Here is a 50,023-nt window from a genome sequence, read left to right as displayed (position 1 = left end):
AACTTCAAACCACTTCTCTAAATAGCGATAGCGGTCTCACTTAGTACAGCCTTATGCGACACCAGATGCCCAACCTATTGATAACCTGACAACAAACAGGGATGTCACATAGGGTTGCCGTCTTTCTATGTGAACCACTATGACATAGACGGGGAGAGAAGTTCATGACCATTAAAGCGATTCGACCATTACTTAACAAGCACCGTTGCCTAGCTTCATTCAGCTGTGAATATTGCGGAGGTAGCCACAGTTCAACTTGTGACATTTGCGATATGCCTCCATGCCGATGTTCTTGCTAATACCACACGTTTAATACCCACCATTAGCGGTTTACGAAAGTAAGCCGCTTTTGTTTTCTATGCATTTATCCCTGCAAACCAATCTATTAATAAAAAGGAATTTCCTATGAAAAAGACGTTAGTTTCTGCGCTTATTGCTAGTGCAACCCTTGCTGGTTGCGGCGGTGGTGGCTCATCTGAGCCTTCACAACCATCCAACTCTACGTTGTTATCCGGTCGTGCTATTGACGGCTATATCGTTGGTGCCACGGTTCATTATGATTTTAATTCAAATGGTGTTGTCGATCCTGATGAGCCATCGGCTATCACTGAGGCTGGTGGTGTGTTCACTATTGAAGGTGACATCACAGAAGAGCAACAAGCCTGTCTTGAATACGTCCCAGTGATCGTAGATGTGCCTGTCGGAGCTATTGATGAGGACTTAGGGGAAGTAACTCAAGCATATGTACTTAACCTGCCACCAGCGTTCACGTTGCCTGAAGAGGTAGCGAATGGCTCCGTTAACATTACGCCACTCACCACAATGTTGTGGGAGTCAGCGAAACAGACGGTTGAAAGAGAGCAAGGCGCAGCGTATAGCTGTGGATTAGTGAAAGACAATGAACCAGTCCGCAATGCCATAAAAGACGCCATGCGTAACGTAGCGGGGGATTTAGTTTGGCATTTCAATATCTCAGAGGAAGAGCTGTGGAGTGATTACATAGCGGATGGTAACAGTGCGGTCTACGATATTGCTGAGCAGCTTATGGCATCCATTCAACTTTCATTTGAAGAGACTTATGAATTATCGCTTCAGTACCCTTATGCACATATCAACGTGGCTCACTACCTTAACGATCCAACGGACTGGCAACGCCAAGATGATGAACAGTTATGGTACAAATCGATTTCCATACGTCAAGGTAGCTTCTGGTCTGAATCCGTCTATGCGGTAGGTAATAACTGGCTACCCGAACGTTTGATTAGAAACTACCTGCAAGAAGACAGTATCACTGACTTTGGTACGGTGGGCTATGTGAATGAATACCGCAACATGAGTTCCGATCCAAGCTTTGATGATTACATTTGCAGTAAGTCAGAAACCTTACTTTCAAAGGTAACTGGCACTGACAACCAATACGGTATGGATAACAAATCATCGTTCTATGATCTTAGTGAATTGGAGTGTAATGAGGTTAGTTTGAGTGATGCTGCTGATGGCCAAAACATGACGCTTTCGACTGCGAGAGTGAGTGGTGTGTACGATGAAGACGGAAGCCGTTACAAGTGGAATACAGTACCAAGTGAGTACGCGCATTGGTTAGGCTTCAGTACAGATGTAGAGAGTATCGACGTTGATGCATTAAATGCTGATATCGCGGCGCTACCGCAAACCTATGGTACTCAAGATTCTGTTGGGGCTGATTGGTGGGAGCACACAAAACCCTATAAGTTTCAAAAATCGAACATTAGCGATCGTTGAATAGTGGCGGGTTTGGGAAAGTCGCTTGCCATCGCGCCCAGTATTGATGGAACAGATCAATGTACGACATCAAGATAAACAGAACATAGGGTATGAACAACAACTGCAATTATTGAAGAACTGATAGCGCGGACGCCCCCTTCTAAGGAATTATAAAGCCAAACCGCCTTCTTATTAGAAGGCGGATATTTCTATTGAGATACCGTGATCATTAAACCACTACAGACAGGATTCATCTCGCCATAGGCAGATCGACCAACGATGACTCCTTTAAGGAGCCTGGCCGGGAGGCAAGGGCAGCAAGCACCTCTTGAATTTCACTACCTGTATCTTGATCTATACAGTAAACCTTTCCAATATTCATTGGTGATGCCCTCTCAGCCAACGCCATTAACTCCGGAATGTACTCTTCACCTGGGTGACCTTCTTTGCGAAGGTACAACCGGGAACGATATCTATCAGCAACTAGCTCAGGTGAAATACTATTCCAGACCTCGATGATCTCAACTACATCAGATTGCTTGACATAGCTCTCTAGTAATTCTCGGGATTGAAACCCAAACCACGCATCAATTACATATATGCAGTCATCTGGAGCACTCGCGACTGTGTCCCAGATAGCTTTGTAAGCTGCTTTACTAAGCTCCCTGTTAAATTCTCGATCAATGGCTACATGCAAATCCATAAACGGTTCTTTGATGGTATCAATTGAGAGGTAAGGCCAGCCGAAGTGCGTTGCTATCTTCGCTGCTACAGTACTTTTACCTGAAGCGGGGATTCCATTAACAATGATGACTTTCTTCATAATAGAGCTAAAACCTCTTCTTTTTCTTTGGCCGAAGCTATCTGCTCTCGTACTGACGGTTCCATTAATGCCTCGAAGATGGGCTTCAGGCCTTCCTCAATATGACTATGACTATCAACTGCAGAGAGCATGATGATGATATTGACATCAGGGCTACCGTTTATTGAGATCGGGTTCTTCAACGTTACTAGGCTAAAACCGAGCTTATTTGCGCCCTCTTCTGGTCTTGCATGAGGCAGAGCAAACTTTTCGTCTTCGAAGACGTAGTATGCGCCTAAATCTTTTGTACCAGTGATGATGGCATCTAAGTACTTCGATGAGATGGTGCCATTCGTGACAAGAGGAACCGCGGCTACCTGCAAAGCTTTTTCCCAATCCGGCTCATCGACTTGAAGTTGCACCGCATCTGCCTCTAACAATAGTTTTTTTAACATCCAGCCCTCCGATTAAAAATTCGTTCTAGCTATATTTCGTAGTTCATTCATTCGAGTAAACACATCATCCACTCTATCTCGATACGTTGGCGCTTGAGCAAATACCGAAGCTGCCTTGCTGTATTTTGCAACAAGGGCTTGTTGAACTTGTACGTTGGAAGTATCTTGCTCAAGCATGGTTTCTAACTGCTTGATCTCTATATCAAGCTCTGTAGCTTGCGTTTCATCAACGGGCTCTACTGGGTTTTTACGCCCAAATAGTTTGGATAATATACTCATACCGACTCCTAAATACCCTGCTGGTTTCCCAGCAGGGATGTTCAAACCACTACTGGAAAAGACGAATCTTTTCAGCAATAACTTGACGTACAGCGTTTCGTGCTGGAATGAAGAACTTTCGCACTGAATCATGCACTTTGCCACTCGCATGAGTGTCTTGGCAGTGTTTAACCCACTGAACATTCATTTCAGTGCCAACATTTACTTTATCCATACCATTGCGTACGACAAATCGCATATCTTCATCCGAGACACCTGTTCCACCATGAAGAACTAAAGGCACTTTCGTCTTCTCAGACAGTTCGATCAATAGGTCTCGTTGAATATTGGTCTTTGCCGTGTATGAACCATGAACAGTACCAATACTGACGGCTAACATATCGACTTTAGACTTATCTACAAACTCAAGGGCATCAGATAGCTTTGTAAATGCAATGTCTTCATCTGCGACTTGTTTACCATCTTCTGCTCCCCCGATTGCACCGAGTTCAGCTTCTACGCTCACATTTTTAGGATGAGCGTACTCAATAATGATATTTGTATTAGCTATGTTTTCAGCCAACGAGAGGTGAGAACCGTCGTACATGACACTAGTAAAACCCTTATCGATAGCCAGTTTAATATCATCAAGATTTGAGCAGTGGTCCAAATGGAGGCACGTAGGCACATTATGCTCTTTAGCTAAGGCGACAATTGACGCCACCAACAAGTCATACCCAAGGTACTGAGCCGTACCCGTTGAAATTTGGATCATTAAAGGTGAGTTTGTATCCATTGCTGCCTCAAAATAAGCTGGTAACATCTCAATACAATGGAGATTGAATGAACCAACAGCATTAAATCCGCGCTCTCTTGCAATGACTTCTATTTCTTTAAAATTATGCATTGTTTAACTCCGCCTGTTCAGTTTTTTCAGTTTTAAGGTTTTTGTTTACATACCAAGTGATTGCCGCTACAAAGCCTACGAAGCTTGCTACGAACATCCAGTTGCCGTTAAATGCATGACCCAGTAGAAGACCTGATGCGATTACATCAGAATCACTAAATGTCACACCCACGAAGCCGTAAGTTTCTAGTAAAGGGATTAGAATTGCTGGTAGGAAAGTAATGAATAGGCCGTGAACTACACCGCCTATGATTGCGCCGCGACGACCACCCATTGCGTTGCCAAAAATACCCGCTGTACCACCTGCGAAGAAATTAGTCAGAAGCCCTGGTAGTATCATTGCCAACCCAAACATAGGGAACAACAACATACCGATCACCGAACCTACAGTTGTTGATAGGAAACCCAGAATTACAGCGTTAGGTGCATAAGGGAACAAAACCGGGCAATCCAATGCAGGTATTGCATTTGGCACTAGGCGCATAGCAATACCTTGGAAGGCTGGAACTAATTCTTGCAACAATAGGCGCACACCTGAGTACAGAACGAATACGCCAGCAGTAAACATGATTGCTTGCATAAACGAGTACATCAAATAGTTCATACCACCGCTGTACTGAGCAATATATTCAGGACCTGCTGCAATTGCAGGGATCAGGAACATTGGCACCATAATGACAGCCATCGACAGGTAGGTATCACTTAAAAATGCAAAAGCTTTTGGAAGCTCAATTTCTTCCGTAGATTTAGAGCCCTTGCCAACGACCTTCGCGACAGCTGCTTGAACCATATAACCGATCGTACAGAAGTGCCCAAGTGCAACGTTGTCAGAACCAGTAATCTTGCGAACCACAGGCTGAGCAATAGCAGGCATTGCTACAGCTAAAATACCGCCGAAGATACCCCCCGTTAATACTAGTGTTGCGCCTGATAGACCTGCCTTGTAACAAATGACAGCACCAATAGTGGACATCCACAGTAGCGCCTGCCCTGTTAGAAAGATGTACTTCCAAGGCGTGAAGCGAGCAATAATGATATTCGTTGCGAAAATTACCATTAAGGTTAGTGCGACTTCCGTTCCCAGCGTTTGGTTTGCAATACCTGCAATAGCCGCAACATCAGTAATGTAACCAGTCATACCGAACCCGGTAGTAAAGATGCTATTCAGGTAAGTTAATGTCTCAACGACAATGTTTATACCCGCCATCATGACCAAGAAACCAAGCATTGTCTTAAACGTTCCTTCGATTACCTTACCGGAGGGCTTTTTTTGTAAAATAAGACCGAGCATAGCAATACTTGCGATCAATATTGAGGCCTGCCCAAGCACATCTTTTACTATAAAGTCAAAAAATGTATTCATAATTAATTTGATTCCATGCCAATGTTAATTAAAATATTTTCTCAAGGCGTAGAAGTACCTTGATAGGTATTTCTACCTATCTACATCTATTATTCAGCAGTAAGAAAAAGGTGTTTTTCTAGGTGTTACTTATCTAAAAACTCTGAGATTGCCTGTTCCATTTCTACAGAGTCAGTAAATTTTTGGATTGTGACTACCTTTGCAGCATCTTCAGCGCTAGCGCCACCTTTAATCGCATCAGAGAACGTACCAGAAGTAATAATCATGTCTGGCTTTAGCGATAGCACTTCAGATACCGTGGTGTGGCCTAAAGAAAAGTCAATCCCCATTTTCTCTAGGATAGGTTTGGCTGTCATTTCCAAAGCAAAGCTAGAACCTAAACCACAACCGCATACGCACATTATATTCATCGTCATTTATTCATTCCTTCTGTTCACGAATTTGTTTTATTGTTTTATTGTTTTATTGTTTTATTGTTTTATTGTTTTATTGTTAATTACCAAACCATGCCCAATTGCTTAGCCAGTTTGAAATAATGCCCCTCTTTATCAACGGTACGACTCTCGACCCCAGCTAAATCCAGTGGTATCGGATTATTCGATGAATTGATGGTAATCACCTTATTCGCCATACCACTTTGAATGCATCGCACCACTTCTGAAGCTGCGATCGTACCTTGATAAATCTCTTCAGTTGTTGGCTCACCGCTTCGCAAACCGAAACCCAATGTGGTTTTACGCATGCGAATACCTACCTTTGGTTCTAGGTCTTGACTCAAGGTATCAATCGCACCTTGGAATCCAGGTGAATACTCTTTTGTGTAACTCTCAGCACAAAGAATCACAACACTATTCTGCACTGCTAGTTTTTCTTGAATTTTTGCTGCAAGCTCATCGACTGGAATTTGATGCTCCGGTATCAGAGCGATATCCACATTAGATTTAATTGCAGACTGTAAAGTTAGTTCGCCAGAGTAAGCACCCAAAACTTCAACGAGAAACACTCGATTTGCTAAGGCTCTACCGGTATTTCGCAGCTTAGACACTTCTCTCATCACCTGCTCACATGCAGTAGAAAAGCCAATGGTATGATCGGAGCCAGCGATATCATTATCGACAGTCATTCCCACGCCAAAACAGTTAACACCATACTCACTCAATACATTCATAAACCGCATTGAACCGTCGCCTCCTGCGCAGATTAAAGCGTCTACTTTGCTCTTATGCAGGTTAGTTGCAATGGTGGCGTATTCTTCTGGGTTGAGGTGACGCGAGGTTCTACCCGATGAAATTACGGGCATTGGCGATAGACTGTAATCAGCGAGATCTCGATAACTAATTTCTTTCTTATTATCCGACAGTAGGCCTTTAACGCCTCCGTTATAGATAACAATCTCAGAGTTCGACATTTTCGCAACTTGATAGATGAAATTGTTCACACCAACTGCATCACCACCACTGACCACTATTCCTAGCTTCATTTCTAACTCACACTCCGCTCATTTGATGGATTAAGTATCATTGTTTAAATAAAACCAAACCGTTACACAGATCACTTAACTGGACGTTTAAATCACAGCCCTCATGACAGTTGCGGCGATAAATGCGTTAATTTTGTGACCTGAATCACCAATGTGACATTTAATGTTAAATTAATTAACATATTAAGAGGGCATTATTAGACCGCGATCTTTTTTTTTAGGCAATAAGTTAAATATTTGTATCAGCGCAATTGAGCTCATTTTTTGGGCTGTAATGTGAAAGGCGTCAACTTTTAGTTTTTGGTCAATCAACGTCCGTACCTAAAAATAAAAGAATTAGTGTGATCAAGCGCCAATATTGATGTCTCAAAGTCTTATTTGTTCGATAATCTAAGTTCCGAGGTGTGGTAGCACTTCTCCCTCCTTAGCAATCTCGACTTAGGAGAGTGAGATAAAACCGAGGGTTATAATATGAGGACAGTAGGTACGTAAAACATCAAAAGCTAGAAGGTAGCTCCTTCAATAAAAATTCGAATACACGACCTCATCTTAATTTTCATTGTCAAAATCACTTTGTAAATACGTGGATTCCATATACATAAGCGGAAAAACTAGCTTATTAGGAATAACATGGCATAGAAGGAAGCTGTAATAGCTTCCATCCATTATCTGTCAATCAGCGTTATCGCGCTCACCAATACGTTCCAATACCCAATCTGTCACCTCTTCTTCTACCCATGCCACTGAACGACAACCTAATGACACTGCTTTTGGAAATTGGCCTTCGCTCATGTACTTGTAGATGGTAGATCGTGCAAGGCTGGTTAAGGACATGACTTCTTTTAGTTTGATTAATCTCATGATGAATTCCGGTTAGTTCAACTCATGAGATAACGAGAATGTGCAGTTAATTACTTCACTGCGTAAATCACCACACTCCAACTTTTTTCAACCACACATTACCTTTCTGAAGCCAGCTAGTCGCGGGCTTCCATTTATGCTCGTTTCTTAAATCAAACTAAGCAGGAGGCTCTTATGCCGTTTGTGTTCATTGCTGGCTTTATCGTTGGCGCAGGCTTGTATCACATCAACAAGGAGGCTAATGGTGAATCCCCACCAACCTACTAAGACACTAATAGAGTTGTTCATCTATGGCGTTGTGAGTGGTTACAACTGGGCTAAACAACAAGATAAACAGCAACCATGACCTAAAGCAGCCCAGCGTGATCGGGCTGCTTCTATGGGGAAGGATTCCATTATTTTTTAGCTACATATTACTTGGATGCACATACCTTTAACGCACAAGAAGGAAAGTAGATGCATTCAAATCATTACACGCCAAACGAGCCCACAGAGCTTCGTCAAATTCTAGAGACCGCAGCAACTATGCTCGCAGCCAAGTATGCCCGTTCGGGTTCATTCACCAGTCCAGAAAACACTAAGCAATATCTACAGATGAAACTGGCGCATTACGACAGAGAAGTGTTTGCCGTGATGTTTCTGGATAATCAAAACCAACTGATTGAATACAAAGAGATGTTCTTTGGCACCATCGATGCTGCTAGCGTTTATCCAAGAGAGGTCGTCAAAGAAGGATTAATACTGAACTCGGCAGCAGTGATCTTTGGTCATAATCACCCATCTGGCTTACCTGAACCATCACAAGCCGATCGTAGGATCACTCAACGTCTGTCTGATGCATTGGCACTGATTGATATCCGAGTATTGGATCACGTTGTGGTCGGTGAGCAATGCGTGTCCTTTGCTGAGCGAGGTTTGCTATGAGCCAAACCACACCGCATCGACTGCTGGTGGAATACCTTAATGCTCTTGTTGAGCAATTAGATGTCCCTACCTTTGCATCACGGATCGCCCTTAACTTTCGAGTGTCGAGCTACTACCAAGATCGTAGTGGTTTTCATCCTGTCGAGATCCAACTCAATAGATCGACAAACCAATCAGATAACACTCATTGGAGCATCGTCTTTGTCACTAGCTTTGCTTACCCAGATGAGCAAACCGAAAAGCTGGAGGTCGAGCTCTACTTCAATTTTTTACGTGGGTGGTTCTATCAACCGGACATTGAATGTTGCGAACTCCACCAGCCACAAGTAACCAGTCTATATCAAAGCTATGAACGGTCTTTCCTCAAGCAAATTCAACAATGCTCCTTTGACGGTATCCAAGCAACACTCGTCAATGTCGACACTCCTACTAAATCATCTATCACATAACCATCAACCAAGGAGGCACACCATGCCAGCCGTAACCAAAATTCAAACGATGCAGTTTCACTCTTGTGTACTGCCTATCTCTACTCGCTTTCACAACGCAATCACTAAGCAGATTCAGGAAGCGAGTCTTGATTACTATTCAGATACCTTAACCATTAACTTTCGTGACACGAGCTATAACGCTGAAGCTGGTGGGTATCATCCAGTAGAAATCATGATCCGCAATGAAGGTGATAAGTGGCGACTCTGTTACATCACCGACTTTGCCTATTCTGGAGGTGTCTATCCAGAGTTAGCCATCGAGCTTGATTTCAATATTGAGATCAACATATTCAGGCAGATGTTTTTAGCACCTTGCGCTCTAGCACATCGAGAAGTGAAATCTTTCTATCGAACGTGGGAAAGTAACTTTTTGGAGTATTTATCTGATGGTGTGTTTGACCAAATCAAAGTCACCAAGAGCTGAAAAGCATCCAAGTTCCCATTTTAGCAATTTGGGAACTTGCCATCCCTTATGGAACAAGGCTTTTCGTTTCTGGCTTGCTTTGAAGTTCCTCTAATCATCATTTTCATCGAAAAAAGGAAGCTGCGTTATGGCAGAAGTTCAAGCGGTGAAAAACCGTGACACTATCCAGCTCATCGGCCACTTATTAGAAATACGGCATAGTAAGCAAATGTCAGATATCTGGAATGTGGGTATCAATCTCGCTTTACGGATTTCTGATTTACTGGCGATTAAGTTCAGTGACATCGAAGAAGACCGTTTAACCATCCGTGAGTCAAAGACGGGCAAAGTGGCCCAGATTGCATTAAACCCAAGAAGCTTAGAAATCATCCTCCGCATTAAAAAAGAGAATCCACACCACATCTACTTATTCCAATCTTACCGAAATCAGCAAGCAATAAACAAAGCTGCCAACCCATTGAGTCGTCGAGCGGTTAGCCAAGCGTTTTCATCGATTGGTGAAGAGATTAGTTTTCCGCTTGGGACTCACTCGATGCGAAAGACCAGAGGCTACCACCTCTACAAAAGCACCAAAGATATTGCGCGGGTGATGCGTATGCTTCGCCACAGTTCAGAAGGTGTCACACTGCGCTACATTGGTGTGACACAAGATGATATTGATAATGACTTTAGGGAGTTAATTCTGTGAATACAAAAAAGACAACACCCAATCCATCTTCAAACTGCCGCTTAACTCGAATGTGTGAAGTTGATTAAAAGAGGCAATTACCTACCTATTTTTATGTTCAAACACGCTTTTAAGCACAAACTAATTATAACTGCTCTGAGAATGCTCTAGATTTTTAGTGTGGACGTCCACACTAAAAATCTACAATATAACCTTTCCCAGTTGAATTTAGTTCGAGATAAAAAGTTTTAATCGCAGCGAGGGGGAATTAGCCTAGTCATTCTAAGTAAACCCTCTCACCAAAGAGTAAAACGCTTTTATTCGTCCCCTTCGGGCAACGTTTGCTGGTCAACACGCCCTACGCCTCAAACCCATACTTTGCTTAAACAAAAGCTACCTCGTATTTTTTCACTGACTCTTCGTAGAATTTACCTTTTTCTTGCAGTGAGCTCTTAGCTTCGGCTGACACTTTCACCAAGTCACAATCAGCAGCCATCATTGCAGAATTAATAATATTTTTTTGACGTTCGGTACTGAACTCTCTTTTAAAGTAAGTCAGTTTATTATCACTAAAACACCCTTTCACGAATTCAGTGAGTTCTTCATCATTTTGCAACCATGTAGACCGTCGGAGTAACTCTTTTTCTGGTGAAGTAAACATAGACTTCAGCCGAGTCATAGCGCTTGTGGTATTGCCTTCAAACTCATAAACAACCACTTTTTTATCTGCACTCGAATAAGCATTAGAAGCTCCCACATCTGAAACTAGATGGCCAGATTGTGGGCCAATGCTTGCTTTCCCTCTTAACTCTTTATCCGTGGAAATACTTTCAGAGCGTTTGCTACCAGAATATATGGTTACTTTCTTAGCACCTGCTAAACGAGCTGCATTGACTAATTCAGTATCTTGGCTGGTCAAAAATGAATCATCAAAAAAATTTGATACTGAAATCAATTCTCTTTGCTCGCATCGAGCTTGTGCTGGGTGCTCTATCAAAAACTCACCGACCACTGAACTGTTTATCACATAATTCTCTGGCAATGAGTCAACGTTTATATAGTCTAGGGATAATGTGCTTCGAGGTTCCTCATCGGTTAACATGAACAACTGTTGATCCGGTAAACCTTCAAACATTAACTTCATTCTGAATAAAAATGCTTTTTCACAATGAGTATGCTGGTCATTAGCGCTGATGACTTCCTCAATGAAAGCCTCCCAGCTCCCTTCCTTCTTTTTAATTGCTCCCCAATACCGATGAAGTTCAGCGATACTCAATGGCTCTTTAATCTTTAACTCTTGCAAACTTTTAGAGGAGGGATATTCCATTTTTTCATTATCTATATAATTTTGAATAATGGACTTCTCCTTTTCACACATATCACCATCGGCATAAGCAGCAGAGGTAGCTAGTTGCACAAGAAAACACAATTCCCTTTCTTGTTCTTTAGTTAATGACTTTTCAGTTACATCCCGTGCGGAACTAGTCTTTTTTTTATCATTTCCCGAAAAATATTTGTATGTTAGTGCACCTGCGGCAGCGGCGGCAATAAATGGCAATGGCATCAATTCACTCCTTGTCAAATTGTTATGCATACAATTGTATTCTAATTGTAATTTTATAACAGCCCAGTTATAAGGATTTGTGACAACTAACCTGCTATAAGGGGACGTCTAACCTTACTCACTATCAAGAAGAAAAGCAGAGGAAAGCGTGCTAACGCATTTGATCAAACATCTTCCTGACAAGATAAACTCGAAGATTAGTTCTGCCTTAAATCAGTCCCTTTCTTGGATTACTGCATCCAAAGTTACGGCGACCATCACCAAGTATCTTAGTCTCAGCCTTTGCCAAGTAAGCTAACCTAACCGCTACCTCACCTAAGTCTTTCTGAAATCGTGCTGGTGGGTGATTACGGTTCAACGTATACATTGGACGCTCAGGGATATGAACTAGTCCTTCAATCTCATCTGTCGTAAGCCCTAATGCACTAGCCCATGCTCTGTTTACCATACAAGCAAGAGTACCTTCGTAATGAAGCCTACCAAATGGATAGTAACCATCCTGATTGACCGCTAATGCCACATGGTAATGTTCATTGTGACTGGCGTTACGTTCCCTTACCCAAACGTAATTTAACGGACACGGGTAGATACGCTTTCCTTGTCTGGCTTTATTCCTCTGGTCGAAATTCATCTGAACTTTCAATGAAGCAATAAACCGTTTCATCAAGTCAACATCGGTATTCACATAGCAGGTCGGTGTATCACGCTCTAAAGGGTTGTCAGAGTTCAAACCATTGTTAGGTATGCGTAGATCAATTCGAGCGATGAGTGCTCTAGGATGGAGCGCTAGAGCTCCCATAACAGTGTCGTTGATACGGGCAAGGTGACGTTGGTTTAAAGAACCATACTGAGCTGGGATTTGAGCAAATTGAAACATGTTCATGAAAATCTCTCCTGTGTTGTTTGATTTCACATAGAAAGAGAATGATGCGTAATAACTTACATAAAACTGTTCTGCCGTAGCAGTGAGTGAATATCTATTGCCTATGGCTAGAGATCTTAGCTGATACAACAACATGTACTGCATTCATCAGTAGTGTGGCTACTGAGTGTAGTACTGCTAGTCATGCTTTTATAAAGAGTGTTTGTTAAGTAGCTATATTACTAATCCACAAAGCGCACTGTTTCTTTCAAGACTGTAGTACCGGAGTCATGCCTATGGATAGTCAAAGATTGGACCTAACTAGGGTGATTGGAACTGAAGTCACTCTGAAGTTATGCATTTCAACAAGAGTGCATTCGGCTAATAGCTAGTGCGTCTAATGGCTGATAATTATATCAATCCCATTTCCCCTTGCTGAGTATGGCATGACTTTGTAAATGCCTTGTTCTGGTAAATTATCAGAGAGCTTTCTGTTCATAGTAATCACATTTTTGGCTTCGATAGCTTTAGCCCATGCCATATGTACAACTAGGTCAACCAGCTCCTTTGCTCCGGGTAAAACGTCGATATCATGAGCTTCAGTATCCAAAGCCTCATTAGCCAAGGAGTCTTCATTGTAATTGCGTTGGAAGTCTGTATTTTTTTTATGATGATGCATCACAGACTCTGGTAGAAGCCTTTCTGCTATTGAATCAGCAAGGCCATCATCGGATAACAATTCATCTGGTGCCTTTCCTGAAATAAGAGAGGTACCATCAATCATGTTCCAGTGCTGGTTTAGCAAACAAGAGGCTATATCATTCACTTTAAGCTCTATATGATTAGCCAGCAGCTTTCTATTTTCTCCTGTGAAGAAGTGTCTTAATTGGCAGGCATCAATACTTACTTTCACGGATGCAATTAACGATGATTCATAAAATGCGTTGAGAGAATGCTCCGTTTGATTGTGCATCGGCTTTTGCCTTATCACCGAAGAAATGACCATCTCTGACAAACTCGCTGTCATAATCAGGTTTTGCTGAGTGAAGCGATATCCGTGAACTTGTTGTTGAAATGCTGAGTGCCAGATATTTAGATAGTACTGCGTTGATACCTTCCCCATTAGTTGTGGGATAGTTCCACCGGGTACCTTGTTAATAAATCCCAGTGAACATAATCGTTCAACATGCGATTTCACTCTTTCTTTATTCATACCGGTAATGTCGGCGATTTTTGCACGTCCAAGTTCAGATACATGACCAAAATCATCACTAAAATGCAGCAGAACAAGAAAGAGCAATTTATTAGCTAGTGATGGTTTTTTTGCATTGTTTAACAAACCTTCATAATGAATAAATGTCGAACTCAACTTTAAAAAGGGAGCGCTCACGTGCATACCTTTAGCATTACGATTACGTGGAAGAGTGACATGGTATCGGTAGCTGTTCCCACCCTTACCTGTCTCAAATGAATCCCTACAAAGCAGTCTTACTTTCTCTAGTTGCTTTACCGACTTAGTAAAAGTATTGCTACTTATTCGCAGACATGCGCACAACTCACGACTATTGAGTGTCGTTTGCCAATTATCAAAACGAGTAAGAATAAGCAGTTTCATCCAGAGCATTTTAGCTTCTGGTGATGCTTCAAATTTCTGGCTATTCTCATCGATATACAGCAAAGCTCTTGAGAGTATCTCGACCTCACTCATGGGGTAATTCATCAATATTCTACACTTTACCAGTAGGTTTTTAGAGTTCAAATACTGTATCACATTACATAGTGCGAAAATGTGTAATGGATATTTCTGATGATTAAGTCACGAACAGTATTCCATTACTGTGGCAAAGTATGAGTTGTGTTTATAAATGGTGTTATGAGAATGGGACGTAAAGGTAATGCTAAAAGCTGGCTAACTAGCTCTGAGGAACAAGAAACGTGGGTAAAAGAATATTTGCTCAAGAAGAAGATTTCTTGGAGTAGCGGTTTAGCCGATGCCGCATCCAGAAGCTCCGCTTCAGCAATAAAATACTTAAAAGATTTAGATGAATCGATGAGTGGCAACAAGTTACTACTACAGCAAGCAAGTAATGCCTGGCGCGCTCAAAAGAGTAGGAAAAAAAATAAACAAATCAACATATCCATTTCTAAAAATGTCTACAAAACTGTCGACTCACTAGCTAAAAGGAACGGGTATTCGATCAAAGCAATGGTTGAACTCCTTATTACTGAAAGCCAAAACAAGATCGAAGAGCTGGAGAGACTAAAAAAAACAGATACTAAGTACACACAAGCCTGTGAAACAATAACAGAGCAAAATACTCAAATAGAAAAGTTGGAGACTGAGCTTTCAAAGCTAAGGAAAGCTAGCGACGACCTAAAGCCCTCAGTATCTACTGTTCACGAAAAAGAAAAGTTATCGAATCTTCAAGAGAAAATCATTTCTGCACAAGATGAACCTACGCTGCATGAGAGTCCTAAAACCACAAATCAAAAAGTAGATACCAACCATTCTAAAAGAAAAGCCTCAAATGCATGGAAACACGCATCATCTAAGCCTTCCAAATCGCAATGGCAAAGATAATTATCTGTACTACCTAAGCCGATTCTACAGTTGATATGGGGACAACGTTACTAGCACTCAATGCGTATAGCTTATCTCCCCAAGCTTGGAACACTGACAGTTGTTCATTTAAATAATCATGGTGATTGTAGACTCGCAACATACCCGGCAGCTGGTGGCCTACAGCTTTCTCTACAGCCACAATATCGAGCCCCATCTCACTACATCGACTAATAAAGGTCCGACGAAGGTCATGCGGTGAGAAATGTTCGATATCTGATGGAATATTACGCTTAATAAGTGCTCGTATCGCTGATGGCTCTTGAACTTTATCTGAAGCGATTTGAGGCCAAACCAGCTCCCATTTGTTTGATACAAGCTTACGCTGCTCTTGGAGCTGCTCAACCAGATAGTCACTCAACGGTACTTTACGACTCTCTGGGCTCTTCGTATGTCGCTCTTCAGAGCTAGCAGGCAGCAACCAGACCCTTTCATCAAAATCCAATTCACTCCAACGCATTTCAAGTACAGCACTAATACGCTGACCACATCCAAGCAAAAAACGCATCAAGCGAATATTAGCTGGATCTGTGCGCCAGTCACCTAAGCTCGACAACAATACTTTCAACTCAGAAAAACTTAGGTTTCTCTTTGTCACATTAGAGCCACCACCAACATCTTTTGCTTTTAATTGCGGTGCTGGATGTCTATCAATCATATTCAAGGCTAAGGCATGATTGATCACCTGATTAATGATTTTGTGACAAACCCCAATCGCTCCAGCCATACGTTTTCCATCTTTATCCACCTTTGCATCAAACACTTTATTAAGGTCGATAATATTCAAGTCGACTAGGTTGATATTACCTATGTAGGGTTTGATATCACGAAGGTAAATGGATCTAGACTGGGAACTACGAAGTTGCTTTGATAAACGCTTTTCATCAAAGCTAACAAATGCATCATCAAATGTACGTGCTTCTTCTTGCTCTCGACGCTCTCTGAGTAGCTCTATCTTAGGGTTTTTATTGTTCTCTAACCAACTGCGGTAGCGTCCGGCTTCCTTCCTTGCCTGCTCCAGCGTCATACCTGTATTTGGCTTTAGTTGGACGTAGCGTCCCATAGATATTTTGTCGTGCTTTTTACCAACTTGAAAACGAAATGTCCAAGTCATCGTACCCGTAGGGCGAACTCGAATATTCAATCCCTCAATTTTCTTATCAGGAATTGAGTACTCTTTCTCTTTTGGTTTCAATGCTTGCAGTGTTGCATTACTACTAATTCGCTTTGTCATTATCAGTAACTCCTACCATTCGGGGTACGGCCCAGGGTACGGGGACCTGTGAGTTTTCATTGTACCCCTGAGGATCTCCATAGACAACCAGCAAGAACTACACCATAAAAAACAATACTTTAAGAGAAATAAATATAACCACATGTACACTGATGGACACTGTTATCCATTTACGCACCACATGGAAGCTGGCGTATTCCTAGAGCGTAAAGCGTAAGTATCGCTTTCAGGTCTAAGCCAAACAGCAGATACAAAAAAACGAGCCCATTGGCTCGTTTTTTTAATTTCTAAATCAGCTTAAGCAGTTTTGCCGATAAAGCCGAGTTTCTTACCTACCCATGCAAGAAGCAACATCGCGACAATAATCGCAAAGAAGTTTGAGCCAGCATCAGGGTGTTGTGCCTTCACAAAAGCCGAGTGGCCAAATGCACCTACAAAGAAACAAGCCAAACCTACTAGTGGAATATCTTCAGATACTGGGTTAGTTAGGTACTCTTGGTAAAGTGCTTGTACAGCCAAGACTAAAGCAATCAGTGGGAAAATAGAGAAGCCCACTTCGCTCATTGTTACCCAAGATAACAGAGCATCACCACACACACCGGCAATAACAGCAAGTACGAGTGTCTTTCTTTCTGAACCACGGTTTACAGTATTATTTTCATTCGACATTATTCAATCCCGCCTTTTAATCGGTTACGTTCACGTTCTTTACGATACCAAAAAGCCCCTTTGGCCATCATTCGCAATTGCATGATCAAGCGTTCAGCCAGTTCATCTCGCTGACGTCGATCTAAATCTAATGCTTCTGCCCCTGAGTTGAAGACCAAGATAACGGAGGCTTCAGCTTGAGTAAAAGCTTCGTCTCGTGTCATGCCAGTCGTTATCAAATATTCGGTTAACTCAGCAGAGAAGTGCTGTATCTCACGAGCTACCGCTGCACGAAACTCAAATGAAGTTCCTGAGCGCTCTCGCAATAACAGTCTGAATACGTTAGGGCTGCTTTCAATGAATTCCATAAAGGTTTCAACCGATGTACGAATCACACTGCCTTCTTTTACTATGCGTTGCCTAGCTTGACGCATTAACTGGCGCAGCAGTAAGCCACCTTCATCAACCATGGTTAAGCCAAGCTCATCCATGTCTTTGAAGTGACGATAAAAGGAAGTCGGTGCTATTCCAGCCTCACGAGCGACTTCTCTCAAGCTTAGATTGGAAAAACTACGATCGGCGCTGAGTTGGCTAAATGCTGCATCGATTAAGCTGCGACGAGTTTTTTCTTTTTGCTGTGCGCGAATGCCCATTGGTTTCATACTTTATCAATTTCTTCTTTTACAGCCTAAACAGGCATGTCTAATACTCTATTCAATATAACGCGAATCACTTATTTATATAAGGCACTCTGGTTATATAAGACACTAAACATACCTCTTTGTTCACGTACCGAAGTAAATACGTTCGAAGAAAAAATTTCAATATCCACGCTGTCATTTGGAGACATACGACATACCAAATATTATTTTTTCGATAACACTGCGTGATCCCACCGACTCTCTGATGCCCTTTTCATGTACCCGAGAACAGAATCGGTTAAAATCTCGCTAAAGCAATGTTAATCAAATATAACAAGGAAGATATCTATGCCGCACTCCAACCACTTTGATGTAATCGTAATTGGTAGTGGCCCCGGAGGAGAAGGGGCAGCGATGGGATTAACCAAAGCCGGGTTGAACGTTGCAATCATTGAGAAAGAGAGCAGCGTTGGTGGTGGTTGTACTCACTGGGGAACAATTCCTTCAAAAGCACTGCGTCATGCCGTAAGTCGTATTATCGAATTCAACAGTAATCCGCTGTTTTGTCAGAACAATAAAAGTATTCACTCAACCTTCTCCAACATTCTGGGTCATGCTAAATCAGTCATCGACAAACAGACTCGATTACGCCAAGGCTTCTACGACCGCAACCAGTGCACGTTGGTCTTTGGTACTGCACGTTTTATCGATACCAACACTGTCTCGGTAATGCAAAGCGATGGCACTGAAGAACATTACAGTGCAGACAAATTTGTTATCGCGACAGGCTCTCGCCCTTACCAACCAGATAACGTCGACTTCCTGCATGAACGTATCTACGACAGTGACTCGATTCTTTCTCTTAAACACGACCCGCAACACATCATCATCTATGGTGCTGGCGTTATTGGTTGTGAATACGCGTCGATTTTCCGCGGTTTGGGTGTAAAAACCGATCTTATCAATACTCGTGACCGTCTGTTGTCATTCCTAGACAATGAAACCTCAGATGCACTTTCTTATCACTTCTGGAACAGCGGTGTCGTGATTCGCAACGATGAAACCTTTGAGAAAATTGAAGGCACTGATGATGGCGTGATCATTCACCTAGAGTCAGGTAAAAAGATGCGCGCTGATTGCCTACTGTATGCCAATGGCCGAACGGGTAATACCGATAAACTGAACCTTGGTGCTGTTGGCTTAGAAGCGGACTCGCGTGGGCAAGTCTCAGTAAATACCAATTACCAAACCAATGTTGACCATGTTTACGCTGTCGGTGATGTGATTGGCTACCCTAGCCTAGCAAGTGCTGCTTATGACCAAGGTCGATTTGTGGCTCAAGCAATTGTGAAAGGTGAAGCTGAACGCCACCTTATCGAAGACATTCCAACCGGCATCTACACCATTCCGGAGATCAGCTCTGTTGGTAAAACCGAGCAAGAACTTACCGCAGCTAAAGTACCGTATGAAGTAGGACGTTCTTCTTTCAAACACCTAGCTCGTGCTCAAATTGCGGGTAAAGATATTGGTAGCTTGAAGATCCTGTTCCATCGCGAAACCAAAGAAATTTTAGGTATCCACGTGTTTGGTGAGCGTGCCGCTGAAATCATCCATATCGGACAAGCGATCATGGAGCAGAAAGGTGAAGCAAATACCATCGAGTACTTTGTGAATACGACCTTTAACTATCCAACGATGGCGGAAGCTTATCGTGTTGCAGCACTCAACGGGCTTAACCGTTTATTCTAGATATAGAACCAATAGGAGTATTTGACCACCCATAGGCCAAATGCATAAAACAGCAAGCCATGCGCTTGCTGTTTTTATTTAAGATATTGAATGTTAAGGTATTGATAGTAATTAGATCATGATGTTCTAAATACCCCTTTACCTGTACAGCCTCATTTACTCTCCACAAACAGAGCCCTCGAGCTAAGCGAGAAACTCCCCTTTCTTCCACTGAGAAACAAACAACACACCAAGACCAATTCCGCGCATTGCCATAAAGCTCAGCATCGCTAACCACAGTGCATGGTTCTCTAAACCTGATGCTAAATAGAAAATCGCGAAGAAACTGCAGGTCGCAACAAACATACTATTGCGCATATCCTTGCCCTTAGTTGCTCCAACAAAAATACCATCCAACAAGAAGCACCACATAGACACCAATGGCATTGCGATTAACCACGGTAAATACACCTCGGCTTGACTCTTCACGTCTGGGATTGTGGTGATCATATTGATTAAGCTCGAGCCAACGAGTGCGAACACTATGGTCAGTACCAAACAAATATTGAAGCTCCAGAAGAAAGTTCCAATCAATGACTGGTTCAGCTCATCTTTGTCTTTCGCGCCTATCGCCTTACCGACCATCGCTTCCATTGCGTAGGCAAAGCCATCCATCCCATAAGAGATGATCATCAAGAAACTCATCAACACGGCATTGGCCGCAACAACATCATCGCCAAAGCTTGCACCTTGGAAGGTCATGAAAGTGAAAGTCGCTTGTAGGCATAATGAACGAAGAAAGATATCGCGATTCAATTTCACGAAACGACTCAAACCTTGGCTGGTTTTCTTAAGCAGATCCCATGGCGATGGTAACTGCTTCTTCGCCCAGATTCGGTAAACACAAATTAGGCCAAATGTTAGACCGGCATAATCAGCCATTACAGATGCCAATGCAGCACCTTCCACTTGCCACCCTAAGCCGATAACAAAAACGATATCCAAAACGATATTGGTGATATTGGTGATGATCACCATCCACATTGGCGCTTTGGCGTTTTGAGTCCCGAGCAGCCAACCTAGAATCACAAAGTTAGTCAGCGCGGCAGGTGCACTCCAAGCGCGGATTGAGAAATATTGCTGACCATAGTGCTTAACTTGATCACTGGCGCTACTCAATGAGAAAACTAAATCGGCGACTAAACTGTGTAAAAGTAAAAAGACACCAGCAAACCCTAAGGCCATGGTCACGCCTTGCACAAAAACTAAGCCTAGTTGCTTGCCATCATTCGCACCATAAGATTGTGCAGCTAGCCCTGTTGTCGACATACGCAGGAAACCAAGCAACCAAAAGGTCACGCTGATCATTGTGCCGCCCAGCGCCACACCACCTAAATACCAAGAGTGCTCTAGGTGACCGATAACCGCCGCATCGACTAAGCCCAACAGTGGAACAGTAATATTAGAGAGAACCATCGGGATCGCGAGCAACAGCACTTTTTTATGCATCGCCTGATTGGATAGCGTTTGAAAAATAGTTTGGGGATTAAATAACTTCACGATCACCTCTTAGATTAGAGGCGATAGTTTAACCTAGTGGGTGGGCTTTCACTATGTTGTGGAATTTTACTTATACCGGCTATGTACTCAGTTACTCGAAATACAAAACACCTAGGATTACCACTTAACGAGCACTAACTGCGGCGTTAAACGCTTTTTGACCTGAGAGATCTTACAAAGAAGTCGCTGCCACAATTTCCAACGGTTGCATTTTTGGTCTAGTGGAGAAAACGCTTTTACCCATTGTGCCCATGGCAACCAATTGAGAACACTGTCTATTGGAGAAGATAGGCCATGCGCATACTTTCCTGAACCAAGTTTTTGCCCCAACGTACTTGAGCTTTTATCTCCAGCTAAGACTAAACACGCATGTGCATGAGTAAAGTAGCGACTCAAAGACTGAATGAAGTTCGCCGTCTGCTGTTCATTGCAATCCAGCAGAGCATGTTCACACACCACCATCACCGAGGCTTGTTCTGGAATATTGAGTTCATCCAACCAAGTCAGGTCATCGACAGAACCACACTCCAAACGATAGCGTTCATTTTTGTGGAACAGACGTTGGCGCCACACAAGGTTTTCCGTGACATCCAGCTCAACCCAATGGCAGCGTCCATTATCTAAACGGTAGAAGCGGGTATCGAGCCCTGCTCCAACATTGATGATCCAAGCATCTGGGTTGTGAGATAGAAATTGCTGAACTTGAGAGTCACAAAGTTGAGTCAGTGTTGCGTAGAGAAGTTGTTGTTGGTCTAGCTCGCCAGTAAGACATTCAGGTGCGAGCTGGCAACGCTTGCAGGCTTGAGCTGCGATGGGGTCATAAACGAGACCATCATCGGCTAGGCTTTCACGACTACGAAACCAAAGATGTTGAACGAGGTTGGTCGGAACTTGGAATTCTTGATGTACAGACCCTTGTTCAGAAGAAGCCTTTTGAACAGAGGAGCGCGGCTTACGAGTAAGCGGCTTCATTTGAGGTTTGGTTGGGTTTGGCATCATCATCTTCCTTGTATCTCGACAAAGAAGATGATAATGAATATCAATTACAATGACAAGTTATTGAGAATAAATATCAATAAGCTATTTGTACTGACTACATCCAGTCGGTGTTGCGAATAATACCAACCGCAAGCCCTTCAATAGACAAGTGTTGAGATTCTAGATCGACATGGATTGGAGAAAACTCTTCATTTTCAGCATGTAACAGAACCGTTGAACCTTTACGTTCTAGGCGTTTTACCGTTACATCATCATCGACACGAGCCACTACAACCTGACCATCGCGTACATCTTGTGTTTTATGAACAGCTAATAAATCACCATCCATAATACCGATGTCTTTCATACTTTCGCCATTTACACGAAGTAAGAAGTCAGCTTGTGGTTTAAACATGCCTGGATCAACTTGGTAATGCATTTCTACATGCTCTTGAGCCAAGATAGGCTCACCAGCGGCAACCTGACCGATTAATGGTAAACCTTGCTCTTCGTTTGCTGCATCTTCAAGCAAAATACGAATACCGCGAGACGCACCCGGGATAATCTCAATCGCTTCTTTACGAGCAAGAGCTTTCAAATGTTCTTCTGCAGCATTAGCAGAACGGAAGCCTAGTTCACGCGCGATTTCTGCACGTGTCGGTGGCATACCGGAATCTTCGATCTTACCTTTGATAAGGTCAAAGACTTGTTGCTGGCGGGGCGTTAACGGCTTCATGATTCACCTGTCTTTTTATACAGTTGACTGTGAGTATATCCAGTAACTGAACAAAAGCAAAGCAATTGGTTGTTTTTAGTTCATTTTTAGCAAATTACAAAAACAGGATCTCTAGCCACACATAACCTGCGAGTGCCAAACAGATGAAAACTGCTGCCGACCCGACATCTTTAGCCATCCCAGAAAGCTCATGATGTTCACTGCCGATTCGGTCGACAACCGCTTCAATCGCGGTATTGATTAGCTCGACAACCATCACCAATACCACCGATGAGATCATTAAGATTCGTTCAACTTGGCTTACATCTAGGTAAAATGCCAACGGAATAAGCACGACCGCCATGAACACTTCCTGTCGAAATGCAGCCTCATTTTTAAACGAACTCGTAATGCCTTGCCATGAAAAGCCTGCTGCTTTGATGATGCGTTTGAATCCGGTGTTTGATTTTTTGGTCATTTTTAACCCTATACTCAATCAGTCGATGAATGATTTTCCACAAACTTAACGGCAATATGACTATTTCCATTAAAAGGTTAGACCAGTTTCTGGTATTCTTGCATCGATTAAATTTACGCCTAGGCTTATCCCTATTTCACTCATAGGATTTATCCTTTTTATCAGAGAAATAGAGATACGCTTCAGCACATTGAAATAACTATTGAGGCAGTGAACCTATATGTCTTCTGGACAATCTTTTTCACGTTCATTAATGAAGCTACCTTTATCCGTATTGGTAAAGGGCACATCAATTCCTTCAAACCCTGTTGAGGATTTGAACATTGATTTGAGCAAACCGATTGTATACGCCTTACCGTTTCGCTCAAGTGTCGACATTCTTACATTGCAAAAACATGCACTTGAATTAGGCCTACCTGATCCGTTGAGCAAGCTTGAAATCAACGGCAAATCACTGCAACGCTACGTTTTCATCTCTTCTCGCAAAACTCTGCTGCAAGACGATGATTATGTACCAAGCTCTTCAATTGAAGTGTTCTCTGAATTGCTTTCACTGCACGCCGACGACTCTGAACTCGATGTTCAAGTTATCCCTGCTACCGTTTTGTGGGGGCGCAAACCCGGTAAAGAGACTAACCAGAAACCTTACCTACAAGCAATGAATGGCTTAGAAAAATCAAAAGCGGTATTGCTCGCAGGTCGTGACTGTCTAGTTCGCTTTAGTCCTGTGGTATCTCTTCGCTACATGGCAAACTCACACGGTACCGACAGCACCATCGCGCACAAACTGGCGCGTGTAGCGCGTATCCACTTCTCTCGCCAAAAACTTGCTGCATCAGGCCCTAACCTTCCAAGCCGCCAAGCGCTGTTTGATCGCCTACTCAAATCAGAAGCGATCAAGAAAGCAATTGAAGACGAAGCACAAGCAAAGAACATCTCGATCGAGAAAGCGAGCAAAGAAGCCCAAGACATCATGGACGAGATTGCTGCAAACTTCTCTTACTCGCTGATCAAGCGTGGTGAGAAGATTCTGGGTTGGTTGTGGAATAAGCTTTACCAAGGCCTGCATATCAGCAACGCTTCAACGGTTCGTAAATTGGCTCAAGATGGTCACGAGATTGTTTATGTGCCTTGTCACCGTAGCCACATGGATTACTTGTTGCTTTCTTATGTGCTTTACCACGAAGGCATGGTGCCTCCGCATATCGCGGCGGGTATCAACCTCAACTTCTTCCCTGCCGGTCCTATTTTCCGTCATGGTGGTGCATTCTTTATTCGTCGTAGCTTCAAAGGCAACAAGCTGTACTCGACGATTTTCCGTGAATACCTAGCGGAATTGTTCGCTAAAGGTTACTCAGTAGAGTACTTCAGTGAAGGTGGTCGTTCTCGTACAGGTCGTCTATTGCAGGCAAAAACGGGCATGCTAGCGATGACCATTCAGGCAATGCTACGTGGTATGAACCGTCCTGTTACTTTGGTCCCTGTGTACATTGGTTATGAACACGTGATGGAAGTGGCGACTTACGCGAAAGAACTTCGTGGCAAGCGTAAAGAGAAAGAAAACGCGAGCTTAGTGATTCGTACCATTCGTAAGCTACGTAACTTTGGTAAAGGCTACGTGAACTTCGGTGAGCCGATTCAACTGAACCAATACCTGAATGAACACTCACCTGAGTGGACCAAAGACATCGACCCAATGGGCACCAGTAAACCACAATGGATGAATCCAGTGGTTAATGACCTGGCGACCAAAATGATGACGCACATTAACGATGCCGCGGCGACCAACGCATTGACCCTTTGTGCAACCGCGCTATTGGCCTCAAGACAGCGCGCATTGTCTCGTGACTCTTTGGTTTCTCAGATCAATTGCTACCTGTCTCTGCTTAAGAACGTTCCATATTCAGCAACGTTCACTGTGCCAAAAGACAGCGCTGAAGATTTGGTAAAACATGCTGAATCACTGAACAAGTTCTTGATTGAATCAGACTCAATGGGCGACATTATTTCGCTAGACCGTCACCAGTCAATTCTGATGACCTACTACCGAAACAACATCATTCACTTGTTCGCTCTGCCATCTTTAATTGCCCAGATGACCATTCGTCAGCGCGGTTTATCGATTGAAGCGATTCAAAAGAATGTTGCAGCAATTTACCCGTTCTTAAAGAAAGAGCTGTTCTTAAGCTACGACGAATCACAGCTTGAAGGCGTAGTATCAAACATCATTGATGAACTTGTTAGCCAGGGCATGATTGTTGTGTCTGACAATGAAGTGACGATCAACCAATCGAACAGCCAAGCTCTTATGCTGTTAGGCCGTACGATTTCAGAAACTCTACAGCGCTACTCTATTGCTCTAAACTTGCTGGCAGAGAATCCGGAACTGGACAAATCTGACCTTGAGCAGAAAAGCCAAGACATCGCACAGCGACTTGGTCGATTGCATGGTATCAATGCTCCCGAATTCTTCGATAAAGGCGTGTTTGCTTCTATGTTCGCAACGTTGAAGCAGCAACAGTACCTAGATAACGACGGCAACTGCGATTTAGAGAAGACTCAGCAATTCGCTAAGCTTCTTTACTCGATGCTTTACCCAGAAGTCCGTCTGACTATTCAAGAGAGTATTCACCAAGTCGAGTAATTCCTGTATATAGCAGGGCTCTGATAGCAGATTCAACGCGATCAAAAAAGGCACCCACTGGGTGCCTTTTTCTTGAATATTCGTTTGATAAAAACTGATGCTTACCAGAAGGTAACGAACAAACCGACCGTTACGGCCATGCCAACATAGTTGTTATTTAGAAAAGCTTGAAAACATAAGTCTCGGTCACGATGCCGCATCAAATGTTGTTGGTACACAAACAAGCTGCCTGCGGCTAACAATGCCCAATAGAAAGTATCACCCAATTGGTAGTGCATACCTAACACAATCAGCATCGCTAGAGTAACAAGTTGCAAAGAGCCGACGATAAGCTTATCGAAGCGACCAAATAAAATAGCCGTCGATTTAATACCAATCTTCAGGTCATCATCTCGGTCTACCATCGCATATTGCGTGTCGTAAGCAACCGTCCACAAAGCATTAATAACGAAGATAAACCAAACAATACTTGGTAGTTCATTGGTTTGTGCAGCCCATGCCATTGGTATCGCCCAACTAAACGCTAAGCCGAGGAACAACTGTGGAAGATGTGTAAAACGCTTCATGAAAGGGTAAATGAACGCCAGACCCACACCAATAAATGAGAGCTTAATGGTCAGTGGATTCATGGTGAGTACTAGCAAAAATGAAACTACGGCTAGCACTAAAAAGAGCAGAATCGCTTCCTTACTGGAAACCAAACCTGAGGGTAATGGACGCTGCTTGGTGCGTTTAACATGGCCATCCACTTTACGGTCCGCAAAATCATTGATCACACAGCCAGCTGAACGCATCAACACGACGCCGAGTACGAAAACAACCAAGACATCAAAATCAGGCATACCTTGTGCGGCGATAATCAGCGACCACAAAGTCGGCCAAAGGAGTAACAGAGTACCAATCGGGCGATTCATTCGCGTTAATTGCCAGTACGCCTTCGCTTTGGTGGCAAACATTTACACACTCTCCTTAGAGTAAATGGGTGATGTTGGTAAAAACAGTTCTGCCACAAGCATCGGTTTATGGTTCATCCATAATCGAGAGCGACGCGCGAGTAAACACTCATCACCTGCGATAACCCAACCGACTTGCAGCGCATCCCGCTCGACATTCTCAGCACTAAACACCGTTAGTCCAAGCGGGACATTTCCTTGTTGAGAAAGGTCGGAGTGTTGATGATCTTCTAACGTCACACGGGGAATCAAGGTTCGACCTAGCACCCATGGGGCATCATCACCCTTCAAAATCACTTTACGCAGCAAGCAATCAAATGATGATAAAAGATGTTCCTCGTCTTGTTGCAGCATTGAGCGTTCTACAACTTGATTATGAAGCAACTCAACAGACAGGTGCTGACAGCACTTCCCCAACTTGCGGGAAAGAGAACCTTGCTCCATCAGCCACTCTTTGGTGGTTTCATTAGGAAAATCAAATGTTTCTGTACTTTGCCAATCTACATTCATTAACGAATTAAGATACAGCGATATTGGCTGATTCATACTAGTATTCAATAGGTGACTTTACACGTACAATAAAGCTTCAACTTTCGAACAAAATTAAAGCGTTCTTCGAATTGTAAACGTATTTAGATTTAGACCGCTCATTGTAACAAGACTAATGCGTTTCGAATATCGCGAATAAACTAAAGAAAAGTCACAAATATGCACAAACGTTATGTAGCCCAAATATTTCTTGCGATTACCCTACTCTTTTCAGCATCAAGTTTCGCGGAAGAGGAGTCGGCAGCTAAACTCGCCTACTTCACGCTAGAGCCAGACCTGACCACCAATTTTTACACTAAAGGTAAAAAACTGGGCTACATTCAGGTTCGCCTCGACATCATGGTGGCAAATAGTAGCGACTTGGCCGCTATTGAGCATCACCAACCACTGATTCGCGATGCGGTGATTGAATTGCTTGGCAAACAAAACGAAGAAACCATTAAATCTCTATCTGGCCGTGAAGACTTAAGAAAATCCTTAGTTGAACACCTCAACAAGATTTTGCTTCCAGAGACAGGTAAAACCCTGATTGCTGACTTACTGTTTACCAAATACCTTTATCAGTAATGATGTAAAACGAATCCCAATAAAAAAGCGGCTCATCTGGCCGCTTTTTTTGTCTCTATCGTTTGGCTACTCATTAGAAGATATGAATTAGCTTCTTGCCGAGCTTGGTGCTTTCATCGCATCGATAAAGCCAATAATCACACCAGCGGCTAGACCAGCTAAATGCGCCGTATTGGCGATAGCCATAAATGGCTGCATGTACCCAAGCACCAACCACACCAACATAAAGCCGACAATCTGTCTTGGGATACCTAAACCAAGTTGTGGCGCCTTCGCACCAACCACCCATAAGTAACCAACCAAGGCATACACAACACCAGACAAACCACCGAAGTTCGCCCCTTCAACCCAATACTGCCCAGCACCTGAAAGCGCAGAAGAGACAGCAAAGATCTGAAGTAGCTTGAGGCTGCCAAGTTTCTTCTCAATGTCTCCACCTAGCTGCCACCACCACAAAATATTAAATGCGATGTGCATAACAGAGAAATGTAGAACGGCATGACTCAACCAACGCCACAGCTGCCATTGCTGTCCATCCACCGCTGGGAAATGTAGGGCATTGAAAATAGCTTGGCCAAAACCGATCTGTTGCAGCGCAAAAATCACCACACACACCAACATCAGGCTTAGTGTCACTGGGCCTGCTTTGGCTTTGATCATGCCCATGAAGCTTGGCGTGTGGTAATGGAAGTTGCTCTTTCTGGTCTCTGCCATGTCCCAAGATGCAGCTTGATAGCGCTTATGATTGGGCTCAGCCAGAAAACGATTCAGCTCAGCTTCGGTTTCAACCTGAAATTGGCCATCAAGAAGCCAAAGAGCAAAACGCCCTTCTCCCTCTGGAGACATCTGAATAGGGATCTGACGAGAGGCCATATAATCAATAAATGCTTGAGCAAGACGTGGATTGTCTAACACCATCAATCTAATCATTGTTACTTCCTATTCATTCTATGAGGGATGCTTGAGGCGGTTCAGGTGATGAAAGTCATTAACCTGCGATCACTGGAAGTTCAGCACGATGCCAAGCTTCGAAACCACCATCAACACTATATACCTCTTCAAAGCCTTGGTTCACTAAATATTGTGCCGCACCTTGGCTACTGATGCCGTGGTAGCACATCACTAAGATAGGTTGTTCGAACTCAACCTCATCCATGAATGACACCATCGTATCGTTAGTCAGGTGGTAGGCTGTTTTTGGGTGGGCAACCGCAAAAGACTGCGGGTCACGTATATCGACAAGTCGAGCTTCGCCTTGTTCGATGAGGGCTTGAGCGCCTTTAACATCGATATGTTTAAACTGGTCCATGACTTTCTCTTTTTATACTGATTTACTTTGCTGCCATTGTAACCTATCCCAAGGCTAACATTCACATCCACTTAATAAGGTTATCCACCAGCGATCACTTTTACACCATTTGTGGATAAATCTGTGAATTGCGTGAATAAAGTGTCTTTTCAAAAATAGATCCACAACATGTAGTAATGATCCTGATCTAACTGTGGGTTAACTGAAACATATCCCCACTCGAAAAACCCCGTCAAAGCCTTACTACACACTGCTTTTAGATAGCTGACGAATAAACTTCTCACAGAGTTATCCACAAAATCATTTTGCAAATTTCGATCGCAAAAGTTGAGAAATCGATCCAAAACAAAAAGGCCGAGATCTCTCGATCTCGGCCTTTTCAAAATTCAGCTATTTGTTAGCTCTACTAGAAAGTAGAAGCTAATAGAAACTAGATGCTATTAGAAATCACCAACGGCTTGTTTCAATTTCTTCATCGCATTCTTTTCTAACTGGCGAACACGCTCAGCTGAGATACTGTAGGTATCCGCTAAGTCTTGCAGGGTTGCCTTGTTGTCGTCTAACCAACGTGAGCGAACAATGTGTTGGCTACGCTCGTCTAAGCTTGCTAGTGCTAGCCCTAGGCGATTATTGGTGTGTGACTCCCAGTTAGCCGCTTCAACCGTCTCAGCAACGTCTGACGCCTTGTCTTCTAGGTAGTAAACTGGAGCAGTGTAAGCAGAACCGCCATCGTCATCGTCCATAGGCGCTTCAAACGTCGCATCTTGTGCTGCTAAGCGAGATTCCATCTCACGAACTTCTGAAGGCTCAACACCCAGTTCACGAGCAACCGTCTCAACTTCACCGTTATTGAACCAACCCAAACGCTTTTTAGACTTACGAAGGTTAAAGAACAGTTTACGCTGTGCCTTAGTGGTCGCAATTTTAACGATACGCCAGTTACGTAGAACGTATTCATGGATTTCAGCTTTGATCCAGTGAACAGCAAACGAGACGAGACGAACACCAACTTCTGGATTGAAGCGCTTAACAGCCTTCATCAAGCCGATGTTACCTTCTTGGACGAGATCAGCCATTGGTAGCCCGTAGCCAGAGTAGCCTCTTGCAACGTGCACCACGAATCTTAGGTGGGAAAGGATCAAGCCTTTCGCAGCGTCGATCTCACCTTTGTAATGTAATCGCTCTGCAAGTCCACGTTCCTCTTCAGGAGTCAGCATAGGGTAGCTGTTCGCTGAGCGGATATAGCTATCTAAACTATCTTGTGTGACTAAAGCCATTTGATACGCTTGGTTTGCCATTCGGTTCCTCATCAATCTCTGATCTGGAGTAATACATCTATTAAAACCCTACAATCTTGAACCTAAAATGAACAGGTTTCAAGGAGGGGGAAGTAATTATGCATAATCAATTCGTCTATACAAGGCAAAAACTGGTTAAGAAGTGCCTATTTTTCGTCTAAATATGACTCTATTCACCTAAACTGGTTCAATTTCTTTTAGGTGACGCTGTGCAGAAAGCTTTGCAGCCACACTACCAAGCAGAGTTCCGACGATCAAAAGCAGTAAAGATTCATCCCAATTCAGGCCAATTAAACGGAAGTGGCTGTCGTATAGCTGAGCCAAGTCATCCACCGCGCTGTTCAGCAATACGGTAATCAATGCCGTCATTACCCAAGCGCTAATCGAACCTAAAACGCCAAACCACATCCCAGCATAAAGGTATGGTCGAAGAATGTAGCTGTCGGTCGCACCAATCAGCTTCATGGTTTGAATCTCTTCTTTATGCGCCAACACATTAAATCGTAGTGTATTGCCGATAATCAGAAATACCGCGCCCAGCATCAATACCGTTAAGGTAATCACGATGACAGCCGCTAATGCTTTGATCGCATCTAATCGCGCTAACCAATCTTCGTCTAGGCGAACATCGGTCACTAATTCTTGTTGTTTAACTGTGCCTGCCAGCTCTTTAATTAAGGTATCGCTGTGCACGCTTGGCGTAATCACCAGCACACCTGGCAGTGAATAATCGTCGAGAATGGTTAGGGCGTCTTCAAAACCAGAATACTGGCTGAGGTCTGCAAGCCCTTGCTGCGGAGAAATGTACTCCACGAGCTCAACTTGATCCCAACTTTCGATTTCATCCTTAAGCACCATTACTCGTGGCTCAGGAATACCATCCTCTACATAAGCACTTATTTGTGACGGGCTAGTGACATCTTGCGCCACTTCCCCTACATTTTTACCTAATAGGTACAAACAAGCTGGCATCGCCAACGCCATAGAGATCACCGCAAGGGTCAGTAAGTTGCCTAACGGGCGCTGCCACATTTGCGAGAACGATGACTTGGCTTGTTTCCAGTGAACAACAAAGAAGCCGTCGCTTGAAGCGCGGTTTGCTGCTCGATTAGATTGAGGTTTTTTGATGCGCTTATTCGCGGCCATAGTCTTCAACCTCACTCAAAAATCCTTGGTTTAATTCAAGATGGCGGTACTGAGGGCGAGTGTTCACTAACCCGATATCATGCGTCGCTAGGATGATCGTCACACCTGCGCGGTTGAATTCTTCAAATAATCGCAACACACGGTTAGATAATTCAGGGTCTAGATTACCGGTAGGCTCATCGGCTAAAAGCAGAGTTGGACGGTTAACCACGGCGCGAGCAATACCCACGCGTTGTTGTTCACCACCAGAAAGTTGGCTTGGCAAACAACGGGCTTTATCTAATAAACCGGTTTTATCCAACGCAGCACTGACTCGGCGTTTTATTTCGTTTTCAGAAATAGATTCAATACGCATAGGCAGAGCGACGTTATCGAAAATCGAACGGTCCATCAGCAGGCGATGGTCTTGAAAAACAATCCCAATATTACGGCGTAAGAAAGGAATGTCTTTGGCTGGGATACGAGTGATATCGTGATCGTTGAACCAGACACGTCCATCAGTTGGACGCTCTATCGCGCAGATCAACTTCAGCAAGGTACTTTTACCAGCCCCAGAGTGCCCACCCAAAAAAGCCATCTCTCCACGTTTCAGGTGAAAGTCCACTTTTTGGAGCGCTTGTCTTCCACCTCGGTAGGCTTTACTCACTTGCTGAAATTTGATCACCGAAAATTCCTCTTACGATCACTAATATCAAATTTAAAAACGGTAGCAGATTAAGGATAAACCACTTTGCTACTCGCGTTACTCTTCACGGCTAAATAGTGCTTCAATGAAGTCTTTAGATTCAAATGGACGCAGGTCATCAATACCTTCACCCACACCAATGTAGCGGATTGGAATCTGGAACTGGTCAGCAATTGAGAAAATTACACCACCTTTCGCCGTACCATCTAGCTTAGTCAGTGTAATACCCGTAACTGGAGCCACTTCACTGAACAACTTCGCTTGGCTGATAGCGTTCTGACCTGTACCTGCATCGAGCGTTAGCATGATTTCGTGTGGCGCAGAGTCATCAATCTTCTTCATTACACGAACGATCTTGCGTAGCTCTTCCATCAGGTTGCTCTTGTTCTGCAAACGACCGGCTGTATCAGCAATCACAACATCAACACCACGAGCCTTCGCTGCTTCAATCGCATCGTAGATAACAGACGCACTGTCCGCACCAGTGTGTTGAGCGATAACTGGCACATCGTTACGCTGACCCCAAACCTGAAGCTGTTCAACGGCTGCAGCACGGAAGGTATCACCCGCTGCTAGCATCACTTTCTTGCCTTCATTTTGGAATTGTTTCGCCAGCTTACCGATCGTAGTTGTCTTACCTACACCGTTCACACCCACCATTAAGATAACGTAAGGTGTTTTAGTGGTATCAACAACCAGTGGCTGTTCCACTTGGCTTAAGATGTCTGCCATCTCTTCTTTGAGCAGACCATAAAGCGCTTCACCGTCTTTTAGGTCATTGCGAGATGCTTTTTCTGTCAGGTTTTCAATGATCTTAACCGTGGTATTCATACCCACGTCAGCAATCAGAAGTTGCTCTTCTAGCTCTTCAAACAGGTCTTCATCGATTTGCTTGCCTTTGAACAGACCAAAGAAACCAGCACCGATGTTTGCTTTAGTGCGGCTTAGGCTGCGCTTAAGACGAGCAAAGAAGCTTTCTGTCGGCTTCTCTTGTACTTCTTCAACCTTAGCTTGAGGAACTGCCACTTCTTCCTGTTCTGCTTCTGCTTCTGCTTCTGCTTCTGCTGCGACAGGTTGCTGCTCTTGTTGAGCTTCTTCAAGCGCTTGCTCAGATTCAGTTGGCTTAACTTGTTCAGCTTCAGGCGCGACCTGTTCAGCCTCAACTTGTGATTCAACTTCAGTTTGATCTTCAACGCTTTCTACGTTCGCTTCATTCTGAGTTTTTGGGCTTTGTTCTTCTTCACCAAAACCAAGCCACGATAATAATCCGCGCTTCTTTTTTTCCGTCATCAGAGGAGTTTCCTAGATCTACTAATTAGCTGTATTGACTTAATACACGTCGACTCTTTGCTATTGTTATACAATACAAGCTTGTACAAACGAATAGTAAAGAAAAATGACAAAGCAGTGATAAGTTTGCTTTTAGCTTGATACACTTTGTCATTGCAAATTTATTTAATACACGAACCCACTTAAATTGGGCTCGGTATAGTATCACTTTATTAGCGGTCAAAAAATCTATGGTAAGACGTCGCCAGCAAAACACATCACAAAAAAAGCCATCCGGAGGCTTTGTTCGAATTATTAGTGGCTCATGGAGAGGTAGAAAGCTGCCTGTTCATGATTTAGAAGGATTACGCCCAACCATTGACCGAGTAAAAGAAACACTCTTTAACTGGGTGGCTCAAGATATCCCACATTCAACTTGCTTGGATGTATTTGCCGGTTCTGGCGGTCTAGGTTTTGAAGCAGCTTCTCGCCAAGCCAAAATGGTGACACTGCTCGAAATGAATCAAAAGGCGGCTAAACAGCTTTCTGATAACGCGAAAGAGCTCAAGGCAGACAACATTAATGTCGTGAATACTGATGCTATCTCTTTCCTTAAGAAACCAGGCACTCCTTACGATATGGTTTTCCTTGATCCACCATTTCGCAAAGGCTTACTGGCAGAAACAGTACAACTGCTTGAGAGTAACGGTTGGCTTGCAGACAATGCCATCATTTACGTCGAGACAGAGAAAGAACTGAAACTCGAAGCTATGCCAGAGAACTGGGAATTGCATCGCGATAAGACCACCGGACAGTCAAGCTACCGACTGTTCAATCGAATTACTGAAGAATAGGAGTTATTGAATGAAGTTCTTGCTTCCACTAGCAAAAGCAGCCATCGCCTTTGTTTGGTTTATCTTGATCGTAAATATTTTCTACCCGTTCCCGGGTAATGCTGCGATTGCGCTTTATATCATGACAGCATTCTTGTTCTTCATGCACGGCCTGCAGATGCTGATTTTCATCGGTGCTTTCGGCGACAAGATCGAGATGTCACGTTGGGAGAAGTGGTCAATATTGATTTTCGGTGTCTTCGCCTTACTCGATATCCGACGCAAGCACATGATGTAATCGAGCTTAAGCCCAGATATAAAACGCTTAGCTACAGAAAACATCATGACAGAAACAGTAGAGACAAAAACGCCGCTCATTTGAGCGGCGTTTTTTTATTCAGCAATGATATTGATGTTAGCCCATGTAGCCTTTCACACCATCGAGGAACATTTGCGTCGACAGCATAACCAACAACAAGCCCATCAAGCGTTCGATGGCTTTAAGACCTCTCTCTCCCAGCACTCGCAGGAAGAAGCCATTAAACATCAGAATAAAGAAGGTAGCACCCCAAGCCAGCATCACTGCGCCTGAAAGCTCTAACATATTGTCAGGGTGCTGTGTCGACAACAGAATCAATGCCGCAATCACTGAAGGGCCAGCAATCATTGGGATCGCCATCGGCACAATAAACGGTTCTTCACCCGCCGCGAGGCCAGTAATACTACCCGCACTTGGGAAAATCATCTTAATCGCGATGATGAATAGAATAATACCGCCAGAGATACTCAAGGTTTCAGGCTGCACGTGCAGGAAGTTCATGATGCTTTGACCAGCAAACAAGAACAACAGCAGGATAACCAGCGCAAACATCAGTTCACGAACAAGAACAATACGGCGACGCTTCGGATCAATATGCTTAAGGATAGAGAGCACGATTGGTAGATTGCCAAGCGGGTCCATAATAAGAAACAGCATGGTTGCTGCAGATAAAATTTCCATAAGTTTGTCTCGAAAAGCGTAAGTGCGCGGAGTATAGCAGCCTCAACATTGATTTTCGAACGCAGTAATAAAAGGATTAACTTATGTAATTAGAAGGGAATTTTGCGAGAGCAAATAGAAAGGAAAAAGGAAAAAGAGAATTTAAAGAGTGAAGCCGAAACGTCGCATCCACTCTTCTTATCGATAAAAGCCAAAAGGCTCTAAAAACCAAATCTCTGGGAATTAGTGGTTACACACACGTTCGCGATTAGTGCAAAGCTTGTCATCGACAACGACAACCTTTTCCATCTTCAAGAAAAACTTCAACAGGCTATCTAAATCCAGACCATTGAGCTTACAAGTATGGAAGCGAGCTTCTTCGCCATAGGTTTGAGCAAGCGCTAATGTTAGCTCTTCGCGAGTCAGTGGCTTTTCACTAAGCAGGTTTAAAACGTTGTGTGCGTGAATTTCAGTCGTCATAACTCAATCTCATGTTTAATGAAGTAGACGTAGAGTACCGAGTTTTAGCAACGCCGTTTTGATGTAGCTCAGGCTTGAGAGAGCTCTACCCTAAATAGTAATCGATGCGACGATGAATGCGTGTGCGAGAAAGTAACTGCCCGTTACCCAAAAGTAAGCGCCCTTGATTGGGCTGCGGTAACTGTTTAGCGCATAAGCTAAGGCCGAAAGGAGCAGCACGCTACAGCCAGCAAAACCGACCGCGTGTGATAACTGAGGATCCAGCAGCCAAACCTCACCAGAAGCCCATGCTAACTGAATAAGCACAATGCCCATGATGACCACGGGAAAAACGAGTTTGTCTAAGCGTGGCAGCAGTAAAAAGAAAGCAACAACGCAAGCTGCCAATAACAGCGCGAACAACCACCAAACCATTTCACCTGATAGCTGTAACCAAAAAGCTTTGCTGTAACAGAGTTGAGCCAATAAGAAGCAGACAAAATGCAGAGGGCGTTTTTGAGTGAGAGTATGAAGCACATCTGCGATCGCAGAGATAGCCAACCCCGCAACTATCCAATAGGTAAAGTCAGCCACAACCGACTGAGTTAAAGCAATTGTCGCTAATAATACAAAGGTAAATACCTTATACGATAAGGCCTGACCGATATGTCCATGTTTCGTTCCTGCTATTGCTCCGATACCAGATAAGGAAACCGCTAACCAACTCCACATACCACTTGCCCTATTGCTTTAAATCGTCGCCAGTCTAGGCACACGAGTGTTGATGTAAAGCCTCAGCCCCTCAAAATTGGATCTTGATTACGCTTCCACTAAAAAGAGTCTCTTTAGATTGAAGTCGTAACAATTACCACCATGACAATGGCCATTCGTTTAAAACTAGAACGAATCATCATAAAACCCATTCAAACTGGCATTAGAGTCGCCATACTTGAATTTTGGCCAATTCTAACCTATCGACCCCACCAAAACCGGCCTAATTCCGTAAAATACCACACTTAAAAAATTAAAATAACCACATTTAAAGTAAATAATAACAATAACTTAAATAAACAAACTCAAGATTAATAGGAAAATAAAAACGCCAACCAAGCCTAGACTTGTAAAGTAGCCAGTTTTCTTTTTTAACGCCCAGTTTTGTCAGGTTATTTCAAGCCTCCGGTAAAAATCGCCACAAAAACCAAGCCGAAAACTTAAAAAACCAACCAAAACCAACCTAGCCACCACCAACCTCTATTAATACAGTTTAACAACCTTTAACAATATAAATTACACAAAACAACCATTACAAAACAACAAGTTAAATCAAATTAGAACAAACATAAATCACAACGAACAAATTAAGAACACACCATAAAACACAGTTAAACACTGCCAAACAAGCCAAAAACTCATAGTTTTCTACTACTTTTAAAGCTTTCGAAAGTAATTCTTGATCTAAGGCCATAAGTAGTGCTATTCTTTAAAACATAGCGAGAGACAACCAAATTTAGGAGTAGTGTTATGATTTCATCTTCGCAAAGACAAGGACTTGTAATGATCGCGGTAGTTGTAGGTCTAATGACACTACCGATGATGTACTAAGCAAGTTACAGATAAAAAAAGGGACGCCATGAGCGTCCCTTTTTTTGTTCAATTTTTTCACTTCGAAAACAGATGCAGTGTTAGCACATCCCAGTTCGCATAATAGAAACCTGCGGCAGCTAAAGTCATTGCCATCATCAGTAAGATCGCAACTCGCCAGATAAAACGACCACTACGTGGAGTCAGCTCCTTCTCACAGTCGTTACACATCATGATGAACTTATGTTGGTCTTCCAACTTAGCCTCATGTTCATTGACTACCTTATTACGACACGTTGCGATATAGCGCAGCTTGCTCACCATATCGTGCGGTAGCCTTTCTTCACAGCTTGTTACAAGCTCATGCAATCCTTCGCCTTCGGCATGATATTGAAGCCTCAATAATTTCTCTATATTGCGAGTTCTTGTCACCACTTTTTCAATATCGGTCATCTTAGCCCTCCCACTCCACACTATAATTCTAGTCGAGCATTTCCCTATTCTTATACAAAATCACTGTTATTTACGAGAGAAAGAGACAATAAATAACAATGCTTTATCCCAAACTGACCATTAAATGTGATGTCTGCCGAAAAATAATCAGTTTGGCTTACAACAGTTCACGAATAACGGCTTTAAACACATATCCCTATTGCCTGAAAGACTAGAATAACCATCACGACTACATGGAGGTTATATGCCTAATTCACTCTTTTTTGCCATCTTTGCTCTCGCTGCTCTAGCGGCTTGGGTATTTATTGGTTTCTATCGAAAACACTCGCAAGGTGAAAATGCGCCAGAGAAGAAAGTGAATGTCACGGTGTTAGACAAACAATCGATCGACCTTCCTGACGCAGAACCGGGCCAAGAAGATCAAGAGTACTGGATTTACGTTCAACGTGGTGTGGTTGGTCCGAAGCGAGAATTCCAAGTCGGCATCCACTATTTCCACGCCCTTAACCCTGGCGACAAAGGAACCTTAACCTACCGAGGCGATAAGTTCTTACACTTTGCGTTGAAGCGCTAAACGTCAGCCGCTTCAACTGTCGTCCCTAAGCAATCCATCAGAAAGCCTTAGCAATCACCGCTAAGGCAATAACCAACGCGTTTTCTCTGACTTAGACACCAACCAGCTCATCCATAATGCGCCAGCTCCGCTGATCACAATCCATAATGGAATAACCCATGCCGGATGTCCTTGGTACCAACCAAACTCTTTCATCGGCCACAAGAAAATCGGGTGCAGCAGGTAAATACCTAAGCTGTGCTTACTGATAAAGCCAACCACTTGGTTACTCTTCTCAGACAGGCCTTCACCATAGTAACGGCATACCATGAACACCATGCTCGCGGCTAATACGGTATTCAACGTTTTGTAAGATAGCCAGCGCCCTACCGTGTACTCTTCTGCTACCAAGCTTGCATCAACCACCATGTAAACCGTGGTTAGTAACGCTAGCCCACCCAGTAACACACTCACGCCAACGGTCATCTTGTTAAGTGGCACAATCTTATACAGCAAGTAACCCAATGGTAAGTAACCGGTGTACAACCACAATTCGTGACTCCAAGGGCCATCGATTTTCAGTAAGAACAGCAATGTTGTGAACAACCATACCGCCGTAAAGGCATAGACCGATCTATCACCGTACTTTCTAACCATGATCTGCAAGAACGGAATCACAAAATAGAGTGGGATGAAGTAATAGAAGAAACCAAGGTGGTAATAGGTGTAATGATGGTAGCTATTAAGCAACACGTCCCAACTGACGTCGGCATCAAAGCCCATTGCCGACCAGCCCGACAGATAGGTATAGAAAAGCGACCAGACAATGAAAGGTATCAGTACCTTGCCCAAACGACGCTTGAGGTAGTATTTGGCGTCAAACGGGCGCTGATCACTGAGCATCAGTGCGCCAGTAATCAAAATGAACACAGGTACTGCCCAGCGGCTGAAACCGTTTACCGTAATGGCAGTAAGCCATTCACCGAAAGGAATAGTGCCCAACTCATTGCGATAAGGCGCCAAAACATGAATCGCGATAACCGCTACGGCCGCGACACATCGTGCTAAATCAAAAAAGAGAATTCGCTGCTTCATGTAAATGCCTGATTAATATTCAATCATTCTACTATAGCAATAAAAAAGCTGACCGGAATAAATACCAAGTCAGCTTAGTGTTAAAGGAGATACTTATCGCGAATTTAGCTCATACGACTCTAGCTTCTGCGACTTGAGCTCTCACAAATGAGGCTCATGTGGCTGAAGCTTATGCCGCTGAAATTTGCGGCACTTTCGGTAAACGCAGAGAGATCACCGTCGTTATCGCCAAGAATGCGAAGGAAACCCACAGACACGCAGACAAACCTGCCATTTGGAATACCAAGCCCGACAATATCGTGCCAATCAAACGGCCCATCGCGTTTGCCATGTAGTAGAAACCGACATCAAGAGAAACGCCATCGCCTTTCGCATAACTCACAATCAAATATGAGTGAAGTGATGAGTTCACCGCAAAGATGACACCAAACACCATCAAGCCACCGATAATAACTAACTCGGGTTGCCAGCCAATCTGTACCGCATAAGCGATAGCAGCGGTCACTATAGCCAGCGCACCCGCCCATAACAGCGCGGCATGGCCATCTGGCACCTTACCTTGAGCTTTACCAGTAATCTTCGGCGCTATGCCCTGTACAAAGCCATAAGCGATAGTCCAAGCAGCTAAGAAACCGCCAACCCATGAGTGATCCCAACCAAACACACTGCCTAGGTAAATCGGCAAAGCAATCACAAACCACACATCACGAGCGCCAAACAGGAACATACGTGCTGCGGATAGGATGTTGATGGATTCAGACTTAGAGAAGATCTGTTTGAACTTAGGCTTGGTTTTCGCTTTGCCCATGTCCGCTTCTAAGCTCAACACACTGCCAACGAAGACCAATGCCAACACGGCTGCCATCGCGAGCACGGCGTATTGGAAGCCAATCGTTGAAAGCAGTAAACCACCAATAAAGAAGCCTGCCCCTTTAAGCGCATTCTTAGATCCGGTCAGAATCGCAATCCACTTATAAAGCGCGCCTTGTTGTTCATCAGGAACCAGAGTCTTAATTGAGCTCTTGGCACTCATCTTATTGAGGTCTTTAGCGATACCAGACAAGGCTTGCGCCGCCATGACCCAAGGAATGGTCAGCATTGCCGTTGGCACCGCGAGCATACCCAAGGCGACGACTTGCATGCCTAACCCAATGTTCATGGTCTTATTGAGGCCAAGACGCGCCCCTAACCAGCCACCGATTAGGTTAGTCACCACACCAAAGAATTCATAGAAAAGGAACAGTGAGGCGATTTCTAACGAACTGTAGCCAAGGTCGTAAAAATACAGAACCACCAACATGCGAAGTGCACCATCAGTAATGGTGAAGTTCCAGTAGTTAAAAGTCACCAACATGTATTGGCGAACGCTCTTACTTAGATTTGAAAACATAACGCTATCTCTGCAATCTAAACAAAAAGAGCTTTTGGATCATGATAAGTTCAACACTCCAGATACCAAAAGCTCCCTGTCTAACACTGATGACTATTAGCTATTCGCTACGCCATTAATGTATTCAACCTGGATAGGTTTAGTGAAGGCACCTGGACGCAGTGCCTGCACCTCTTGAACTACCTTGCTCAAATCCCAGCCTTTTTCTAACAGTAGGTGAGCTGCGAACAAACCAGTGCGACCAGAGCCGCCCATACAATGCATTGCAACCTTGCCGCCGTTATCGACGATGTTATGTAGCTCAGGGCTAGCTGCTTGCCACTTCGCAGCAAAACCAGCACCCGGTGCACAGTCGTCTTCAATTTCGATCTGGAACCATTGCATACCTAACGCACTTGTTTTTTCACCAAGTGCCGCCACGTCTTTGCTTGCAAGCTCATGGTCATCAAGTGCTGTCACGATAGCTTCAACGCCTTGCTCTTTTAGCTGAGCCAGTGATGCATCAAGCGTTGCTTCTTTTGTGCCAGGGCATGGTGTTAGAACTAATGCGCCAGTCTCTACTTCTAGTTCCCAAGTTGGATGTGTCATTATATCTTCTCCAGATTCTTATTAAGCAAGGCCAACGGTACGAACCAGCTCAGCAGTACGTGTTGCGTAACCCATCTCGTTATCGTACCAAGCGTAGATCTTAACCATGCGCTTACCGACCAACATCGTTGATAGTGCATCCACGATTGTTGAGCGTTGGTCGCCTTTGTAATCGATAGAAACCAGTGGACGCTCTTCAAAGCCAAGAATACCTTTTAGTTCATTCTGAGACGCTTCTTTCAGCATCGCGTTAACTTCTTCTGCCGTGGTGTCTTGCTTCACTTCGAAGATGATGTCTGTCAGAGAAGCGTTCGCTAGCGGTACACGAACTGCGTGGCCGTTGATGCGGTTTTCTAGCTCAGGGAAGATCTCAACAATCGCTTTGGCGCTGCCCGTCGTTGTTGGGATAAGACTCATGCCACATGCACGTGCGCGGCGTAAGTCTTTGTGCGGCGCATCAAGAATAGTTTGCGTGTTAGTTAAATCGTGAATAGTGGTGAAGGCTGCGTTCTCGATACCAAGCTTCTCGTTGATCACCTTAACCACTGGCGCGATACAGTTCGTTGTACAAGACGCTGCCGTTACGATTTTGTGTACCGCAGGGTCGAAGATATTGTCATTCACACCAACAACGATGTTTGCGATGCCTTCTTCTTTCACTGGCGCCGATACCACAACACGTTTCACGCCCTGCTCTAGGTATTTGTTTAGGAAAGAGGTCTTACGGTGAACACCTGTCGCTTCGATAACCACATCACAACCAGACCAGTCGATCGCATCGATGTCGCGCTCTTGTGTGGTCTTGATGCGCTGGCCATTAATGATCATCTCATCGCCTTCTGCAGTTACTTCGTGGTGAAAGCGACCTTGAACTGAATCAAATTCTAGAAGGTGGGCCAGTGTTGTTGTGTCGCCAGCAACATCGTTAATTTGAACAAATTCTAGCTCATCCCAATCGAATGCTGCGCGAAGTGCTAGACGGCCGATACGACCAAAACCATTAATACCTACTTTGACTGTCATTTTCTGTTCTCTCAGTTAGTGGTGAAACTTAAATTAAGACTTAAACGCAACATACTGGGCGTGAGTTCATCGACTCTAGACGCTCAATGTCTTGCTGGTATTCAGTTTTCAAACAGTTCGATGCGATAAGGTCATCAATTAACTTTAGCATCCAACCCGGTAAATCTTGTGACAGGCGGTAAAACACCCACTGCCCTTGGCGAACGTCAGTCAAAATGCCGTTTGAGCGCAGCTGCGCAAGGTGGCGAGAAACCTTTGGCTGACTTTCTTGCAATGCCTGAGTCAACTCACCAACAGAAAGGCACTCTTGGCGCACAATCAACATTAAGCAACGCACTCGCGTTTCATCAGACAGTAATTTAAAAAATTGGTGAGGAAGCATAACTACATACTCATATATGGATATGCGCATATATTAGTTGTAAAAAAACGCACGTCAAGGCGTGCGTTTTAAATGTCATAAAAGTTTAATAAAGCAACACTACAGCTTGTTGGTCACTGTGTGACTCCAGCGACGCGCTTCTGTAAGTTCAGTTTTCACCTGATCCACGCTAAGCCCTAAATCAGCGCAGTGCTCATCAATCTGCTGCCAATCCGCATGCTCAAAGCTCTCTTCAAGGGCAAGCAAAGTACCGTAAGGCCCTTCCCTACGTAATAGAGCCACCTTGATACTTTTACACAGCGGCAACTGCTCGACTAAGTTCTCTAACGACAAGTCCAACAGAGCACCCAACAAGGAGAATAAGCCAATCATAAAGGCCTGTTCTCTATACCCTTCAAATGCCTGATAGCGAGACATACGCTGACAAAACTGAGCACGCTGTAGGGACAATCCATACAGCTCTTTCGGCTTTTTATCAGAGACATAAGAGGCGACGGCTAACGACACAAACATTTTCAGTTTCTCTTGACCTAGATACACCAAAGCCTGACGAAAAGAAGAGATGGTCACTTCAAGGCGCGGCGACATAGTATTCACAAAACGCAGCAGCTTATATGAGAGCGCCACATCTTTCGCGACAATGCTCTCCACCCGTTGAAAGTCCACATCGGGCTTACACACTTCTTGAAACAGCTCTATAGCAATCACTTGCTCAGGGCTAATGTATTTACTCTTGATGATTTCCGGTTTATTGAAAAAGTAACCTTGGAAAAACTTAAAGCCAGCCTCTTTGGCTTGCTGGAATTCTTGTTCGGTCTCAACGCGCTCCGCCAAAAAGCTAAACTTTTTCCCTTGATGCGCCCTAACCAAATCACACGCTTCATCCAAACCCATCTGCATAATATCGAGCTTTACGATATGCGTGTATTTAAGGAAACGTTCCCATTCTGGGGTCGAAGTAAAATCATCTAGGGCAATCATGTAACCCGCTTGGTAAAGGTCTTTAACCGCTTCCAACAATTCATCTGTTGGTTTACAGGTTTCCAGAATCTCTACCACCACCTTATCTTTCGGCAAACTTAAGGGCAGTCGACGAATCAAACTTTGATAAGGGAAGTTGATAAAGCAGCGTGAAGATGGAATAGAAGGGTTAAGACCAACAGACAAGAAGTTCTCAACAATCAGACGATACGTTGCTCGATTAGACTCAATATGCGCTGGGTACGCATTCTTTTCTCCATCGCGAAATAACAACTCATAGCCGAGTGTATTCCTCTTGCGATTTAAGATAGGTTGTCGAGCAACGTATGTAGCGGTCATTTCTTGATAACTCTGATTGGTTTAACTATAACTCAGTCGCTTAATCTAAGCTTTCGCGGCAGCTAGCAAAGCACCGCAGCCCATGAACATACCACCAAATATTTTATTTATCTTACCCATTATGCGATCAGAGCGAATAAAACGTCCCATTTGTGACGCTAATGAGGTGTAAGCCAACATAACAACGCTATCAATGAATACTGTCGTCACACCTAGCACTAATAACTGAGGTGCTTGAGGTTGTGTAGGGTCAATAAACTGAGGAAACAAAGCCACCAAAAACACGATTGATTTCGGGTTAGTTAGGTTGATAAGCACAGCGTTTCTCAGCAGTTTGCCACTCGACAGAGTAGAGCTTTCTTCAGATGCTACTAGGCTCGAGCTATCACGCCACTTTTGAATACCTAACCAAAGTAAGTACACCACGCCGACCCACTTAATGATGGTGAACGCCAACGCAGACTTAGCAACGAGTGCACCGATACCCGCGCCCACCAGCATAATGTGAAACGCAAGACCAAGCTGTAAGCCAACAATTGATGCGAGTGACTTTTTAGTGCCATAGCTAAGCCCATTACTGATTGAGTTAACGGTACCCGAGCCCGGAGCCAAGCTAAACAAAATCGCTGTGACAACATAAGCAAGCCAAACATGAGTATCCATTTGCATTTCCTTACTAGTTCTTTAATCTAACAACATTAGTAGCAATAAAGCTCTCACACGCATCAGTTCAGGTAATTTCCCATGGAAAACCACAGCGAAGCCACCTTCCCTTACACTCAAGAACCTCAGTTCGATCATGCGATTAAACACCCGATCAACGCTCTTTGGCAACAAAGAAAAGAGGGGTTTTTAACATCGTCTGGTAAAAAGAAACTGTACTGGTGCAGCCTCACCTCAGAAAAGCACAGCAAAGCTATTGTGATTTCAAATGGCCGTATCGAATGCTGCCAAAAATACCAAGAAATCTTTTATGATTTTTATCAACAAGGCTATGACGTTTATTCATTTGACCACCAAGGTCAAGGCCAGTCTGAACGTATGGTAACAGACTCTGACATTGGTCACATTCATGAGTTTGATGATTATGCATCTGACATGTCTGACGTCATTGCCAGTTTTGATCTCAGTAAGTATTCCAATCGCTACCTGCTCGCACACTCAATGGGCAGCACCATAGCCACTCGCTACCTACAAACCCATCCAGACCACCCGTTTGATAAGGTGACTCTGTGCGCTCCGATGTTTGGTATCAATACCGAGTGGTACCTGAAACCTATCGCTATGATCGTTGGACAAGTGCTTACCGCTTTTTATGCCAAGCCAACTTACGCGCCGGGCCAGCAAGCATATTATTCGAAGCCTTTTGAAAACAACTTACTGAGCCACAGTAAGGTTCGCTATCAGTGGTTCCGTCGCTTATATGACGAGTCTCCATCTTTGCAGGTGGGTGGACCAAGCACGCGTTGGGTGTGGCAAGGGTTAATGGCCGCCAAGCAAGCAATTCAACAAACTCGTCAAATCAAGATCCCTCTGCTATTGATTCAAGCTGGGGATGAAAAGATTGTCAGTAACAGTGCTCAAGTAAAGTTCATCTCTAAGCTGAAGAAAACCAACTCTGATTGTCAGTTTAAGTTGATTGAGGGTTCTAGGCATGAGGTGTTGTTTGAGCAGGATGAATATCGCAATCAAACACTGGATGCGATCAATCAGTTTTTCGCCTAGAGCTAATAGGCTAAGCAACCTACCAAGAAAATAAGCGCTAAAGAGGAAGAGAAGTAAGTGAGCTTTGCCCTCTTTTCTTGCATGAATTTGGCATACAATTTCTACCTAGAGATATTGTAGTTAAAACGATTCTAGCGCTGGCTAGCGTCAATATTGGTTAAGCATTTTGCAATGAGGGTTAAATGAGTATTTCTGCACTAAAAGATTCCGTGAAAATTGTTGCTTCTGATTTAGATGGTACGCTTTTGGCTCCCAACCATCAGCTAAGCGACTTTACCAAGCTAACGCTTAAGAAATTACACGACCAAGGTTATACCTTCATCTTCGCTACGGGTCGTCACCACGTCGATGTGGCGGGTATTCGTCAGATAGCAGGTATTCCGGCGTACATGATTACTTCAAACGGTGCACGCGTGCATGACCAAAACGATCAACTGATGTATAGCCAGAACGTACCTCAGGAACTCGTTCAGCCAGTTATTGATATTGTGCGCCAAGATCCAAACCTCTTTATTCACATGTACCAGAATGAAGATTGGTTACTAGACCGTGAAGATGAAATGTTGGCTAAATTCCACAGTGAGTCTGGCTTTAGCTACAAGCGCTTTGAAGCTGAAAACGCACCAAGCGAAGGCATCGCGAAAGTCTTCTTCACACATCCAGAACAAGACCACGAATATCTCGTCACGTTTGAACAAAAGCTAAGAGATGCTTTTGGCGACAAACTGAACATCGCCTTCTCTACACCTTGGTGTCTGGAAGTGATGGCAGCTGAAGTCTCTAAAGGCCACGCTCTAGACGCTGTTGCAAAATCACTAAACCTGACTCTGGATAACTGTGTTGCCTTTGGTGACGGAATGAACGATGCCGAGATGCTGGCTATGGCAGGCAAAGGCTTAGTGATGGGTACATCGCATGAGAAAGTATTTAAAGCTTTACCAAACAATGAAGTGATTGGCAGCAGCGCAGACGACGCCGTTGCTCACTACCTAGAAAAGCACCTGCTCTAATCTCGCTCGTTGAACAGATCTGAATAAATAAAAAGGCAGCCAACTGGCTGCCTTTTTTGAACCTTACGTAAAAAGCTCTCTCTAACGCTATCGAGAACCTAACACTTCTTTGCTTAAGATTGCCTGCCACTCTTGTTCGGTAACCGGCATGATCGATAAGCGATTACCGCGTTTCACCAAGGGCATTTCGGAGAGTTCAGGCATGGCTTTAAGCGTAACCAAAGGAATCAAGCGCTCAGTCACTCGCACAAACTCGACATCCACCATGATCCAGCGTGGGTTATCGGGTGAAGACTTAGGATCGTAGTAATCACTCTCAGGGTCGAACTGAAAGTGGTCTGGGTAGGCTTCTCTGGTTACTTTAGCGATCCCCGCTACGCCAACTTTTTTACATGATGAGTGGTATATCATCACCAGATCGCCAAGCTTGACGTCATCACGCATCATGTTTCGAGCCTGATAGTTGCGTACACCCTCCCAACAAGAGGTTTTTTGTACTCTAAGAGTCTGAATAGAGAAGGTGTCGGGTTCTGTTTTAAATAACCAATATGCCATAATAAATCCAATTAACGGTTGCTCCGAGGAAGATATAACATGAAGGTAATGAAAAACCCAGTGACATGGCTAGTCGCGTTCGCTCTACAAGGCTGCGTTACGGCACCTGATACGCCGCAACAGCCGGAACTGCCCCCAGCAACCTTGGATGAGCCACAGAGCATTCAACCGCAAACCTTCATCATGCGTGGTCAGGTGGTGGTTGGCCATGAAAGCCGAACCTTCACTCCTTGCGGTAGCCAACAACAATACTGGTTAGACTTATCTCCAGAGTTAGCGTTAGAAGCACAAGGGCTCTCAACGAGACCTTACCAAGCCTTATATGGCGAGCTGATTGGTCACCTAACCGTGCCGAGCCAAACGGGTTATAACGCAGATTTCACAGCGCGTTTCGTGGTTGACCAAGTGAACATCCTAACCGCAGAGAACCCAGATCGCTGCGTCCAACCGCTGCGCTCAACACGAGTATTTGGTAATGAACCCTTCTGGTCAGCAACCTTCGATAAAGACCAGCTGAAATACACCAAGATGGGCGAACAGCCACAGACCCTCGATATTGAATCAAGCCGCACCACATCGAGCAGCCGTGACTACCAATTAGAAGGTAAAGCTGCACAAGGCAAACTCAACCTTACGAAAGAGAGCTGTAGCGACGGCATGAGCGATTCTATCTATGGATGGCATGCCAAGCTTAACCTCAATGACAGTAACTACAATGGCTGTGCGACGGTCTCTAACCAAGATCCAACGCTGGACTGGAGCGGACTCTACTTCGCTAGCTCAACGCAAAACTCAGGGTTCTCTATCAACCTTGAACTCAACAATGACCACAGTGCTATCACGACTTATTCATACAGCAATGGAGACCCTTCTATTGTTGAACAAGGCTTCTGGCAGCAACTGAACCAAAATCAGGTACAAGTGGTTATGACTCGCCACCAGCAACAATATTTGATCTCCGAGCGCATCTTCACACTCGATAATGGCAAGCTAATCGCTGAAAAAGAGAAAGTGGGCAACGTGGTGTATCCGATTGCCAATGGCGGTCTGGTGCTATTCGAAGCTAAGAGTGCGCAAGCACAAGTAAACACCACCACTAACGTTGATCTAACCGCAAAGCAGGTGAACTCCAGCGATCAACTTGATCCAAAAGTCGACCAAGCGATCCGCGAATACTTTAAGATCAACAACAGCTCACCTGACGACACTAAATACCGCTGGTTAACCTACGACCTCAACGGCGACGGTAAAGAAGAGCTGTTCGCCCAACTCGATTGGTGTGGTTCTGGTGGCTGTACACTGCTAATTTTCGAAAACCATCAAGATAACTGGCGCTTCAATAGCCGAGTGACACTGGTTAAGGGCGACATACGCTTAGGTAAATCGCAAAACCACGGCTGGCAGGATCTGATCTTCAATGTCAGTGGCGGCGGTGCAACACCGGCGAAACACACACTTTCATACTCTGGTGTCAGCTACCCGCTAAACCCAAGTGTCGCTCCAGTTGCAGATGATGCTGATATCAGCGACGTGGTTTTGTTTGCTGATGGTATCTCACCCGCACAAAGTGGAGTTAAGTTGTAAACATGAGTAACCAACAAGCTTGCCATGGTTGTAGCTTCACTCACCAATGTATTTGTCACCTGATACCTAGTGTCGCAAGCCAAATCGATCTTGTACTGCTCACTCATGAGAATGAACTGTCACGCGATACCAATACAGGGAAGCTGCTTCAGCAATCCCTTGATCAGTGTCAGTCCGTTGTATGGCAAAGGAAAACACCACCAGCGGAGCTCATCGCACTGCTTGACGATGAAACACGACAACCGTTTCTTTTATTCCCAAGTGATCAAAGTGTCGAGTGCCAGCAAGCTGTAATGACCCAAGCCCAGAGCCGTAAGCCGCTATTCATCATCTTGGATGGCACATGGCAAGAAGCGAAGAAGATGCTTAACAAGAGCTCGTGGTTACAAGCCGTTCCGCAAGTTCACCTCGATATTACCAGCGAATCTTCATACACCTTGCGCCGCAACCAAGACAGTGGCCACTTGTGTACTTGTGAAGTGGGTATTGAGTTACTCAAATCTTTAGGTGAAAGTGAATCTGCCAAGCTCATTGATGACTACTACCAGCATTATCTAAAAGTGTTCCACGCCGACAAGTGTGGCCACGCCCTCAAATAGACCAAGCAGGCGCGCGGGAAGGTAAAAACACATTTCGGGACGAGACAGACACTAAATCGAGTAGGAGGAGG

General features: G+C 44.0%; 54 protein-coding genes. 16 read left to right on the top strand and 38 right to left on the bottom strand.

Annotated features, from left to right (window positions below; translation table 11 throughout):
* Positions 1 to 405: 405 nt before the first annotated feature.
* A complete protein-coding gene (locus AB4517_RS08845) occupies positions 406 to 1,761 on the top strand; it encodes a hypothetical protein (RefSeq protein WP_372148214.1) in 1,356 nt (451 codons plus the stop codon).
* A gap of 232 nt (positions 1,762 to 1,993) precedes the next feature.
* On the opposite strand, the gene AB4517_RS08840 is transcribed toward AB4517_RS08845, so the two are convergent.
* From AB4517_RS08840 to AB4517_RS08805, 8 genes are all read right to left on the bottom strand, one after another.
* Positions 1,994 to 2,566 carry an AAA family ATPase gene (locus AB4517_RS08840; protein ID WP_372083441.1) on the bottom strand — a complete coding sequence of 191 codons (573 nt, stop codon included), beginning with the start codon at positions 2,564 to 2,566 and terminating at the stop codon, positions 1,994 to 1,996.
* A complete protein-coding gene (locus AB4517_RS08835; RefSeq protein WP_372083439.1) occupies positions 2,563 to 3,000 on the bottom strand; it encodes a PTS sugar transporter subunit IIA in 438 nt (145 codons plus the stop codon). Before AB4517_RS08835 ends, AB4517_RS08840 begins: the two co-directional genes overlap by 4 nt.
* 12 nt (positions 3,001 to 3,012) lie before the next feature.
* Positions 3,013 to 3,279, bottom strand: a complete 267-nt coding sequence (locus tag AB4517_RS08830) for a hypothetical protein (protein ID WP_372083438.1) — start codon at positions 3,277 to 3,279, stop codon at positions 3,013 to 3,015.
* A 49-nt stretch (positions 3,280 to 3,328) separates the two neighbouring features.
* Positions 3,329 to 4,165, bottom strand: coding sequence for a ketose-bisphosphate aldolase (locus tag AB4517_RS08825; RefSeq protein ID WP_372083437.1), 837 nt, complete (start codon positions 4,163 to 4,165; stop codon positions 3,329 to 3,331).
* Positions 4,158 to 5,528 carry a PTS sugar transporter subunit IIC gene (locus AB4517_RS08820; RefSeq protein WP_372083436.1) on the bottom strand — a complete coding sequence of 457 codons (1,371 nt, stop codon included), beginning with the start codon at positions 5,526 to 5,528 and terminating at the stop codon, positions 4,158 to 4,160. Before AB4517_RS08820 ends, AB4517_RS08825 begins: the two co-directional genes overlap by 8 nt.
* Positions 5,529 to 5,653: 125 nt before the next feature.
* On the bottom strand, positions 5,654 to 5,944 hold the full coding sequence (locus AB4517_RS08815; RefSeq protein ID WP_372083435.1) for a PTS sugar transporter subunit IIB: 291 nt from the start codon (positions 5,942 to 5,944) through the stop codon (positions 5,654 to 5,656).
* A gap of 80 nt (positions 5,945 to 6,024) precedes the next feature.
* On the bottom strand, positions 6,025 to 7,008 hold the full coding sequence (locus AB4517_RS08810; protein ID WP_372083433.1) for a 6-phosphofructokinase: 984 nt from the start codon (positions 7,006 to 7,008) through the stop codon (positions 6,025 to 6,027).
* Between the two features lie 672 nt (positions 7,009 to 7,680).
* On the bottom strand, positions 7,681 to 7,869 hold the full coding sequence (locus tag AB4517_RS08805) for an AlpA family transcriptional regulator (protein WP_372083431.1): 189 nt from the start codon (positions 7,867 to 7,869) through the stop codon (positions 7,681 to 7,683).
* 456 nt (positions 7,870 to 8,325) lie between these two features.
* Between AB4517_RS08805 and radC the strand changes: the two genes are divergently transcribed.
* The 4 genes from radC (at position 8,326) to AB4517_RS08785 (ending at position 10,396) form a co-directional block, all read left to right on the top strand.
* Positions 8,326 to 8,793: a DNA repair protein RadC gene (gene radC, locus AB4517_RS08800; RefSeq protein ID WP_372148213.1), complete on the top strand. Its 468-nt coding sequence runs from the start codon at positions 8,326 to 8,328 to the stop codon at positions 8,791 to 8,793.
* Positions 8,790 to 9,242 carry a DUF2787 family protein gene (locus AB4517_RS08795; RefSeq protein ID WP_372083429.1) on the top strand — a complete coding sequence of 151 codons (453 nt, stop codon included), beginning with the start codon at positions 8,790 to 8,792 and terminating at the stop codon, positions 9,240 to 9,242. Before radC ends, AB4517_RS08795 begins: the two co-directional genes overlap by 4 nt.
* Before the next feature lie 22 nt (positions 9,243 to 9,264).
* Positions 9,265 to 9,708, top strand: coding sequence for a DUF2787 family protein (locus AB4517_RS08790; protein WP_372083428.1), 444 nt, complete (start codon positions 9,265 to 9,267; stop codon positions 9,706 to 9,708).
* Positions 9,709 to 9,835: 127 nt separating this feature from the next.
* Complete coding sequence (locus tag AB4517_RS08785) at positions 9,836 to 10,396, top strand: tyrosine-type recombinase/integrase (protein WP_372148212.1); 561 nt, start codon at positions 9,836 to 9,838, stop codon at positions 10,394 to 10,396.
* Positions 10,397 to 10,757: 361 nt separating this feature from the next.
* Here the strand turns inward: AB4517_RS08785 and AB4517_RS08780 are convergent, their stop codons facing one another.
* From AB4517_RS08780 to AB4517_RS08770, 3 genes are all read right to left on the bottom strand, one after another.
* Positions 10,758 to 11,939: a DUF533 domain-containing protein gene (locus tag AB4517_RS08780; RefSeq protein ID WP_372125293.1), complete on the bottom strand. Its 1,182-nt coding sequence runs from the start codon at positions 11,937 to 11,939 to the stop codon at positions 10,758 to 10,760.
* A 208-nt stretch (positions 11,940 to 12,147) separates the two neighbouring features.
* On the bottom strand, positions 12,148 to 12,822 hold the full coding sequence (locus tag AB4517_RS08775; protein ID WP_372148211.1) for an inovirus Gp2 family protein: 675 nt from the start codon (positions 12,820 to 12,822) through the stop codon (positions 12,148 to 12,150).
* Between the two features lie 376 nt (positions 12,823 to 13,198).
* A complete protein-coding gene (locus AB4517_RS08770; protein WP_372148210.1) occupies positions 13,199 to 14,509 on the bottom strand; it encodes a hypothetical protein in 1,311 nt (436 codons plus the stop codon).
* A 171-nt stretch (positions 14,510 to 14,680) separates the two neighbouring features.
* Here AB4517_RS08770 and AB4517_RS08765 point away from each other — a divergent pair, with 171 nt between their 5' ends.
* Positions 14,681 to 15,382: a hypothetical protein gene (locus AB4517_RS08765; protein WP_372148209.1), complete on the top strand. Its 702-nt coding sequence runs from the start codon at positions 14,681 to 14,683 to the stop codon at positions 15,380 to 15,382.
* A gap of 13 nt (positions 15,383 to 15,395) precedes the next feature.
* Here the strand turns inward: AB4517_RS08765 and AB4517_RS08760 are convergent, their stop codons facing one another.
* The 3 genes from AB4517_RS08760 to fabR form a co-directional block, all read right to left on the bottom strand.
* Complete coding sequence (locus AB4517_RS08760) at positions 15,396 to 16,655, bottom strand: tyrosine-type recombinase/integrase (RefSeq protein ID WP_372148208.1); 1,260 nt, start codon at positions 16,653 to 16,655, stop codon at positions 15,396 to 15,398.
* A 297-nt stretch (positions 16,656 to 16,952) separates the two neighbouring features.
* Positions 16,953 to 17,324 carry a YijD family membrane protein gene (locus tag AB4517_RS08755; RefSeq protein WP_017061049.1) on the bottom strand — a complete coding sequence of 124 codons (372 nt, stop codon included), beginning with the start codon at positions 17,322 to 17,324 and terminating at the stop codon, positions 16,953 to 16,955.
* On the bottom strand, positions 17,324 to 17,965 hold the full coding sequence (gene fabR / locus AB4517_RS08750; RefSeq protein ID WP_010438693.1) for an HTH-type transcriptional repressor FabR: 642 nt from the start codon (positions 17,963 to 17,965) through the stop codon (positions 17,324 to 17,326). The genes AB4517_RS08755 and fabR overlap by 1 nt, the downstream gene beginning before the upstream one ends.
* Positions 17,966 to 18,292: 327 nt before the next feature.
* Here fabR and sthA point away from each other — a divergent pair, with 327 nt between their 5' ends.
* Complete coding sequence (gene sthA, locus AB4517_RS08745) at positions 18,293 to 19,693, top strand: Si-specific NAD(P)(+) transhydrogenase (RefSeq protein ID WP_017061048.1); 1,401 nt, start codon at positions 18,293 to 18,295, stop codon at positions 19,691 to 19,693.
* A 183-nt stretch (positions 19,694 to 19,876) separates the two neighbouring features.
* Here the strand turns inward: sthA and dinF are convergent, their stop codons facing one another.
* From dinF to AB4517_RS08725, 4 genes are all read right to left on the bottom strand, one after another.
* Positions 19,877 to 21,232, bottom strand: coding sequence for an MATE family efflux transporter DinF (gene dinF / locus AB4517_RS08740; protein WP_017061047.1), 1,356 nt, complete (start codon positions 21,230 to 21,232; stop codon positions 19,877 to 19,879).
* Positions 21,233 to 21,349: 117 nt separating this feature from the next.
* Positions 21,350 to 22,228, bottom strand: a complete 879-nt coding sequence (locus AB4517_RS08735) for a class I SAM-dependent methyltransferase (protein ID WP_017061046.1) — start codon at positions 22,226 to 22,228, stop codon at positions 21,350 to 21,352.
* A 97-nt stretch (positions 22,229 to 22,325) separates the two neighbouring features.
* Positions 22,326 to 22,946 carry a transcriptional repressor LexA gene (lexA, locus tag AB4517_RS08730; protein ID WP_019820514.1) on the bottom strand — a complete coding sequence of 207 codons (621 nt, stop codon included), beginning with the start codon at positions 22,944 to 22,946 and terminating at the stop codon, positions 22,326 to 22,328.
* A gap of 94 nt (positions 22,947 to 23,040) precedes the next feature.
* Positions 23,041 to 23,403, bottom strand: a complete 363-nt coding sequence (locus tag AB4517_RS08725) for a diacylglycerol kinase (protein ID WP_017061045.1) — start codon at positions 23,401 to 23,403, stop codon at positions 23,041 to 23,043.
* A 220-nt stretch (positions 23,404 to 23,623) separates the two neighbouring features.
* Here AB4517_RS08725 and plsB point away from each other — a divergent pair, with 220 nt between their 5' ends.
* Positions 23,624 to 26,047: a glycerol-3-phosphate 1-O-acyltransferase PlsB gene (gene plsB, locus AB4517_RS08720; RefSeq protein ID WP_372148207.1), complete on the top strand. Its 2,424-nt coding sequence runs from the start codon at positions 23,624 to 23,626 to the stop codon at positions 26,045 to 26,047.
* Positions 26,048 to 26,148: 101 nt separating this feature from the next.
* On the opposite strand, the gene ubiA is transcribed toward plsB, so the two are convergent.
* The gene (ubiA, locus tag AB4517_RS08715; RefSeq protein ID WP_010438705.1) at positions 26,149 to 27,003 is read right to left on the bottom strand and encodes a 4-hydroxybenzoate octaprenyltransferase; all 855 of its coding nucleotides are present in this window, start codon (positions 27,001 to 27,003) and stop codon (positions 26,149 to 26,151) included.
* A complete protein-coding gene (locus AB4517_RS08710; protein ID WP_198589248.1) occupies positions 27,004 to 27,546 on the bottom strand; it encodes a chorismate lyase in 543 nt (180 codons plus the stop codon). It abuts the gene before it with no gap.
* Between the two features lie 162 nt (positions 27,547 to 27,708).
* Here AB4517_RS08710 and AB4517_RS08705 point away from each other — a divergent pair, with 162 nt between their 5' ends.
* Positions 27,709 to 28,116: a flagellar basal body-associated protein FliL gene (locus AB4517_RS08705; protein ID WP_017063771.1), complete on the top strand. Its 408-nt coding sequence runs from the start codon at positions 27,709 to 27,711 to the stop codon at positions 28,114 to 28,116.
* Between the two features lie 87 nt (positions 28,117 to 28,203).
* On the opposite strand, the gene glpG is transcribed toward AB4517_RS08705, so the two are convergent.
* The 6 genes from glpG to ftsY all read right to left on the bottom strand — a co-directional run bounded on the left by glpG (position 28,204) and on the right by ftsY (position 33,844).
* Positions 28,204 to 29,046, bottom strand: coding sequence for a rhomboid family intramembrane serine protease GlpG (gene glpG, locus AB4517_RS08700; protein ID WP_017063770.1), 843 nt, complete (start codon positions 29,044 to 29,046; stop codon positions 28,204 to 28,206).
* Positions 29,047 to 29,104: 58 nt separating this feature from the next.
* The gene (gene glpE, locus AB4517_RS08695) at positions 29,105 to 29,425 is read right to left on the bottom strand and encodes a thiosulfate sulfurtransferase GlpE (protein ID WP_017061039.1); all 321 of its coding nucleotides are present in this window, start codon (positions 29,423 to 29,425) and stop codon (positions 29,105 to 29,107) included.
* Positions 29,426 to 29,865: 440 nt separating this feature from the next.
* Positions 29,866 to 30,723 (bottom strand): RNA polymerase sigma factor RpoH, encoded by an 858-nt coding sequence (gene rpoH / locus AB4517_RS08690; protein ID WP_017055518.1) that lies wholly within the window; start codon positions 30,721 to 30,723, stop codon positions 29,866 to 29,868.
* A gap of 177 nt (positions 30,724 to 30,900) precedes the next feature.
* Positions 30,901 to 31,869, bottom strand: coding sequence for a permease-like cell division protein FtsX (gene ftsX, locus AB4517_RS08685; RefSeq protein WP_372055705.1), 969 nt, complete (start codon positions 31,867 to 31,869; stop codon positions 30,901 to 30,903).
* Positions 31,856 to 32,533, bottom strand: coding sequence for a cell division ATP-binding protein FtsE (gene ftsE / locus AB4517_RS08680; protein WP_004736585.1), 678 nt, complete (start codon positions 32,531 to 32,533; stop codon positions 31,856 to 31,858). The genes ftsX and ftsE overlap by 14 nt, the downstream gene beginning before the upstream one ends.
* A gap of 78 nt (positions 32,534 to 32,611) precedes the next feature.
* On the bottom strand, positions 32,612 to 33,844 hold the full coding sequence (ftsY, locus tag AB4517_RS08675) for a signal recognition particle-docking protein FtsY (RefSeq protein WP_017068601.1): 1,233 nt from the start codon (positions 33,842 to 33,844) through the stop codon (positions 32,612 to 32,614).
* Positions 33,845 to 34,074: 230 nt separating this feature from the next.
* Between ftsY and rsmD the strand changes: the two genes are divergently transcribed.
* On the top strand, positions 34,075 to 34,677 hold the full coding sequence (gene rsmD / locus AB4517_RS08670; RefSeq protein ID WP_017061036.1) for a 16S rRNA (guanine(966)-N(2))-methyltransferase RsmD: 603 nt from the start codon (positions 34,075 to 34,077) through the stop codon (positions 34,675 to 34,677).
* Positions 34,678 to 34,687: 10 nt separating this feature from the next.
* The gene (locus AB4517_RS08665; protein ID WP_016784000.1) at positions 34,688 to 34,954 is read left to right on the top strand and encodes a DUF1145 domain-containing protein; all 267 of its coding nucleotides are present in this window, start codon (positions 34,688 to 34,690) and stop codon (positions 34,952 to 34,954) included.
* Positions 34,955 to 35,071: 117 nt separating this feature from the next.
* Here the strand turns inward: AB4517_RS08665 and AB4517_RS08660 are convergent, their stop codons facing one another.
* The 4 genes from AB4517_RS08660 to AB4517_RS08645 form a co-directional block, all read right to left on the bottom strand.
* A complete protein-coding gene (locus AB4517_RS08660; RefSeq protein WP_017063768.1) occupies positions 35,072 to 35,656 on the bottom strand; it encodes a YhgN family NAAT transporter in 585 nt (194 codons plus the stop codon).
* A 222-nt stretch (positions 35,657 to 35,878) separates the two neighbouring features.
* Positions 35,879 to 36,115, bottom strand: coding sequence for a YecH family metal-binding protein (locus tag AB4517_RS08655; protein WP_017066763.1), 237 nt, complete (start codon positions 36,113 to 36,115; stop codon positions 35,879 to 35,881).
* Positions 36,116 to 36,205: 90 nt separating this feature from the next.
* Positions 36,206 to 36,826 carry a lysoplasmalogenase gene (locus tag AB4517_RS08650; RefSeq protein ID WP_017061033.1) on the bottom strand — a complete coding sequence of 207 codons (621 nt, stop codon included), beginning with the start codon at positions 36,824 to 36,826 and terminating at the stop codon, positions 36,206 to 36,208.
* A gap of 927 nt (positions 36,827 to 37,753) precedes the next feature.
* Positions 37,754 to 38,128 carry a hypothetical protein gene (locus AB4517_RS08645; RefSeq protein WP_004736595.1) on the bottom strand — a complete coding sequence of 125 codons (375 nt, stop codon included), beginning with the start codon at positions 38,126 to 38,128 and terminating at the stop codon, positions 37,754 to 37,756.
* A 244-nt stretch (positions 38,129 to 38,372) separates the two neighbouring features.
* On the opposite strand from AB4517_RS08645, the gene AB4517_RS08640 reads away from it, so the two are divergent.
* Positions 38,373 to 38,702 carry a DUF2500 domain-containing protein gene (locus AB4517_RS08640; RefSeq protein WP_372148206.1) on the top strand — a complete coding sequence of 110 codons (330 nt, stop codon included), beginning with the start codon at positions 38,373 to 38,375 and terminating at the stop codon, positions 38,700 to 38,702.
* A gap of 60 nt (positions 38,703 to 38,762) precedes the next feature.
* Here AB4517_RS08640 and AB4517_RS08635 read toward each other — a convergent pair whose 3' ends face one another.
* The 7 genes from AB4517_RS08635 to rhtB all read right to left on the bottom strand — a co-directional run bounded on the left by AB4517_RS08635 (position 38,763) and on the right by rhtB (position 45,142).
* Complete coding sequence (locus tag AB4517_RS08635) at positions 38,763 to 39,776, bottom strand: acyltransferase (RefSeq protein ID WP_017061031.1); 1,014 nt, start codon at positions 39,774 to 39,776, stop codon at positions 38,763 to 38,765.
* A gap of 169 nt (positions 39,777 to 39,945) precedes the next feature.
* Positions 39,946 to 41,166 carry an organoarsenical effux MFS transporter ArsJ gene (gene arsJ / locus AB4517_RS08630; RefSeq protein WP_029235838.1) on the bottom strand — a complete coding sequence of 407 codons (1,221 nt, stop codon included), beginning with the start codon at positions 41,164 to 41,166 and terminating at the stop codon, positions 39,946 to 39,948.
* Positions 41,167 to 41,262: 96 nt separating this feature from the next.
* Positions 41,263 to 41,754, bottom strand: coding sequence for a cyclin-dependent kinase inhibitor 3 family protein (locus tag AB4517_RS08625; protein WP_372055699.1), 492 nt, complete (start codon positions 41,752 to 41,754; stop codon positions 41,263 to 41,265).
* Positions 41,755 to 41,775: 21 nt separating this feature from the next.
* Positions 41,776 to 42,777 carry an ArsJ-associated glyceraldehyde-3-phosphate dehydrogenase gene (locus AB4517_RS08620; RefSeq protein ID WP_017061027.1) on the bottom strand — a complete coding sequence of 334 codons (1,002 nt, stop codon included), beginning with the start codon at positions 42,775 to 42,777 and terminating at the stop codon, positions 41,776 to 41,778.
* Between the two features lie 40 nt (positions 42,778 to 42,817).
* Complete coding sequence (locus AB4517_RS08615; RefSeq protein ID WP_372055697.1) at positions 42,818 to 43,159, bottom strand: metalloregulator ArsR/SmtB family transcription factor; 342 nt, start codon at positions 43,157 to 43,159, stop codon at positions 42,818 to 42,820.
* A 99-nt stretch (positions 43,160 to 43,258) separates the two neighbouring features.
* Positions 43,259 to 44,479, bottom strand: a complete 1,221-nt coding sequence (locus tag AB4517_RS08610) for an EAL and HDOD domain-containing protein (RefSeq protein WP_372148205.1) — start codon at positions 44,477 to 44,479, stop codon at positions 43,259 to 43,261.
* Positions 44,480 to 44,524: 45 nt separating this feature from the next.
* Positions 44,525 to 45,142, bottom strand: a complete 618-nt coding sequence (gene rhtB / locus AB4517_RS08605; RefSeq protein ID WP_372148204.1) for a homoserine/homoserine lactone efflux protein — start codon at positions 45,140 to 45,142, stop codon at positions 44,525 to 44,527.
* A gap of 81 nt (positions 45,143 to 45,223) precedes the next feature.
* Here rhtB and AB4517_RS08600 point away from each other — a divergent pair, with 81 nt between their 5' ends.
* On the top strand, positions 45,224 to 46,204 hold the full coding sequence (locus tag AB4517_RS08600; RefSeq protein WP_017063762.1) for an alpha/beta fold hydrolase: 981 nt from the start codon (positions 45,224 to 45,226) through the stop codon (positions 46,202 to 46,204).
* 182 nt (positions 46,205 to 46,386) lie between these two features.
* On the top strand, positions 46,387 to 47,214 hold the full coding sequence (locus AB4517_RS08595; protein WP_372148203.1) for a Cof-type HAD-IIB family hydrolase: 828 nt from the start codon (positions 46,387 to 46,389) through the stop codon (positions 47,212 to 47,214).
* Between the two features lie 87 nt (positions 47,215 to 47,301).
* On the opposite strand, the gene AB4517_RS08590 is transcribed toward AB4517_RS08595, so the two are convergent.
* Complete coding sequence (locus tag AB4517_RS08590) at positions 47,302 to 47,769, bottom strand: EVE domain-containing protein (RefSeq protein WP_017061021.1); 468 nt, start codon at positions 47,767 to 47,769, stop codon at positions 47,302 to 47,304.
* Positions 47,770 to 47,808: 39 nt separating this feature from the next.
* On the opposite strand from AB4517_RS08590, the gene AB4517_RS08585 reads away from it, so the two are divergent.
* Complete coding sequence (locus AB4517_RS08585) at positions 47,809 to 49,353, top strand: COG3650 family protein (protein WP_136974434.1); 1,545 nt, start codon at positions 47,809 to 47,811, stop codon at positions 49,351 to 49,353.
* A gap of 2 nt (positions 49,354 to 49,355) precedes the next feature.
* Positions 49,356 to 49,952, top strand: coding sequence for a tRNA-uridine aminocarboxypropyltransferase (locus AB4517_RS08580; protein ID WP_136974433.1), 597 nt, complete (start codon positions 49,356 to 49,358; stop codon positions 49,950 to 49,952).
* Positions 49,953 to 50,023: the final 71 nt, after the last annotated feature.

This window comes from Vibrio sp. 10N.222.52.C3, assembly GCF_041474195.1.
GTDB classification, from domain to species: Bacteria; Pseudomonadota; Gammaproteobacteria; order Enterobacterales; family Vibrionaceae; genus Vibrio; species Vibrio crassostreae_C.
The sequence above is the reverse complement of the archived record's forward strand: the minus strand, read 5'-3'. Positions and strand labels throughout refer to the sequence as shown.

Excerpts from the sequence above, each read along its gene's own strand:
- AB4517_RS08845 (WP_372148214.1), top strand. The coding sequence starts at position 406 with ATGAAAAAGACGTTAGTTTCTGCGCTTATTGCTAGTGCAACCCTTGCT.
- AB4517_RS08840 (WP_372083441.1), bottom strand. The coding sequence starts at position 2,566 with ATGAAGAAAGTCATCATTGTTAATGGAATCCCCGCTTCAGGTAAAAGT.
- AB4517_RS08835 (WP_372083439.1), bottom strand. The coding sequence starts at position 3,000 with ATGTTAAAAAAACTATTGTTAGAGGCAGATGCGGTGCAACTTCAAGTC.
- AB4517_RS08830 (WP_372083438.1), bottom strand. The coding sequence starts at position 3,279 with ATGAGTATATTATCCAAACTATTTGGGCGTAAAAACCCAGTAGAGCCC.
- AB4517_RS08825 (WP_372083437.1), bottom strand. The coding sequence starts at position 4,165 with ATGCATAATTTTAAAGAAATAGAAGTCATTGCAAGAGAGCGCGGATTT.
- AB4517_RS08820 (WP_372083436.1), bottom strand. The coding sequence starts at position 5,528 with ATGAATACATTTTTTGACTTTATAGTAAAAGATGTGCTTGGGCAGGCC.
- AB4517_RS08815 (WP_372083435.1), bottom strand. The coding sequence starts at position 5,944 with ATGACGATGAATATAATGTGCGTATGCGGTTGTGGTTTAGGTTCTAGC.
- AB4517_RS08810 (WP_372083433.1), bottom strand. The coding sequence starts at position 7,008 with ATGAAGCTAGGAATAGTGGTCAGTGGTGGTGATGCAGTTGGTGTGAAC.
- AB4517_RS08805 (WP_372083431.1), bottom strand. The coding sequence starts at position 7,869 with ATGAGATTAATCAAACTAAAAGAAGTCATGTCCTTAACCAGCCTTGCA.
- radC (WP_372148213.1), top strand. The coding sequence starts at position 8,326 with ATGCATTCAAATCATTACACGCCAAACGAGCCCACAGAGCTTCGTCAA.
- AB4517_RS08795 (WP_372083429.1), top strand. The coding sequence starts at position 8,790 with ATGAGCCAAACCACACCGCATCGACTGCTGGTGGAATACCTTAATGCT.
- AB4517_RS08790 (WP_372083428.1), top strand. The coding sequence starts at position 9,265 with ATGCCAGCCGTAACCAAAATTCAAACGATGCAGTTTCACTCTTGTGTA.
- AB4517_RS08785 (WP_372148212.1), top strand. The coding sequence starts at position 9,836 with ATGGCAGAAGTTCAAGCGGTGAAAAACCGTGACACTATCCAGCTCATC.
- AB4517_RS08780 (WP_372125293.1), bottom strand. The coding sequence starts at position 11,939 with ATGCCATTGCCATTTATTGCCGCCGCTGCCGCAGGTGCACTAACATAC.
- AB4517_RS08775 (WP_372148211.1), bottom strand. The coding sequence starts at position 12,822 with ATGAACATGTTTCAATTTGCTCAAATCCCAGCTCAGTATGGTTCTTTA.
- AB4517_RS08770 (WP_372148210.1), bottom strand. The coding sequence starts at position 14,509 with ATGAGTGAGGTCGAGATACTCTCAAGAGCTTTGCTGTATATCGATGAG.
- AB4517_RS08765 (WP_372148209.1), top strand. The coding sequence starts at position 14,681 with ATGGGACGTAAAGGTAATGCTAAAAGCTGGCTAACTAGCTCTGAGGAA.
- AB4517_RS08760 (WP_372148208.1), bottom strand. The coding sequence starts at position 16,655 with ATGACAAAGCGAATTAGTAGTAATGCAACACTGCAAGCATTGAAACCA.
- AB4517_RS08755 (WP_017061049.1), bottom strand. The coding sequence starts at position 17,324 with ATGTCGAATGAAAATAATACTGTAAACCGTGGTTCAGAAAGAAAGACA.
- fabR (WP_010438693.1), bottom strand. The coding sequence starts at position 17,965 with ATGAAACCAATGGGCATTCGCGCACAGCAAAAAGAAAAAACTCGTCGC.
- sthA (WP_017061048.1), top strand. The coding sequence starts at position 18,293 with ATGCCGCACTCCAACCACTTTGATGTAATCGTAATTGGTAGTGGCCCC.
- AB4517_RS08735 (WP_017061046.1), bottom strand. The coding sequence starts at position 22,228 with ATGCCAAACCCAACCAAACCTCAAATGAAGCCGCTTACTCGTAAGCCG.
- lexA (WP_019820514.1), bottom strand. The coding sequence starts at position 22,946 with ATGAAGCCGTTAACGCCCCGCCAGCAACAAGTCTTTGACCTTATCAAA.
- AB4517_RS08725 (WP_017061045.1), bottom strand. The coding sequence starts at position 23,403 with ATGACCAAAAAATCAAACACCGGATTCAAACGCATCATCAAAGCAGCA.
- plsB (WP_372148207.1), top strand. The coding sequence starts at position 23,624 with ATGTCTTCTGGACAATCTTTTTCACGTTCATTAATGAAGCTACCTTTA.
- ubiA (WP_010438705.1), bottom strand. The coding sequence starts at position 27,003 with ATGTTTGCCACCAAAGCGAAGGCGTACTGGCAATTAACGCGAATGAAT.
- AB4517_RS08710 (WP_198589248.1), bottom strand. The coding sequence starts at position 27,546 with ATGAATCAGCCAATATCGCTGTATCTTAATTCGTTAATGAATGTAGAT.
- AB4517_RS08705 (WP_017063771.1), top strand. The coding sequence starts at position 27,709 with ATGCACAAACGTTATGTAGCCCAAATATTTCTTGCGATTACCCTACTC.
- glpG (WP_017063770.1), bottom strand. The coding sequence starts at position 29,046 with ATGATTAGATTGATGGTGTTAGACAATCCACGTCTTGCTCAAGCATTT.
- glpE (WP_017061039.1), bottom strand. The coding sequence starts at position 29,425 with ATGGACCAGTTTAAACATATCGATGTTAAAGGCGCTCAAGCCCTCATC.
- rpoH (WP_017055518.1), bottom strand. The coding sequence starts at position 30,723 with ATGGCAAACCAAGCGTATCAAATGGCTTTAGTCACACAAGATAGTTTA.
- ftsX (WP_372055705.1), bottom strand. The coding sequence starts at position 31,869 with ATGGCCGCGAATAAGCGCATCAAAAAACCTCAATCTAATCGAGCAGCA.
- ftsY (WP_017068601.1), bottom strand. The coding sequence starts at position 33,844 with ATGACGGAAAAAAAGAAGCGCGGATTATTATCGTGGCTTGGTTTTGGT.
- rsmD (WP_017061036.1), top strand. The coding sequence starts at position 34,075 with ATGGTAAGACGTCGCCAGCAAAACACATCACAAAAAAAGCCATCCGGA.
- AB4517_RS08665 (WP_016784000.1), top strand. The coding sequence starts at position 34,688 with ATGAAGTTCTTGCTTCCACTAGCAAAAGCAGCCATCGCCTTTGTTTGG.
- AB4517_RS08660 (WP_017063768.1), bottom strand. The coding sequence starts at position 35,656 with ATGGAAATTTTATCTGCAGCAACCATGCTGTTTCTTATTATGGACCCG.
- AB4517_RS08655 (WP_017066763.1), bottom strand. The coding sequence starts at position 36,115 with ATGACGACTGAAATTCACGCACACAACGTTTTAAACCTGCTTAGTGAA.
- AB4517_RS08650 (WP_017061033.1), bottom strand. The coding sequence starts at position 36,826 with ATGTGGAGTTGGTTAGCGGTTTCCTTATCTGGTATCGGAGCAATAGCA.
- AB4517_RS08645 (WP_004736595.1), bottom strand. The coding sequence starts at position 38,128 with ATGACCGATATTGAAAAAGTGGTGACAAGAACTCGCAATATAGAGAAA.
- AB4517_RS08640 (WP_372148206.1), top strand. The coding sequence starts at position 38,373 with ATGCCTAATTCACTCTTTTTTGCCATCTTTGCTCTCGCTGCTCTAGCG.
- AB4517_RS08635 (WP_017061031.1), bottom strand. The coding sequence starts at position 39,776 with ATGAAGCAGCGAATTCTCTTTTTTGATTTAGCACGATGTGTCGCGGCC.
- arsJ (WP_029235838.1), bottom strand. The coding sequence starts at position 41,166 with ATGTTTTCAAATCTAAGTAAGAGCGTTCGCCAATACATGTTGGTGACT.
- AB4517_RS08625 (WP_372055699.1), bottom strand. The coding sequence starts at position 41,754 with ATGACACATCCAACTTGGGAACTAGAAGTAGAGACTGGCGCATTAGTT.
- AB4517_RS08620 (WP_017061027.1), bottom strand. The coding sequence starts at position 42,777 with ATGACAGTCAAAGTAGGTATTAATGGTTTTGGTCGTATCGGCCGTCTA.
- AB4517_RS08615 (WP_372055697.1), bottom strand. The coding sequence starts at position 43,159 with ATGCTTCCTCACCAATTTTTTAAATTACTGTCTGATGAAACGCGAGTG.
- AB4517_RS08610 (WP_372148205.1), bottom strand. The coding sequence starts at position 44,479 with ATGACCGCTACATACGTTGCTCGACAACCTATCTTAAATCGCAAGAGG.
- rhtB (WP_372148204.1), bottom strand. The coding sequence starts at position 45,142 with ATGGATACTCATGTTTGGCTTGCTTATGTTGTCACAGCGATTTTGTTT.
- AB4517_RS08600 (WP_017063762.1), top strand. The coding sequence starts at position 45,224 with ATGGAAAACCACAGCGAAGCCACCTTCCCTTACACTCAAGAACCTCAG.
- AB4517_RS08595 (WP_372148203.1), top strand. The coding sequence starts at position 46,387 with ATGAGTATTTCTGCACTAAAAGATTCCGTGAAAATTGTTGCTTCTGAT.
- AB4517_RS08590 (WP_017061021.1), bottom strand. The coding sequence starts at position 47,769 with ATGGCATATTGGTTATTTAAAACAGAACCCGACACCTTCTCTATTCAG.
- AB4517_RS08585 (WP_136974434.1), top strand. The coding sequence starts at position 47,809 with ATGAAGGTAATGAAAAACCCAGTGACATGGCTAGTCGCGTTCGCTCTA.
- AB4517_RS08580 (WP_136974433.1), top strand. The coding sequence starts at position 49,356 with ATGAGTAACCAACAAGCTTGCCATGGTTGTAGCTTCACTCACCAATGT.